The following is a 55,390-nucleotide window of genomic DNA, read 5'->3' as shown; positions in this document are numbered from 1 at the left end:
CGGACCGCGCAGAGGAAGCGCTTGTCCGCCTCGCTCAGCCCCTTGACCGTGCCGTCGCCAAATCCGGGACAGCCGAGTTCCCACTGCGCGTTCACCTTCCCGGGCGGGGCCGACGCCGCCGGGAGCAGGACGACCGCGGTCACCGCCAGGACGGCTGCCGTCGTACGGACGACCGGGCCCCGGCGCACGAACACGCGCCGGGGAGCGCGCACGGCGAGCAGGACGAGGACCGGCGGAAGGCAGTCGTAGAGCCCCCACCCGACCTGTGCGGAGAACAGCTCGGGCGGCCCCCACACGTCCAGGCAGGCGGGGCCGAGCGCCGCGTCGAGGGTGGGGAGCAGGAAGCCGGGGAGGTTGAGGACGAGCAGCACGGCGGCGACGCAACGGCCGATGATCCTGCCCAGTCGGGCTCGTCCGCTCCGGAGGCTCAGATACCAGCCCGCGCAACCCAGGACGATCAGCGGTGCTCCGCCGTACGAGAAGAGGGGAAAGTCGGTGATCAGGTATGTCCGGGGGGAGACCCGATCATAGATGTCCCAGCCGAGGCAGGAGCCCCAGTACGTCGATATGTAGCTCCGGCTGCCGTAGTCGCCGGCCAGGATCGACACGATCCAGAAGTAGAGGGTAGGAGCCACCGCGGTCAGCGCGGCCGCCGCCCAGAGCACCCGTGATCGTCTCGGCACGAGAGCGAAGACTATTCGGCACGTGCGACAAATCCAGCGACGTGCGAGAACGCAGGAAGCCCCGGCCCCCCGAGGACCGGGGCTTCCGCGCCCCCGTGTGCCGTCGCGTCAGCCGGCGAGGGCGTCCGCGTCGCGCGTACCCGTGACGAGGTACACGACGTCGCGGGCGACGCGTACGGCGTGGTCGCGTACCGCTCGTAGTAGCGGCCCGCCAGCGTGATGTCGATGGCGGCCTCGATGCCGTGCTCCCAGTCCTTCGAGAGCAGGACGCGGAACAGCCGGCGGTGACGACGGTCCATCGCGTCGTCGTCGTCCTCCAGCTCCTTCGCGAGATCGATGTCCCGGGAGGCGATGCAGCTGCCCGCCTTGGTGATCAGGTTCTCGGCGATGGCGCCCATCTCGACGAACGTGTCACGCAGCTCGGCCGGGATGGCGGACTCGGGATGGCGCATCCGGGCGAGCTTGGCGATGTGCTCGGCCAGATCGCCCATACGCTCCAGGTCGGCGGCCATCCGCAGGGCGGTGATGACGGTACGCAGGTCGACCGCCACCGGCTGCTGCGTGGCCATCAGCTCGAAGATCGAGGCCTCGAGCTCCTGGTGCAGCCGGTCGACCTCCGCGTCCTGGGAGATGACGCTCTCCGCCAGCTGCAGGTCGGCGTCGAGCAGGGCGGTCGTCCCCCTCGACATGGCCGACCGCACCAGGCGGGTCATCTCCACCAGGCGGTCGGTCAGGGCCGCAAGCTCTTCGTGATAGGCGTCGCGCATGGCCGCCACGCTACGCGCGGATCTATGAACGAATCCCGACCGCCGGATGAACTTTTCCGGAAACAGGGCCGTCGTGCCAGGTCGGACAGGTGGAAGAACCAGAAATGCCGCCTAGGCTGCTGAATGTGAACGAGTTGCTGGCGAGCCTGGCGGCGATGGGCGGATTCGTCCTCGGCTCCTTCGTCATGCTCGCGATCCGACGGCAGACGGACAAGCCCCGCGCCCCGGAACCGGTGGACGACGGCCTGCCTCCGGGGGTGGCGTCGGTGCTCGCCGTGCTGCCCTCCTCGGCGGTCGTACTCGACCGCGAGGACCGGGTGCTGCGCGCCAGTTCGGCCGCGCGCGCCTTCGGCCTCGTACGCGGGGAGTCCCTCATGGCGGCCGAACTGCTCGCGCTGGCCAGGAAGGTCCGCAGGGACGGCGAGATCCGCGAGAGCGAGATAGAGACCGCCGGGCGCAAGTTCGGACAGGAGTCCACGTCGTTCGCGGTGCGGGTGGCTCCGCTCGGCTCCCACGGACAGGTGCTCGTGCTCGCCGAGGACCAGACCGAGCGGCAGCGGGTCGAGGCGGTGCGCAGGGACTTCGTCGCGAACGTCAGCCACGAGCTCAAGACGCCGGTCGGCGCGCTGAGCCTGCTCGCCGAGACCGTCCAGGACGCGGCCGACGACCCCGAGGCAGTGAAGCGGTTCGCCGGCCGGATGCAGCACGAGGCCGCCCGCCTGACCTACCTGGTACAGGACCTGATCACGCTGTCGCGGATCCAGGGCGGCGAGCCCATCCCGGCGCCCGCGCAGGTGCCCGTGGACGAGACCGTCCACGAGGCCATCGACCGGTGCAACACGAAGGCCTCGGCGAAGGACATCACGCTCGTCGCGGGCGGCACCGAGGGTCTCAAGGTCTGGGGCGACGAGGAGCTTCTCGTCACCGCGTTGCGCAACCTCATCGACAACGCCGTCGCCTACAGCCCCGAGCACACCCGCGTCGTGATCAGCGCCAGGCCGGCCGGGAACGCCGTCGAGGTGAGCGTGAGCGACCAGGGCATCGGCATCCCGGAAAGCGCCCAGGAGCGCATCTTCGAGCGGTTCTTCCGGGTCGACGCCGCCAGGTCCCGGGCCACCGGCGGCACCGGGCTCGGTCTCGCGATAGTCAAACACGTGGCCGTCGCCCACGGCGGCGAGGTCGCGGTGTGGAGCAAAGAGGGCTCCGGTTCGACCTTCACTCTTCGCCTTCCCGCGTTCGGCGGTCAGGCGGTCCCCGTACCAAGCACGACCATCCCCCAGGAGGCCGCTAAGTGACTCGGGTACTCGTCGTCGAGGACGAGGAGTCGTTCTCGGACGCCTTGTCGTACATGCTCAGGAAAGAGGGGTACGAGGTCGCGGTGGCGGCCACCGGCCCCGAGGCACTGGACGCGTTCGACCGCAACGGCGCCGACCTCGTCCTGCTCGACCTGATGCTCCCGGGCCTGCCCGGAACCGAGGTGTGCCGCTCGCTCAGGCAGCGGTCCAAGGTGCCGGTGATCATGCTGACCGCCAAGGACAGCGAGATCGACAAGGTCGTCGGCCTCGAGCTGGGCGCCGACGACTATGTGACGAAGCCGTTCTCGTCCCGCGAGCTGGTGGCGCGCATCCGCGCGGTGCTGCGCAGGCAGGGCGACGTCGAGGAGGTGGAGTCGGCCGTCCTGACCGGGGGACCGGTCCGCATGGACGTCGACCGGCACATCGTGGCCGTGCGCGGCCAGCAGGTGCAGCTCCCGCTGAAGGAGTTCGAGCTGCTCGAGGTGCTGCTGCGCAACGCCGGGCGCGTGCTGACCCGCGGCCAGCTCATCGACCGGGTCTGGGGTGCCGACTACGTGGGCGACACCAAGACGCTCGACGTGCACGTGAAGCGGCTGCGGGCCAAGGTCGAGGCCGACCCGTCCAACCCCCGCTGCATCCTCACCGTGCGCGGCCTCGGTTACAAGTTCGACCCCGCCGACGACTGAGTCCGTACGGCCTTGTACGGCTCGCGCGGCCCGTACGCATGAAAGGAGCCCCTGTCCGGCCGGACAGGGCTCCTGCGCGTCTACGCGGCCCGCTACTGGGCGTTCGCGGCGGGAGACTCGGAGGCGGCGGCCCCGGTGGTCTCCGGGGTCGCGGTGTCAGACGGCGCCGGGCTCCCGGTGGCGAGCGGCGAGGCCGCGGGCGTGGCCGTCGGCGCGGGCGGCAGCGTCGCGAACTCGCGGCTGCGGGCGATGACCGGCACGGTGAGCGCGATGTCGCCGGCGTTCTTGAACTGGAGCGTGAGCTTGATGCTCTCCCCGCCGCGCAGCGCCGTCTTCAGGCCCTCGACCGTCACCCCCGTGGTCTTGGCGAGCGTGCCCGGCTGGAGGTCGATGGGGCTCTGCACCTTGACCTGGGTGGCCTTCTGCTCCTCGGGCACGGCGCCGGTGAGCTGGTCCGCAGTCCCCGTGCTGTTCAGGAGAGTCAGGTAGAGCGGCGCCGACCCGCCGACGGCGAGCTGCTGGCCCGAGTCCGGTCCGAGGATGAACGCCTGCGGGATCATGACGCCGTTCTTGCCGTAGGCCTTGCCGGGGCCGTCGCCGTCGTAGAGGACGCCCGCCTCGTTCGGGGCGTACGGCACATTGGTGTTGGCGTCGAAACCGGCGCCACACGCGGCCAGTGCAGGGATGGCGGCGGCGAGGAGCGCGGCAATGGCGATCGCCCTGCGACGGCTGCTGCTGGTCACGGTTCGAGGTCTCCTTGGTGCGCACGTGTATGGGCAGCAATCACCTTATCTGCGCCGGTCACCGGTCCGGCGTCGGCTCCCGGTCCATGTGCCGCAGCAGTGCAGGTCACCTGCTATGTCCCATATGCCGATTCACAGAGTGAGTGGCTTGTCAAGCCCCAAAACGAGGCTTTGACCTGCAGTTATGTTCCTTTCACTGTTCCGGGAGGCGGTAACCGCGTGGTACCCTGGAGTACAGCGGAAGGGGTACTCGTCACATGACTTTCCAGGTCGGCGACACTGTCGTCTACCCCCACCATGGGGCTGCTCGGATCGAGGCCATCACGACCCGAACCATCAAGGGTGAGGAAAAGACCTACCTGGTGCTGAAGGTCGACAAGGGCGACCTGACCGTACAGGTACCAGCGGAAAATGCCGAGCTCGTCGGTGTGCGCGACGTCGTCGGCCAAGAAGGACTCGAGCGGGTGTTCGACGTGCTGCGCATGCCGCACACGGAGGAGCCCACCAACTGGTCCCGCCGCTACAAGGCGAACCTTGAGAAGCTGGCGTCGGGGGACGTCAACAAGGTGGCCGAGGTGGTGCGCGACCTGTGGCGGCGCGACAAGGAGCGCGGCCTGTCCGCCGGTGAGAAGCGCATGCTCGCCAAGGCACGCCAGATCCTCGTCAGCGAACTCGCGCTGGCCGAGAAGACCAACGAGGACAAGGCGGAGGCCCTGCTCGACGAGGTGCTCAACTCCTGAACATCACATCGCCGAGGGTGGGCGTCGGAGTCGACGTCCACCCTTTCGCATCTGGCAGGGAGCTCCACCTCGCCGGACTGTTCTGGCCGGGGGAGACCGGGCTGGCCGGTCACTCCGACGGCGACGCGGCGGCGCACGCCTGCTGTGACGCGCTGCTGTCGGCGGCCGGGCTCGGAGACGTGGGCGCGCTCTTCGGCACCTCCGATCCCCGCTGGGCGGGCGCCGCGGGCGTGACCCTCCTGGAGGAGGCGGCCCGCCAGGTGCGGGCGGCCGGATTCGAGATCGGCAACCTGGCCGTACAGATCATCGGGAACCGGCCGAAGGTCGCGCCTCGCCGCGCGGAGGCGGAGAAGGCCCTCGGGGCCGCCGCCGGGGCGCCGGTGAGCGTCAGCGCGACCACGACCGACGGCCTCGGGCTCACCGGTCGCGGCGAGGGCGTCGCGGCCATCGCGACCGCCCTGATCCTCCCGGCGGCGTGAATGTTCCGTTCCAATCGGACATGCCAACCGGAATGAGACCCGGAGCGTCTCACTAACACGTGGGCGGCGGCTCGAACCAAGGCGCGGAATCGAGCCGCCGCCCTCTTTTTTCTTTCATGGGGCGCATATTTCTCTTCCGTGGGGTATCCGACAGTCCGAGGATGAAAGGGTCACCCTCATCGGGAGGTCGATATGACAATCGAGTCCATTCTCGGCGCCATCGTCATCGGTGCGGTCATCGGCGCTCTGGGCCGCCTGTTCCTGCCCGGCCGGCAGCCGATCGGCTGGCTGCTGACGATCGTCGTCGGCATCGTCGCGGCGCTCATCGGTACCGCGATCGCCCAGGTCATGGGTGTCGACACGACGCCGGGCATCGACTGGATCGAACTCGTCATGCAGGTTGTACTGGCCGTCGTGGGTGTCGGCATCGTCGCCGGCATCAAGCGAGGGTCGCGGGTGTAAGGCACTCGCTCGGTAGGGCGGCCCCCGCCCTCACCCCTTAGCGCGCAGGCCCGTCCGGCTCCCCAGCCGGGCGGGCCTGCGCGCTGTACGGCCCGGCGCATCGAGCGCGTCTCGGGAGGCCCGAACCGTGTTGGGGGACGGCCGTGGGGCGCGCGGACTGAGAGGTTGCGGGGAACGGCCATGGGGCGCGCGGGCCCCGGCGGCCCCGACGGGCGGTCGCGCGGGGTTGTCAGGCGGGCGGGCGGGGCGTGCTGCGCATCCGGCCGGACGGAGGCGCCATCGGCACCGTGCTCTCCTCGGCATTGCCGGCGCCCTCCTCGGCGTCGCCGGCTTCCGGCGTGTCCTGGTGGCCGCCTTCGGTGGCGTACGGCTCGTGCCTTCCGTCCTGCTCGGACGGGTCGGCGCAGTCCTGCGCGTGGGCGGGATCCGGCACGTCCCTGATCTGGCGGAGCGGCTGGGTGTCGACGCCCGCCTCGTCCTCGGGCCGCTCCGGCTCGGCGTCGGCGGGCTCCTCCGGTTTGGGGCGGGGGTGGACGAGGACGTCGCCGGTGTGCGGCCGTACGAGGTCGCCCCAGCGTACGGGCCGGTTCCGGCGGGGCTGCTGCGCCGGACGGTCACCCGTCTGGGCGGGAGAAGGCGCCTCTGGGGCTACGGCGGGCTGTGCGGGCGTCTCGTCGGCGACGTGTTCCGCGTCGCGGGCGTGCTCGCCCGCGACCGTCTCGACGGGCGACTCCGTGAGGGGTGGCTCCGTGACGGGCTCAGCGATGACGGGCGGGGTGCGGGGCGCCGCCGTCGGAGGCACGACCGGCAGGACCTCGGGCTCGGGTTCGGGCTCGGGCTCGTCCGGCTCCTGAGCCGGCGTCGTCTCCGACTCGGCCTCGGGGACGGTTTCGGGGATCGCCTCGGGCGGCAGCCGTACGCCGTCCTCGTCGGTGTCGGGCGTGCCGACGCGCGGTCCGGCTCGTCCTCGGCCTGCGGAGGGATGACGGGCAGCGGCGGGGCGAACTCGGGTGGCGCGACGGTCTCGGAGACCGGGCTGACCGGCAGCGGGGGGACGTAGCCGGGAGGCGCCACGGCCTCGGGAACCGGCTGCAGAGGCGGCGCGCCGTGCTCCTCGGTGACGGCGTGCACGGGCGCGGGGCGTTCCTGCACGGCCACCGGATAGGGGGCCGTGACGGCGGCCCGGGGTTCGCGCACGCCGTCGAAGGGCACCAGGTCGTCGTCGGAGTCGTCGTCGCCGTCCAGATCGGCCCGATTGGTGCGCACGTGCTTCAGCAGGAGCAGCAGCAGCCACAGCCCGATGGCGAGCATCACCCAGGGCAACAGCGCGACGACGAGAGCGGAGGCGTCGGGGTCGAAGGAGACGCCGACGGCGGTCGCGGCGTTCGCTGCGGCGGCCGCCGCCAGGAGCAGGAGCAGGACGAAGCCCGCCTGTAACCGGACCAGGAGTCGCGCGCCCCGCAGCAACGGCACGCTGACCAGGGCGACGACCAGCAGGACGTCGAACGCCGCGGGATACAGGTAGGCGAGCCGTGGCTCGGCACGCCCGGAGACGGCCAGAGCCCGCAGGTCGTCGAAGGACAGCGCGCAGGCGACCCCCGCGAGCACCGCGAGGGCGGCGCCCGCGAGGCCGATGGCCAGGCGGCGCAGCACCAGCGGGATTCCGGAGGGGGTGTTTCGGGACGGGCGGGAGGCCGTGCCTGCCGCGCCGGGGGGAGTCACGTCCATGGCGTTTCGAGCCTACAGAATCGGAGTGACGATCGATCGCAACCCCGTGATCACCCGTTTCGTGTCGGAACGGGGAACTCCGCCGGGAACCTCCGGCGCGGTCCCGGCCCGGCGACGCTGCGTGTCCGGCCCGGTCCAGCAGGAGTCTGGCGAAGGTCGCGCGGACCGCCGTACAGATCGTTACGCGTTTTGTTTAGGGTCATATCGGGACTTATGTGTCGGAAGTTTCCATGATCGACCACACCACGCCGTTCACGGGCGCCCAAGTAGCCCTGTGCTGCGCCGTCAGGCGTTAGCCTTGCCTTCGTGAGCCTGCACCTCTACGACACCAGCACGCGTACGGTCCGTGAATTCGTACCGGTCGAGCCCGGCCGGGTCTCGATATATCTGTGTGGTGCGACCGTTCAGGCTCCGCCGCACATCGGGCACATCAGGTCCGGCGTGAACTTCGACGTACTCCGCCGGTGGCTGATGCGGCAGGGCTACGACGTGACCTTCTGCCGCAACGTCACCGATCTCGACGACAAGATCATCAGGGTCGCCGCCCAGGAGGGCGTTCCCTGGTTCGTCGTGTCCGAGCGCAACCAGCGCGCCTTCACCTGGGCGTACGACCAGCTCGGCTGCCTGCCGCCGACCGTCGAGCCCCGCGCGATGGGCCACGTGCCGGAGATGATCGAGCTGATGCGGCGGCTGATCGACAAGGGGCACGCGTACGCGGCGGGCGGCGACGTCTACTTCGACGTGGTCTCCTACGCCGACCGGTACGGCTCGCTCTCCAACCAGAAGCTGGAGAACATGCGGGCGGCCGCGGACACCGACACCGACTCGCTCAAGCACGACCCGCGTGATTTCGCGCTGTGGAAGGGCGCCAAACCCGGTGAGCCCACCTGGCCGACGCCGTGGGGCCGGGGCCGTCCCGGCTGGCACCTGGAGTGCTCCGCCATGGCGACCAAGTATCTCGGCGGCACCTTCGACATCCACGGCGGCGGAGTCGACCTGATCTTCCCGCACCACGAGAACGAGATCGCCCAGTCGCAGGCGGCGGGCGACGGTTTCGCGCGCTACTGGCTGCACAACGGGCTGCTGACGCTGGGCGGCGAGAAGATGAGCAAGTCGCTCGGCAACTCGCTGCTGATCCCGGAGATGCTGCGCAAGGTGCGCGCGGTCGAGCTGCGCTACTACCTGGTCGCGGCGCACTACCGCTCGGCGATCGACTACTCCGACGAGGCGCTCCAGGAGGCGGCGGCCGGATACCGCCGGATCGAGGGGTTCGTCACGCGGGCGGCCGAGGTGATCCACGACGTGGACGCCGCCGCGCCGCTGCCCCAGGCGTTCGTGGACGCCATGGACGACGACCTGAACGTCTCGCAGGCGCTCGCCGTGATCCACGAGGTGGTCCGCGAGGGCAACGTCGCGCTGGCCCAGGGCAACAAGGAGCAGGTCGCCCGGCTGCTCGCCGAGACGCAGAACATGCTCGACGTGCTCGGCCTCGACCCCAGGTCGGAGCAGTGGCGTGCGACCGGCGACTCGGGGCTCCGCGAGGTCGTGGACGCGCTCGTGACCGTGGCGCTGGAGCAGCGGCAGGCCGCGCGTGCCCGCAAGGACTACGCGGCCGCCGACGCGATCCGCGACCAGCTCGCGGCGGCCGGGATCGTGGTGGAGGACACCCCGCAGGGCCCGCGATGGGAGCTGGCACAGTAGGCGTGGCCCTACGCTAGAGACCATGGCGGGAAGGGCTTCAGGGAAGCCGTCGAAGAAGCAGGGGCCGGCGAAGGGCTCGGGTGGCAAGGTCAGGCGCTCCCTGGAGGGCAAGGGAGCGACGCCGCCCGCGCACATGCGGCACTGGTACAAGGACAAGGCCCGAGCCGAGCGGATCGAGCGCGAGGCCCGGGGCGGCGGGGGTTCCTCCTCGCGTGCGCCGAGCCGTACGCGCCGGGAGGACGCCCCGGAGGTCATCGGCGGCCGGAACCCCGTTGTCGAGGCGCTGCGCGCGGGGGTCCCCGCGAACGCGTTGTACGTGGCGCAGCGGGTCGACAACGACGATCGCGTCCGCGAGGCCATCAAGATCGCGGCTGACCGCGGCATCGCCCTGCTGGAGGTCAGCCGGGACAAGCTCGACCGGCTGACCGAGAGCACGGTTCACCAGGGCCTCGGCCTGCAGGTCCCGCCGTACGACTACGCGCACCCCGAGCAGCTCGTGGAGCGGGCCAGGGACGCCGCCGAAGTACCGTTGATCGTCGCCTTGGACGGCGTGACCGACCCGCGCAACCTCGGCGCCATCGCGCGCTCGGCGACCGCCTTCGGCGCGCACGGGCTGCTCGTTCCGTCCCGCCGTTCGGCGGGCGTCACCGCCGGCGCCTGGAAGACCTCGGCCGGCACCCTCGCGACCCTCCCCGTCGCCCGCGCGTCGAACCTCACCCAGACCCTCCAGGCGTACCGGGAGGAGGGCCTGTTCGTGGTCGGCCTCGACGGCACCGCCACAGTGGACATCGCCGACGTCGAACTCGCGACAGAACCGCTCGTCGTGGTCGTCGGCTCGGAGGGCAAGGGCCTGTCCCGCCTGGTCAGGGAGGCGTGCGACCAGATCGCCCGCATCCCCATGAACGCCGCGGCCGAGTCGCTGAACGCCGGCGTGGCCGCCGGGATCGCCCTCTACGAGGTCGCCCGCCACCGTCGCCGGTGATTTCACCGTGACGGTACGGTCCTCGGCCCACTAAACTCGTCTGGGTAGCAGGCCGCCTTAGCTCAATCGGCAGAGCATCTGTCTTGTAAACAGAAGGTCTGGGGTTCGATTCCCCAAGGCGGCTCCAGCTCAGAGGCCCCTCCCCGCGATCGGGAAGGGGCCTCTTACGTCCGTACAGCAGCGAGATACAGCAACGCGCTCTGATCACCCGCTGTGCCTGGAGACGATGCTTTCGATGGTGCTCAGCCAGAGGGCTCGGTCTGTTGCCTGGAAGTGATGGCCGCAGCCGAGACATTGCCAGCCCTCTTCAATGGCGTCCTCCCACACGACACATCCGCCGAGGATCAGCTCGCCTGCTGCGGCTGCCTTATCGGCGGCGGGGGTAGGCAGGCCGAACAGGAACGGCACGGTTTTGCCGGAACAGTGGGGACAGGGTGGACTGGACATCCCTCACAGGATTGCAGAAAGCATGGGAATGACGACAGGCCCACTAGGACGCGGCTGTACCGCTGGTCCCCATGGTCGACTGCGGCGCGGGTGAACCGGCTCGCGACCATGCGATGCCTGTCGGCAAGCGATCGCTTGCCGACAGGCATCCCGCGCAAGCTCTCCCGATGGACCTCACCGCCCGCCACGCGTGCGCGGAACGCTGTCCACGGTGAAGTCCATGGCGCAGACCCTCGCGACACCGGCTCTCAGACGACCAGGACCCGGCGCCCGCGGGTGTGACCGGCATGGCTGTCGATGTGAGCCGCCGCGGCCTCGGCGAGCGTGTACGACTTCTCGACCGGGATGTGGAGCTTTCCCTGCGAGATGAGGCCGGCAGCCTCGGCGAGCGCTTCCGGCATGCTCCCGGCCACGCCGGAGAATCGGACACCGAGCTCCGGCGCACCGAGATCGGCGATGGAGATCACCTTCTGCGGATCCCCGGTCAGCTCGACGAGCTCGCGGATCACGCCCGAGCCGGCCAGATCGAGAGCTGCGTCGACGTGGCCGAGCTGCCGCACCCGCTCGACCCAGCCCTCGTCGTAGGTCGTGGCGAGGGCGCCCAGGCTACGCAGATAGTCCTGGTTCGCGGCCCCAGCCGTGCCGATCACCGTGATGCCGCGGTCGCGGGCGATCTGCAGCACGGCCGATCCGACTCCCCCGGACGCACCGCTGACCAGCAGCGTCTGCCCGGGCTGCACACCGACCTGGCGGGTGATGCGCAGCGCGGTCTCCACTACGGAGGGGTACCCGGCCGCCTCTTCGAACGTCAGGCCCTCGGGCATATGGGCCCACGCCGACAGCACGGCGAACTCGGCATAGGTGCTCGCGCCTTCGCCGAACACATGGTCGCCGACTTCGACCCCTTCGACGCCCTCGCCGACTTCGTCCACCACCCCGGAGGCGTCCTGCCCGACTCCTGCGGGCAGCTCGATGGGATGGACCTTCTGGAACTGGCCTTCACGGATCCTCCAGTCGACGGGGTTCACGCCCGCCGCCCGCACGGCGATGCGTACCTGACCGGGGCCCGCGTGGGGCTCCTCGGCGTCTACGAGTTGCAGAACGTCTGGACCGCCGAACTCGGCGAAGCTCACTCTCCTCATGCGGCCGACCGTAGCACTAACGGTTAGTGTTTAAAAACTGTTCCGCTTTTGTATCTGATAGTGTTAGAGCATGACCCTGCCGTCCGGACGTCGTGAGCGCAAGAAGGCCGCGACCCGTCAGAAGATCGCCGATGCCGCCCTGCGGCTCTTCCTGGAGCGCGGGTACGACGCGGTGGGCATCCGTGACGTGGCCGCCGAGGCCGACGTGGCCGTCACCACGCTCTTCTCCCATTTCGCCTCGAAAGAGGCCCTGGTGTTCGAGCAGGACGAAGACTTTGAGCAACGTCTCATGCAGGCGGTCACCGGCCGGGGGCCGCACGAGCCGCTCATCCCTGCGCTGCGCCGCGAGATCCAGGCCCTGGTGCGACATTGCACGGCGGACGGCGCCGCCCCGATCTGGCGCATGATCGACGAATCACCTGCTCTACGGGAGTACGAGAAGTCGATGAGGATGCGCCATGCGGAGTCGCTGGCAACGGCCATCGCCGCCGATCTCGACCTGCCGCAGGCCACAACGGCCTGCCGGTCGATCGCGAGGTTCGCGATCGACGCCTATTCGCTGGCCCGTGAGGCGGCCGATCCGGAGGCCGCGGTGGACGAGATCTTCCGGATGATCGAGGCGGCCTGGGAGGTCGGCTGCCCCTCCTTGTAAACAGAAGGTCTGGGGTTCGATTCCCCAAGGCGGCTCTCGTACGGAAGGCCCCTGATCAGCATCATTGCGGTCAGGGGCCTTGTGCTTGTCTGGGCAATCTTGGGATCTTGCTAACACCCCTGCTGACAGGAGACCAGATGACCTTGGAAGAGCACCCGGGCACGTGGACATACGATCCCGAAGCCGGAGCGGCCTACGTTTACCTGCACGGCCCGATTCCGCCCGGTGGTGTCGCTGAGGTGGTGACCGTAGACAGCCCGATGGTGAACCTGGACCTGGACGCGAACGGCAGGGTGATCGGTATCGAGATCCTCGCCACGTGGCCAGGCGAAAGGGGCGACAAAGAAGGCGCTCCCGAGTAGGGGAGCGCCTCTGACAGTGGTAGGGCTCAGGCGGAATTCCTGATCGAGCTGGCGAAGACCTCGGCCGCGCTCGCCATCTGCTCGCTGATCACGTGGGCGTACACGCGGAGCGTGATGGCCGGGTCGGAGTGGCCCTGTCGGGCCGCGACGACGTGAACCGGGACGCCTGCGAGCAGGAGCGTGGTCGCGTGCAGGTGCCGGAGGTCATGAAGCCGAGCCCATACCGGCGACTCGTGGACGCCGGATTCACCAGCAGGCTCATGCCCGTTTTGACATCACGCGGCGTTAGCTCCTCGACTGGAGCCGACCGTTGGCGTCCGCCGTGGTTACAAGTTGCCTTATGGGTTCGCGCCGCCGCCTGTGCCGGGCGGCGGTGGCGCGGCGCGTCCGGACGCGACCGGGGCGTGCGGCCTCTTCGGGCCGGTCCCGTCCGCGCCGACGCCAGCCGCGCCCGATCCCAGGCAGACGCATGACGCCCGCAGGAAGCGCGACCACTAAGACGAGCACGACGCCGACCGCCGCGGCCACGCGGACGCGCCGCAGATGGCTGAGGTCTTTCTTTGCCTCCGCGGTGGGTCGACGGCGTACGAGGTGATCAGGACCGGGGCAACTTGCGGCGCGCCGTTTGAGGCGGCGAGACATGTCTCGGACGTTGCTGCGCACAAGAAGCCTGACTCAGACCGTTGCCTGCCCGATGTGTGGATGGGCTGGCGCATGTTCACAATCCTCGGGCGCGCTTGAAATTCTCTCGATCTAGAAAGTACTCAGACATGTCACTCGTGGCCCTAACGACAACGGGGTCCTCAAGGGGGGGCGGGCCATATCTGAAGGTAGTGGTTATCGACGCCGTCATCCCTCGCGCCTTCCCAATCCATGGCCTTGACGTGATACCGAATGCGGTAGGTTCCAGGCCGGCCGGAAGAGGAGGAAGGGGATGCATCACAGCCTCGTCGAAGGTGAACCCGCTCATCTCCACTTCGTCTGACATGGACACGTAGCCAATTTCCACGATGTCCTCATAGGTAGCGAGATCTGCCCCGGGATCCCGGTCGGCGATCGTCACAGTGAAGTCGGCCGGCCCCCACTGATGGGTGATGTGAAGGGTGACCCAGCCCTTCTCGACCTCGATGAACCCAACGGACTGGGCCGGTGTATCGGCATCGCCCGGACCCCGTCGCCCGGCCAGGCCGGTCAGGAGTAAGCGGCGACCATGCCGATCACGATCAGTACCAGGGACAGGGCGGTGACCGCCGATCCCGCGATTACGGCGGTCTTGCGCCCCCGCCTGGCTCTGAAGACGTACAGCACGACGTAGGGCAGGAAGGCCAGCGCGCCGAGGCCGGTGGCAGGGAGCGTCATGGCCCGCAGGACGCCCTTCGTGCCGGAAGGTAGCGCCTGATCCCCCTCAGGGGTGAGCTGGGCCCGCGTCACGTCCCCCACTTCTGAGTCGGGCGATGCGGCCACCATGACCGCGTCTCCACCGCCGTCGGGGACGAACCTGCCCCTGCAGTCATACCGTCCCTGGCCGAGGGAGACGCAGGAGACGACGGTGAGGGTGCCAGAAGTGCCGATCTTCCCGGTCGCGAGCCGGAAATCCGGCACCGCGGTCACGAACGGCAGCACGCCGAGCGCGAGCCAGCAGATCAGGAGGATGCCCATACCGATCTTTCCCGGCATGCGGCGACCTGGGGTCACGGTCGTGGTGAGCGCCTCAACAGCGTCGGTCAGGTCCATTGGGCCAGCATGGTTTCGCGGACTTGGGGCTGACCTGTAACAGGCTTGCCAGGCCGAGACGACCTGACCGTCCGACCCGCCACACCTGTGCCTCGAGCGCCGGCAGCTCCTTGGCGGCAACGTCCACCAACAACCGTTGAGCAGCTCAACGTCCGCCTCTTGCAGTCTCGTCCGGTCTTGTTCAGCACCGGGTTAGGTTGGTCGCGTGGGGACCTATGAGGATCTACCGGCGGAGCTGCTGACCGAGCGGCTGCGGTTGCGACGGTGGGTGCCGTCGGATGCCGAGGAATACCGCGGGTTATGGCTTGAGCGGGATCCACGAGCGGTACGGCGGATCGACGCCGAGGGACGCCCGACGGTCGAGGACATGCGCGGCTGGCTCCTCAAGAATCCGCTGATGGCGGATCCGGGGCTGGGACTGCTGCCGATCGAGCTGCGAGACACCGGTGAGTTCATCGGGTACTGCGGATTGACTGTCGGCCAGGGGTCTTTCGACGAACCTGAGATCGCGTACGAGCTGGCACAACGAGCTCACGGCCATGGTTACGCGACAGAAGCCGCCCGTGCGGTCATCGAAGCCGCGACGCGAACAGGACGTCGACGACTCTGGGCGACCGTGCGGGAGTGGAACGCACCCTCGTTCCGCGTCCTCGAGAAGCTCGATTTCCACCGAAGCGACCGCATCACAGAGGACGCCGAACGCGGCAACACGATCTGGATGACGCGCGTACTCGATCCGAGGTAGAGGCGTGAGCACCGGCCGCGATCCACGGTGCCTTGATGGAGTACGAATTGCGCAGGATCGGCGTCTGCTCGGTTCGCTAGTGCTCGTGGGGCCAGCTCGTCGCGGTCTCCCGTCCGACATCGCCCTGACGATCGCCTGGTGTCGGCCTGTCTTCTTACGTATTGAGGCGATCTGAGTTAGCGTCGCTCGGGTGATCACGTATGACGACCTCGTAGATCGCGCGCTCCACGCGTCCATCGAGGGGTGGGATTTCAGTTGGTTACGCGGGCGGACAAGTGGTGGCGATCTGTCCTGGGACTACCCAGGGCGAGCCGCAGAGCTGTTTTCGACGGCCAAGAGGGTGCTGGACATCGACACCGGCGGCAGATCCCCGGCTTCGACCACAGGCGTTATGAACAGGCGCTACGGGATCTCCACCGACGAATCTCCGCCGACGGCGGCCTTCTCACCCACGATCATCGCTTCCTCGTCGAGGCTCAGGCGCCCGCGTAGGATCGCCGCAGATCACGGGAGGGAGCACGTTACGCCCTGTTGTTAGCCGTATTCGGGGCGGACCTGTGCGCAGCGATCAATCCAATGACCATGACCAGTCCGTACACGAGGAACGGCCAGCCGTACGGCCGACGGGGCGCCCACGCGTCAAAGGTGATCGCCACGCCCGTAAAGGTGACGGCCGCTGCCAGTGCCCAACCAAAAACCCGGCCTATCCAACGGGTGCGCCGCCGCCTCAGCAGGACCATCAGGACGATGGCCGTGACGATTCCCGGCCAGGCCATAAGGACGTAATCCCAGCCGTAGTCGTAGTTCCAGCCGTAGGTGGGGTCGTCGTGCTTCTGACCGATGATGGCGTCTTTCAGCGTCCCGTACAGAGAAGTCCCGACAAGGGAGAGCGGAAAGGCCATCAGGACCATGGTCAGCACTCCGTACATGGAATCGCCGAGATAACCGCTCTGGGTCAGCCATGTAAGTGTGAGTACGGCCGCCGCGTACGCGCATACGGTCAACGCCACCGGTAGGCCTGATACGGCTTTGGAATCGGTCACTTCGCCATTGTGGCCATGCGCCGCGGGAAACCGGGGCGAATATGCCAATCACGATCTTGGCGAATCGGGGCGACGCCGTCGTGCGGGAGTCCTGAAAGTCGCGGCGGCCGCGATCCCGCCTTGTCCGACTGGTTACGGGCCGGCGTCATGGTTGAGGCCGCAGCAGGGTGACCGTTCTGGTTCCGATCTTGAAAGTCGCGCACGTGCGCAGGCGGTCGGCGCGCGGTGCCTTGCGTCCGCGGACCGCCACCGCGATCAACGCGTTCTCGCCGAGCACCGTACCCAGGGTGTTGAGCATGCCTACGGCCCCGTCGGCGCCGTCGGGCCCGTGCCAGGACGTCTGCTCGCCATACGGCACGTCCGTGACCACCACGTCCGGCCGGCGTCCGCCGAGGACCTGGCGGAGCCGGTCGGCGTCGAACACGTCAGCCTGATGCACGGCGTGCGGCAGGTCACCGCCGTCGCTGCTCAGCCCGGTTGCGATCCGGTGTGCGGCCTCGGCCGCAGCCGTGTAGGACGCGCGGCCCCAGCGCTCGGCCTGCTCGGTGAGATGGGCGGCACGAGCCGCCAGCCCGGTTCGCGTCAGCAGGCCCAGATTCCGTTCCGCGATCCCGACGGCGGCCGGATCGATGTCCGAGGCCAGCACGGCCGAGATCCGGGTCCGATGCAGCAGCCCGATCACGGTCAGCAGGTAGCCGCTGCCGCAGCACGGATCCCACACCGTGGCGAGTCCACCGCCCCGTAGTTCCATCGCGCGCTGGAACATCTCGCTGGCCAGACGGACCGGGAAGGCGGGGAATCCCGGAGCCGAGTGCAGCACCGCGCCGCTAGCCAGATCGGCATAGTCGCCCCGGACGGTCGCGTGCCGGTAGGTCACGACGCGGGGCCGTTCTCGTGACGCCTCACAAGCCGGCCACCCACACCGCCGGCTGCGTCCACCCCGACGGATCGTCCGGCGACAACCCGGTTTCGCTGCCACGGCAGTTCCCTGGCGGCGTCGCCGGCCTCGCGCTGGACCGCCTCCGCCTGGGCGAACCCGGCTGCGACGAACTGGTCGACGTCGAGGATTGTCACGTTTTGGGACGATATCAGCGTCGTCCACCGGTTTTATGGAGCTTCTTGTGCGGCGTCCCCCGGGACAGCAGGGCTCAGCGGTCGCGGCGACGCCGGATTCTGCCGCTCACTCCGCCGAACAGCGCGAGGCCCTTGATCACGACCACCGGCGCCGACGGGTCGACGTCCGGGCTGTTGTGCACGTCGAAGCCGCCGAAGACGCCGACCCCCTGGCAACGCACCTCGACCCCCTCCGGCAGGATGATCTCGGCCCCGCCGAAGATCGCATTGACCGTGATCTCGACCTCTTTCGCCTCGAACTCGGCCTCGGTCAGGTCGAACCGCACGCCGCCGAAGACCGCCAGCGCCTTGGTCTGCCGCCGTACCCGCCAGCGGCCCTTGCGGTCGCTGCCGCTGAAGATGGCGATGATGTTGTCGGGCTCGGGGCTCGCGCTCGACGCGTAGGAGACCGGGCTCGCGTTCGGCGTGTAGGACGCCGCGCTCGCGGCCGGACGGTGCCGCTCGACCTGGAGGTCGTGGGTGAGGACCTCGAGCTCTCCCACGGTCTTGGCCTGGTAGAGGCTGTCCAGGCGCTCGGAGTACTCCTCGTGGCTCAGCTGACCCGTGCTCAGGGCTTCCCCGAGCATGGCGGCGACCTGGTCCCTGTTGCTGTCCGAGGCGCGCAGGTGAGACGTCGGAGAGTCCCGACGCTGCGGGGGATTTTCCATGCTGGTCACGATAGTTCTCATTCGACCCGGCAGGGAGTTCGCTCCGCTTCGAAATGTTCTTGTAGCCGGCCGTCGAGGAACCGGGTGATGCCGCGAACGCGGTCGCTGCTCAGCGCGAGCACGATGACCCGGGCGGGATGATGTACGACGCGGAGACGATCCCGGCGAAGAGCGCGCCCGCGGCCGAGTGCGTCACGGTCCGCGACGGGAAGATCGTCTACAACCGGTTCGTCTTCGACCGCACGCCGTTCGACGAGTTCCGCCGCCGGCAGGCGCAGACCGGCGCGCCCGGGGCCAGTAGGAACACAGGTGATTCCGCCGATTACCCGGCCGGGCGGAGCGGGTGACACTGTGCCTCCCCGACATTCGTCCCACGGAGGTAACCCGTGCGCGTACCCGTCCGGTCCCCCCGGCGGCGGATCACCGCCGTGGCGCTGGGGGCGGCGCTCGCCGCCGCCCTCCTCGGCGCCCCGCCGGCCGCCCAGGCCGCGGCAGCGAGCCCCACCGTCAGCGTCCCGCCCACCGGCGACCACGGCTTCCCGTTCCTCGCCGCTGCGGAGGACCTCGGCTCGTTCGGCTTCACGGAGAGCGAGTACTTCATCGAGGGCGCCGCCACCTCCTACGCCAAGTCCGGCATCTGGACCTCGGACGGCCGGTGGAACGTCCGGGCGTCCGGCCGCGCCGCGTACAAGACCCGGCTCCTGGTCCGCAGGCCCGCCGACCCGGCGAGGTTCAACGGCACGGTCGTGGTCGAGTGGCTCAACGTCAGCGGCCAGATCGATCTGTCCCCGGACTACTGGTTCGAACGCGACGAACTGCTGCGCAAGGGCTACGCGTGGGTCGGCGTCTCGGCGCAGGATGTGGGCGTCAACGGCGGCCTCGGTGAGATCCGCGGGCTCAAGGGCTGGGACCCGGCGCGGTACGGCAGCCTCGTCCACCCCGGCGACGCCTACGCGTACGACATCTTCTCCCAGGCAGGGCAGGCGCTGCGCACCCCGAACGGGCCGGACCCGCTCGGCGGCCTGCACGTCACGACGCTGCTCGCGGACGGCGAGTCGCAGTCGGCCGGCTTCATGACGACGTACGTCAACGCCGTCCAGCCCGTGTCGAAGGTGTACGACGGCTTCATGATCCACAGCAACGGCGCGGTCGGCTCACCGATCAGCGGCAACCTGCTCGACGTGTTGACGATGCCGAACCCGAGCAGGATCCGTACGGACCTGCCGGTGCCGACGTTCGTCGTGCTCACCGAGACCGACGTCCCGACGGCGTTCGTGGCCCGGCAGCCGGACACCGACCGGGTGGTGCACTGGGAGCTGGCCGGTACGGCGCACGGCGACCAGTGGGCGTACGACCTCGGTGACCCGACGGTGCAGAAGTCGGCGGGCTCCGCAGCGCCCCAGGCGGACTGCGCCGCCGGGTCGGCGCCGTTCAACGACGGGCCCGGTCACTACTCCATGAACGCCGCGCTGCGTCACCTGGCCGGCTGGGCGAGGGGCGGACCCCGGCCGCCGAGCGGGGCCGCGCTGCACCCCGAGTTGCGCGACCCGGGCACGGGCCTGGCCGTGGGCGGCATCCGGCTCCCCGACGTGGCGGTGCCGACCCGCACGCTCACGGGGGAGCGGGACACCAGTGGCAGCGGCATCTTCTGCGGCCTCTACGGCGCCCGGGACCCGTGGGACGGCGACGCCGACCCGTGGGACCGCCACAACGTGGGCGACCCGTCCGATCCGTCCCTGCCGCGTACGGCCGAGCCGGTGCTCAGCCGGCTCTACCTGACGCACGCCGACTACGTGAGCAAGGTGCGGGCGGCCGCGCAGGCGTCGGTGAACGCCGGATACCTCCTCCCGGAGGACGCGACCACGATCGTCACCGCCGCGGAGAACTCCGGCATCGGCGGCTGACGCGGCCACCGAGGCGAAGGCTGCCTCCCGCGACGACGAAGGCCCCTTCCCGTGCGCGGGAAGGGGCCTTTCGCCTGCCGGATGACCGCTTCCGCCGGGGCCCTTACGCGACGGCGGCGGGAGCCCAGAGGCCGTCGATCGCCTGCTCCGCCGCGGCGAGGCTCTTGTCGGCCAGCGGAATCAGCTCGGTCATCGAGGGTGTGACGTAGGCGAGGGTGAGCTCTGCCGTGATGAAGCGCGGCTGCAGGCCCGTCATGGACAGGCCGTGGGGAAGCCACGGCTCCGCGTGGTCCCATCCCTCGCGGGGCGTCCCCGTCCCGTACCCTCCGCCGCGACTCGCGAGGACCAGGAAGTCACGCCCGCCCAGTAGGCCCTCGCCGGTCGCCGGGTCGTACGACAGCCCTGGGGCGATGAGGTGGTCGACCCAGGACTTGACGGCGCTGGGCGCCCCGAAGTTGTAGAGCGGGAGCCCGAGCACGATCGTGTCGGCCTCCCTCACCTCACCGACCAGCTGTTCCGTCAACGCCCACGAGGCCGCCTGGGCCGGGGTGTGCTGCTCCGGCGGGACCATCCGGGCGAGGCCGTTCTCCTGGTCGAGATGCGGGAGCGGGGCGCTGCCCAGGTCGCGGTAGGCGACCGTGCCCCCGGGATGCGCGGCGCGCCAGGCGGCGACGGCCCGCGCGGTGAGCTTGCGGCTGACGGAACGCTCGCCCTGGATGCTCGCGTCGATGTGCAGCAGATGAGGCATCTCTTAACCCTCCACAGATGATTGGTGCTGCACAAATGATTAGTCCTCTGTCTGTCGCAGGTCAAGTCGGTTAGAGTTGGACCATGACGTCCCTGCCCGTCGTCAACCAGCCGGTGCACCGATGTGGCGCGCTGCTCGAACACCTCGCGCGCCGGCTGCGTCTTCGTTCCGAGTCGGTGCTCGCGCCGCTCGGCCTGCGCCCCCGTCACCTCGTCGCCCTCACGGTGCTGCGGGACCGCGGCGGCAGCACCCAGCAGGCGCTCGCGAGCACGCTGGAGATGGACGGGACGAATGTCGTCGGGCTGCTCAACGACCTGGAAGCCGAGAAGCTGATCGAGCGGCGGCGGTCGCCGGAGGATCGCCGCAGGCACGTCGTCGAGCTCACCGAGGCGGGCGCGAAGCGGCTCGCGAAGGCCGAGTTCGCGCTGGCGGCGGTCGAGGACGAGGTGCTCGGCGCGCTCGACCACGACCAGCGGGAGACCCTCTACAGCCTGCTCCAGCAGGTGGCCACCGGCGGCATGGAGGCCGCCTGTGTGGAGGCGGACGTCTGCGACGAAGCCCCACCCTGCTGAGGGCGGGCGCAGGGCTGCCGGCCTGGCTCCAATAAGAGATCGCAAAATCTGGAAGTACGTACTAATCTACGTTCTTACTATGAAGGACGTAGATACCTATGCGAGCGATCCTGACGGCTTCCTTTACGACCCGCGAGCCAGGGCGGCGATGGCGTGGATCGCCGGTGACGACGGCGACCTCCCCGCGTTCGAGGCGAGCGCGGCGGTCCGCACCGCGTCTCACGCGGTCGAGCGCCTCCGCTCCCACGGCTCCGAGGGCAGAGGAGTCAGCGCGGGCGCTCTCGATCTGCTGATCCGGCTCGCCGCGAGCGAGCAGGGGATCAGCATCGGCGAGCTCGCCCGGGCCGCCGGGGTCAGCTCCCGCAACGTCACCGGCCTGGTGGACACCCTCGGACGCGACGGGCTGGTCCGCCGGGTCCCCGACCCGAATGACCGGCGTTCGGTCCTCGCCGAGATCACCCCGGCAGGCAGGGCGTGGATCGAGGACTTCCGCAAGCCGTCGAGGCTCGCCATGAAGGCGCTGTTCCAGGGGTTCGCACCCGAAGAACTGGTCGTCCTGCGCGACCTGTGCCTGCGCCTGGCCGCCAACCAGCAGCGCCTCGCCGCCCACCTTCGTCAGAACGGATCGCAGCCGTGAACGCGACCACTCGGGAACAGACGCGCCGCGCCGTACGCGGGTATCACGAGGCCCGTTTCCGCGGGGACGCGACCGCCGCCGCGGCGCATCTTGGGGAGCCCTTCCGGTTCCAGAGCCCGTTCTTCAGCTCCGACGACCGGGCCGGGCATCTGGCGACGTTGCCGGGGTTCGTGTCGATCGTGACCGGGGTGGACCTCATCAGCGAGCTGTACGGCGAGGCCGAGGCGACGCTCGTGTACGACGTGCACACCGCGACGCCGGCCGGGACGCAGCGCACCGCCGAGCACTTCCGCCTGGACGGCGGAAAGATCGTCTCGATCATGCTGGTGTTCGACGCCTCGCCCTGGCAGCCGATGAGAGCCGAGATCGAGCCGTGACCACCAGATCGCCCGCCCGCGTGAACCCGCGGGGCCCCGGGCACGAAGGGCCCCGCGGGAGTACGGGGGTCAGCCGTTGACCTCCAGGGCCACGCGTACGGCCGACTCCAGCGCACCCTCGATCCAGGAGTGCTTGAGCGAGGTGTGCTCGCCGGCGAAGTGCAGCGGACCCTCGGCGGCGGCGATGGCCGGGTGGATCTCGGTCATCTGGCCGGGCGTGAACACCGCGGCCTCGCCGAAGGCGTAGCGGTTGCGCATCCAGCTCTGGGTCTGGCCGCGGCCCGTGTAGAACTCGGTGATGCGGTCTCCGTGCACCTCCTGGAGCCCGCGCAGCGCGTAGCCGTACCGTTCCCCGTCGTCCATCGAGTCCCAGCGGGTCGCGTCGTCGGCCCACGAGTAGCTGGCCAGCACGACGCCGCCGTCGCTGCCCGGCACCGGGTGCGAGGGGAAGTAGATGAACCGGTTGGCGTTGTCGCAGACCGACCCGCCGCCCGTCACGTGCGTCACCGGCCCGGGGCGGTAGCGGCCGCCGAGCTCGCGCTTCCAGTCCTCCTCGGTGAACTCCCACCAGCGCTTGCTGAACTCCAGCAGCACCTTGGTTGCGGAGTCGTAGTGCAGTTCCATGATCGAGCGGCGCTTGCGGTAGGACAGGGCCGGCGCGATCTCGACGTGGCGCAGCGCGGAGAACGGGACCGTGATGATCGCCACGTCGCCCTCGAACGTCTCCCGCGGCGTCTGCCGGGTGAACTCCGACTCCGTGCTGCCCGCCTCGCTGACCGTCGAGATGCGCACGCCCCGGCCGGTCGTCTCGATCCGTACGGCCCTGCGGTCCATGCGGATCTCGTCGCGCAGGCCCGGCTCCAGCGCGTACGGCAGTTCCCTGCTGCCGCCGGCCATCTCCCAGTAGGTCACGGCCGGGTTGACGAGGCTGCGGGTGAGGAACGTGTGCATGAACGACAGCGGCAGCCGGGAGGTGAGGTTCTCCAGCGTGCCGATGGCGTCGATCGCCTCGTCGCCGAGCTTCGCGTGCTCCTTGAGGTAGGCGTACATCGAGTAGCCGTCGAAGTCGTACAGCAGCCGGGCCCAGCCCTCGATCTGCTCGGGCAGCGGCTTGTCGACCCGCTTGTCGCCCCTGCGTACGGAGAAGTAGTCCCTCGCCGGGTCCAGGGCGGCGTCGAGGATCCCGGCCGCGGTCCGGTCGTCCCTGAGGCCGAACGACGCGTTGATCTTCCGGGGGTCCTTGGCGTACTCGTCGCGCCGTTGGGTGATGCCGTTGACGTGGATGAACGTGTGGTTCATGCGCGGGGGCGCAGTGAAGGCGCCCTTGGGCGGGCCGGAGCGCCACACCTGTCCCGAGTACGAGGTGTAGACGACCGGCGGCACCGGACCGCGGGGCACGGCGCCGGGCGGCACGTCGACGTTGTAGAAGGGCCGGCGCGTGATCCCCAGCTTGTCGATGAGCGCCAGCGTCAGCGGGTGGAAGTCCGGGATCCGCATGGCCCCCGCCTCGGCGTACTGCCGCCGGTCCCGGAAGCCCGTCCGGAAGGTCTTGATCCGGCCGCCGATCCGGTTGCCGTTGGCCTCGATGACGGTGACGTGGTGCCCGGCCCGCTTCAGCAGCGTCGCGGCCACCAGGCCGGAGATGCCGGCCCCGACGACCAGGACCTTCTTGGGCGTACGGGTCCTGGGCAGGCCGTCGTCGATGAGCACCCGCAGGTATCGGTGCTTGAGGTCGTTGCCGTTCCCGTCGACGAGCAGGTGGTCGCGCGCCACCCGAAGGCAGGTCTGCCAGCGCTCTCCCGCGTACGGCGCGCGCGCCGCCGAGGCGGGGGCCGTGCCCAGGGACGGACTCATGACCGATCCCACCGCGCCCAGCCCGGCCAGCTTGGCGAATCCCCGACGGTCGATTGAGACCACGAACTCCTCCTCCGTGAGTCGATTACGGAGAGTGAGTTTCGGGGTCATGGTCATACGGCGGCGCACGACGCGCCGGGGGCGTGCAACTGGTGTCCCAGGAAATGGTCAAGACGAGGGCGGCTCGTCCAGCGTCCGCTCCCAGAACACCTCGTCATGCCATGCGCCGTCGAGGAAGATGTGGGCGTGGGCGACCCCCCAGGGGCGGAAACCGTTGGCGCGCAGCACCCGCTGCGAGGCCAGGTTCTCCATCCGGGTGTGTGCCTCCGCGCGGTGCAGTCCGAGCTCCTCGGCCATCACGGTGAGTATCCGGCCCACCGCCCGGGTCGCGTGCCCCCGGCCGTTGCAGGCCGAGGCGACCCAGTAGCCGAGGAAGCCCTTGCGGAAGGGGCCGCGCAGGATCGTGCTCACGGTCACCTGGCCGACGACCTCGCCGTCCGCGAGGATGACCGCGGGCCAGCGCTCGCCTCGGCCGTGCTCGTCGAGCAGCGTCTCGATGCGCCGGCGCTGCCCGGCCGCCGTGTAGAACTCGTCCGGCTGGGCCGGTTCCCAGGCGGCGTACGCCCGCCTGTCGCGGGCGCGGTGCGCCGCGATCACCTCGGCGTCGTCCACCCTGATGAGCCGGATCGTGGTGTCCTGGTCCGCCATGCGCCCCTCTCCTTGGCATGTGTCCCGGCCGTCGCGGTCCGCGCCGCCGGGCGATCGTATCCCTGCCGGTGTCGTCTGGTTGGCCGGGGATGCAACGGCTGGACCGGTTCACGCCGTCTCCCTACCATTGGCCCGTGCGGCTGAACGTCCTCGGTCCCATGGAACTCGTCGTGGCGGGGCAGGCCGTGCCGGCCGGGCCGCCCAAGCAGCGAGCGCTCCTGGCCCTCCTCGTGATGAACGCCGATCGGGTGCTCCCGGCGGACGTGCTGGCCGACCGGCTCTGGGGCGGCAGCCCGCCCGCGAGCGCGCAGGGCAGCCTTCAGGTGTACGTCTCCAACCTGCGCCGCCGCCTGGAGCCCGGCCGGAAGGCCGGGGCTCCGGCCACGGTCCTGGTCAGCGCGGCCGACGGGTACGGCCTGATGACCGGCGGGATCAACCTCGACACGCGGGACTTCGACGTGCTCGTGTCCACGGGGTCGGGGCACCTGGGCGAGGGACGGCACGAGCGGGCGGCGGCCGTGCTCACCGAGGCGCTCGCCCTGTGGCGGGGCGACGCGTACGCCGACGTGCGGTCCGAGGAGTGGGCGCGGCCGGAGATCGCCCGTCTGGAGCAGCTCCGGCTCGACGCGGTCGAAGGACTGGCGGAGGCGCTGCTGGAGCTGGGCCGCCACACGGACGTGGTCGCGCGGCTCGAACCGTTCGTGCACGACCACCCGCTGCGGGAGCGGGCCTGGGAACTGCTCACGCTGGCTCACTATCGGTCGGGCCGTCAGGCGGCGGCGCTGGAGTGCCTGCGCAGGGTGCGCGAGGTGCTGGCGGGCGAGCTGGGCATCGATCCCGGCCTCCGGCTGCGCGAGCTGGAGACCGCCGTGCTGCGCCAGGACGCCGCGCTGACCGCGGCGGCGAGGCCCGCCGCGCCGCCCCCCAGACGATCCGACCCCGGACGACGAGACCCTGGGCGACGCGCGGACGACGGGCCGTTCGTGGGACGTGAGAGCGCGCTGGAGTTCCTGGCCGGCGCAGTGAAGGCGGCGTCCACGGCCCCGCAGGTCGTGCTCGTGGACGGGGAGCCGGGTGTCGGCAAGACGAGCCTGCTCAGGAGGTTCCGCGCGACGGCCGGCGTCCCGGTGGGGTGGGGGTCGAGCCCGGACCACGAGACGGCGCCCGCCCTGTGGCCGTGGGAGCAGGTGCTGCGCGACCTCGCGGACGCGGCGCCCGGCGCCGTCCTGCCCGAGGAGGTCCGCACGTTCCTGTCGGGCGGGGTGGAGGCGATCCCGGCGTACGACGCGCAGGGGGCGCGGCTGCGGTTCTTCGAGGCGGTCGGGACGTTCCTGGCCGATCTCGGTCCGGTGGCCGTCGTCCTGGAGGACGTCCACGCGGCCGACGACGCGACGCTGCGCCTGCTGGTCCACGTCGCGTCCACCGCGCGGCCGGGCCTGCTTGTCGTGGCCAGCTTCCGGCGGCACGAGGCGTCGTCGCTGACCGCCACCCTGTCGGCGCTGTCCCGGCTCGGCGCGCGCAGGCTGGGGCTCGACGGGCTCGCGACCGAGGAGGTGCGCGCGCTCGTGCGGGAGCTGTCCGGCCGCGACCCGGGCAGCCGGAAGGCCGGGGAACTGCGCGGCCGCACCGGGGGAAACCCGGTTCTTCCTCGCCGAGCTTGCCCGGGCGGGCGAGGAGCTGCCGCAGGGCGTGCTCGACGTCGTGCTGCACCGGGTGGCCGGGCTGGGGGAGGAGACGGCCGCCCTGCTGGAGCTGGCCGCGGTCGCGGGCGACGAGTTCGAGGCGCGGGTCATGGCCGAGGTCGCCGGGCGCGACCTGGGCGACCTGGTGCCGTCGCTGGACGCGGCGCTCGCGGCCGGTCTGATCCGCGAGTCGGGCGCCAGGCTGGGCGGATACGCGTTCGCGCACGCCCTGGTGACCGACGCGTTGCTGTCGCGCCGCTCCCGCCTCTGGCGGGCGGGCGCGCACGCGCGGCTGGCCGGCGTGCTCACCCGCGCGTACGGCGACCGGGACGACCAGGCGGCGACCATCGCGCGGCACTGGCTGGCGGCGGCCGAGCTGGGCCCGGAGCCTGCCCGCATGGCGATGGACTACGCCGCCCGTGCCGCGCGTGCGGCCATGCGCAGGCACGCGCTCGACGACGCGGCCACCTCGTGGCAGGAGGCGCTGGCGGCGGCCGAGCTCGCCGGGGCGGAGGCGGCCGAGCGGTTCGAGCTCGCGGTCGGGCTGGCCGAGAGCCGCTACGCCGCCGGGCGGTACGACGAGGGCTACGAGGCGGTCGAACAGGCGCTGGCCCTCGCCGGAGACGACCTGGAGCAGGCCGTCAGGGCCGCCGACATCGCGATGGGGCATGGTGTCTGGGTCCCCTTCCGGCACGGCCTGGACGTGCGTGTGCTGCAGGAGTCGATGGACCGCGCCGTGCGCGAGCTGCCGCGAAACATCCCCGCCTGGGCGTCCGCGCAGGCCGTGCGGGCCGTCGTGCTGGCCCAGACCGGCGGCGAGGACGAGGTCGACCGGGTCTCGTCGCAGGCGGTGGAGGCGGCCGAGCGACTGGGCGACCCCGCGCTGCTGCGGCGCGTGCTCCATCTGCGGTTGCTCGCCATGCAGGGGCAGGACTTCATCGACCAACTGGCCGAGACCTCGCGGCGCCTCCTGGCGGAGCCGGACCTGTCGTCCCAGCTCACAGTGATCGCACAGCTCCACCTCGTCGCTCATCTCGTCGAGTACGGCCGGGTGGCGGACGCTCGCGAGTTGCTGACGGAGACCGACGCGCTGCTGCGCGACCTGCACAACCCGACGCTGGCGCTGCAGGCGGCGATCGCGCACGTGGGGCTCGACCTGTTCCAGGGCGTGCCCGACCCGACCCGCCACTTCGAGCCCGTCAGGGCGACGTTGTCCTTCTCCGACCTCGCGTACTTCGAGGTGGGCATGCTCGCCATACGGGCCGAGACGCTCCTGCAGGAGGACCGCCTCGGCGCGGAGGTGGAGTGGATCGAGGAGATGCTCCGGCGTACGGGCCTGGCGGGGCTCGCCTACGTCCTGGCGTACGCGCTGGCGGACCTGGGCGAGCGTGAGCGTGCTCTGCGGCTGCTGCGTGAGACCCCTCTCCCGCCGCGCGACTACCACTGGGCGATGGCCACCATGTGCCGGTTGCACGCGGCGATCCGGCTCGGCGAGCTGGACGTCGTGCGGGAGGTCTACGACGCGTTCCGTCCCTTCGCCGGCCTGCTGCACGTGAACGGCACCTGTACCACCGTCGAAGGGGCGTACGACGGTCACTTGGGCGAGGCGCTGCTGGCGCTCGGGGACCGCGCGGGAGCGCGGGCCCATCTGCGGGAGGCCGTGCGCATCCTGGAGGAGGCGGGCGCGGGCTACTGGCTGTCAAGGGCTCGACAAGCCCTCGACAAGTGCTCATAAGGGCAGGAAACCCACGCTGTTCCCAACCGAAGTGAGGGAACAGATGATCACACAAGAGCACCTCGCCGGCTTCCTGCTGATGCACGCCGGGTTCCGGGCGGAGTTCGGCCGCCTCGCCGAGGCGTGCCGCGGCCCCCGGGACGGCGAGCACGAGGAACTGCTGGAGGAGCAGCTCGCGCTCCTGCTGGAGATGCTCCACGCCCACCACACCCACGAGGACACCACGCTGTGGCCCAAGCTCGTGAGTCACGCCCCCGAGGCGGCGGACGCGCTGGCCGAGCTGGAGTCCGAGCACGCCGTGCTCGACCCGCTCGTGGCGGCCGCCGCCGACCGCGCGACGCCCCTGCCGGAGCGCGCTCCCGCTCTGCGGCGGCTGCACGAGCTGCTCAACGAGCACCTCGACCACGAGGAGCGCACGGCCGTGCCGTTGATGCTCCGGCATCTCACACCCGACGACATCGAGGCGGACAAGCGCAAGGCGACGGCCGACTTCGGCCGCCGCAGGATCCCCGTCGTCTTCGGCTGGCTCGCCTCCAGCGCCGACCCCGCCCTGCTCGCGGCCTCCTTCGCGGACCTGCCGATCGTGGCCCGCCTGATGTTCCGCCTGTTCTGGTGGCCCGCCTACCAGCGGCGGTTCGCCCGGCTGTACGGCGCCTCCACCTCCCTGCCCGCACCTCTGGAGCCGTGATGACCACCCTGACCACCTGGCCGCGCGAGGCGGCCGAACTGTTCGACCGCGCCGTCGTCTGCGAGTACGCCTCGCTCACCCGCGACGGACGGCCCGTCACCTGGCCGGTCACGCCGTACGTCGGCGCGGGCGGCACGCTCGACGTGACCACCGGCCTCACCTATCCCGACAAGGCCGAGCGGGCCCGCCGCGACCCGCGCGTCGCGCTGCTGTACTCCTCCGCCGAGGGCAGCGGCCTCGACCGGCCGCCCGTCGTCCTCGTGCAGGGCCGTGCCGCCGTACGCGACGCCGATCTGCAGGCCAACACCGACAGGTACGTCCGGGACTCCCTGGCCAAGACGGGCTCCGGGTTCGCGGGGATGCCGTGGTTCCTGACGAAGCGGCTGGGGTGGTACTTCGCCCGCATCTATGTGGAGGTCACCCCGGAGAGAATCGTCTGGTGGCCCGAGGGCGACCTGTCCGGAACTCCGGAGGTGTGGACCCGGCCCGGTGAGGCGGCCGCGCCCGTCTCCGACCCCGCTCCGAACGGCCCCCGGCTGCCGAGCCGTCCGTCGCGCCGGCGGACTGGCGGCCCTTCGCCGGCCGCGCGGCCCGCCTGGGCGAGCCCGTCGTCACCATGGTCGACGCCGGCGGCATGCCGATGGCCGTGCGCACCCGCTCGGCCGTACGCACCGAGGCGGGCTTCGACCTGCTGCTGCCCGCGGGCGTCGAGGCCGTCGCCGGGCCGGTCTGCCTCACCTTCCACCGGCACGGCCCAGGGCTGGAGTGGCAGGAGAACGTGGTGCTCGTCGGGACCGCGACGGGGGAGGGCGACCGGCTGGCCGTACGGGTCGAGCGAGCCCTGAACGACTGGAGCCTTCCCGGGAACCGCCGCGAGCGGAACCGCTCGTTCCTCGGCCAGGGCAGGATGCTCAGGAAGCGCCTGAAGGCCGAGGCCGCCCGCCGCGGCCAGCCCGTCCCCGTCGTCCGCCGCCCCCGCGCCTGATCCGCGTACGGCAGCATGGTGCGGTGGCAGAAGGATCGCAACTGTGGCGTAACCGGGATTTCTCCGTGTTCTGGGCGTCCCAGACGCTGTCGGTCGCAGGGGACTCGTTCGCCCTCATCGCCGTGCCCCTGCTCGTGCTGCACGTGACCGGATCGGTTGCGCAGATGGGCCTGCTGACCGGCCTGGCGAGCGCCGCGTCGGTGGCGGCGGGGGTCTTCGCCGGGGTCCTCGTCGACCGGCTCGACCGCAGACGGCTGCTGATCTGGTGCGATGTGGCGAGGATGGTGTTGTACGGCATCGTCCCGGTCGCCTGGGCCTTCGGGCCGAAGGTCTGGCTGCTCTACGTGGTCCTGCCGGCCAGTGAGGCGATCGGCATGGTCTTCCAGGTCGCGTACGTGACGGCGGTGCGGGGCCTGGTCGACGCGGACCGGATCACCGAGGCCAACGGGCGGCTGGGCGCCACCGCCGCCGCGGCGGGGGTCGGCGGGCCGCTGCTGGCCGGGGTGGTGGCGGGCTGGTTCGGCCCCACGGCCGCGATCGCGATCAACGCGGCCAGCTTCGGGGTCTCGGCGCTGGGCATCCTGCTGATCCGGCTCAGGCGGCAGCCGGCGCCCTCATTAAAGGAAGCACGGGGGCCCTGGCACGAACTGCTGGCCGGGGCCCGCTTCCTGTGGCGGCAGCCGGTGCTGCGTGCCCTGACCGTCCTGCTGTCGTTCTTCATCTTCCTGACCCTCGGGCTGACCGACGTGCTGATCTACCACCTCAAGCACGACCTCGGCCAGTCCGACGGCGCCGTGGGGGTGGTGCTCGCGGTCGCCGCGCTGGGCACGGTCGCCGGCTCGCTCCTCGTCGGTCCCGTACGCCGCCGGCTGGGGTTCGGCGCGTCCTGGATAGGGGCGATCGCGGTCGCCGGGCTCGCCGTCATGGGGCTCGGCGTGTCCACCGGCGTCCCGGTGGCCGCGGCGACGGCCGCCGCCTATCTCGCCTGCGTCAGCGTGGCCGGGATCTGCTCGATGTCGCTGCGCCAGCAGGTCACGCCCGACCACCTGCTGGGCAGGGTCACCTCGGCCTTCTGGACGATCCACTTCTCGCTGGGCCCGGCGGGGGCGGCCGTGCTGACCTGGGGCGCGCAGCGCCACGGGGTCGCCGTGGTCTGCCTGCTGGCCGGCGCGGCCTGCCTGCTGATCTCGGTCGCCGCGTTCTTCACGCCCATCCGCCAGCAGAACCCGGAGCTGTCCGGCGCGACCGGCTGACGACGCCGCGGCTGGGGCGCCGTCGGGGCCGGCTCGCCCGCCTGAGCGAGCCCGGCCGGCCGGCGCCATCCTCGCCGGATGTGCGGCCGTGGAACTCAGATCTGGTTCAGGCCGCCGTCGACGTACAGGCTCGAACCGGTGATGAAGCTGCTCTGCTCGGAGGCGAGGAAGGCCACCGCGGCGGCGATCTCCTCCGGGCGCCCGAGCCGGCCCAGCGGCACCTGCGCGGCCAGTTGCCGCTTGAAGCCTTCGGCCTGCTCCGGGTCGGCGACGAGACCCGACAAACCAGGGGTGTCGGTCGGGCCCGGCGTGATGGTGTTGACCCGTATGCCGCGTCCCTTGAGTTCGTTGGCCCAGGTCCGCGCGAACGAACGGGTGGCGGCCTTGGTCGCCGCGTACACGCCGAACGCCTCCGCGCCGGCGTCCACGCTGGTGGAGCCGTTCAAAATCACCGAAGCGCCGTCGTTGAGCAGGGGCAGCGCCTTTTGGACGGTGAACAGCATGCCCCGGACGTTGATGCCGAAGAGGGTGTCGAAGTGCTCCTCGGAGACCTGCTCAAGCGTCCTGAACTCGGCGACGGAGGCATTCGCGAACAGCACGTCCAGGCCCCGCCCCCGGCTGCGGATCGTCTCGTAGATCCGGTCCAGGTCGGCCAGGTTCGAGATGTCGCCGATCACCGCGGTCGCCGCTGATCCGATCACTTCCACGGCCGCGTCGAGTTCGGTCTTGCGCCGGCCGTGATGAACACGTGCGCGCCCTCGGCCGCCAGCCGTACGGCACTGGCCAGGCCGATTCCGGTGCCGCCCCCGGTGACGAGAGCGGTCTTCCCCTCAAGCAGTCCCATGTGAACAACCTCTTTCGACTTCTGCAGCGATCGCTGCCGAAATCGAACGGTAGCACTTCTACAGCGATCGCTGCAGAAGGGGTAGGCTGCGGGCGTGAAGACCAAACAGAGCGGCCCCATCGGCCGGCCGCGAGGATTCGACGCCGACGACGCTCTCGAGCGCGCCATGCTGGTCTTCTGGGAGCACGGCTACGAGGGGGCCAGCCTGGCCAGGCTGACCGAAGCGATGGGCATCTCCGCCAAAAGCATGTACGCAGCCTTCGGCAACAAGGAAGAGCTGTTCCGCAAGGCCCTGGAGCGCTACACCGAAGGCCCGAGCTCATACTTGGCACGGGCCCTGGAGGAGCCGACCGCCCTCGGCGTCGCCACCGCGATCCTGGCCGGCGCCGTCCGAACCACGACCCGCCCGGCCCAACCCCACGGGTGTCTGGGCGTCCAGGGCGCCCTGGCCGCCAGCGACTCCGGACGTGGAGTCCGTGACCTTCTCGCAGCCTGGCGCAACAACGGCTGCTCCCGGCTCCGAGAGCGATTCCAGCGAGCCGTCGACGACGGCGACCTGCCTCCGGATATCAATCCGGGGCTACTGGCGCGCTACATCACCACCCTGGCGTTCGGCATCGCTGTGCAAGCCGCGAGCGGTGTCGGCCGGGATGAACTCCAGGAGATGGCCGACGCCGCCCTGCGCACCTGGCCGCTCCTCTGAGAATCGCCCAGGGTTCGTCTTCGCGAGCGATCGTTCGCCGTGAGGCCCGTTGACGCCCGGGGCCATGACGGACCCTCACGACCCCGCGCCGACCGACGCGGACGGGCTCACGTCCTGTGGCGCGGCCCGGGCGGCTCCCAGTCGACCAGGCGGCGAACCAGGTCCACCGCGCCCGCCAGCGTCTCCCGCTCGGCGGGGGACAGCGTGTCCTCGATCGCGTCGGCGAGCCAGTCGGCGCGCCGGGCGCGCACCTGTTCCAGGGCGTCGAGCCCGGCGGCGGTCAGCGAGACGGGGGCCTTGCGGCCGTCGACGGGGTGTGTGCCGCGTTCGGCGAGCCCCTGGTCGATCAGCTGGCCGACGGTGCGGGCCATCGACTGCGGGCGCACCCGCCGGGCGGCGGCCAGTTCGCTGGTGGTCATCGGGCCCTGCCGGCCGAGCAGGCCGATCACCGCGATCACCCCCGGAGGCATCGGGTCGTCCTCGCGTACCCGCCTGACCAGTTGCCCGACCACGAGCCGCAGCTCGGCGGCGACCTCGGACGCGTCCCTCATGAGCTCAGCGTAACCGAGATAGACAGCCTTGCTGGCAATCTATTCAGCATGGCTGTACAGTTCGGCTGTCTATTTCTGAGGAGCGCACATGCCTGTGTCACTGCTCGACGACCGCACGGCCGTCGTCCTGATCGACCTGCAGAAGGGGATCACCGCCCTGCCCACCGCCCATCCGGCCGCCGAGGTCGTCGCCAACGCCGCCCGGCTGGCGGGGGCCGCCCGCGAGCGGGGCCTTCCGGCCGTACGCGTGCGGGTGGCGTTCTCCCCGGACGGCGGCGACGTGCTGCGGGCCCGGACGGACGCGCCCGGGCCCGCGATCGCACCCGCGCCGGACTTCGCCGAGTACGACGAGCGGGTGCCGGACGGGCCGACCGACATCCGGATCACCAAGCGGGGCTGGGACGCCTTCCACGGCACCGAACTCGACCTGCAACTGCGTCGCAGGAAGATCACGGGGATCGTGCTGGCGGGGATCTCCACCAGCATCGGCGTGGAGTCCACCGCGCGCGGCGCCCGCGAGCGGGGCTACGAGATCGCGGTGGCCTCCGACGCGGTCACCGACCTGGTCGCCTCGGCCCACGAGAACTCTCTCGGGGTGATCCTGCCGCGGATCGCGCAGGTCGACACGACCGAGGCGGTGCTGGCCGCCTTCGCCTGACCTCTCAGCGGGCGACGCCGAAGGCCGAGGCCAGGGCCGTACGGAGAGCGTCGCGCTCCTTCACGTCCGGGCTGGGGGAGTTCGACGCCCAGGCCACATAGCAGTCGGGGCGCAGCAGCAGCGCGGTCGGGAGGCCGTCCCGGCTCGTCTTCGCGGTGACGAGGTCCACGCGGTCGCGCCGGCCGTCGAGGGCCCCGGCCAGCGCCTTGTCCGGCGTCAGGTCGAGGAGCAGCGGCCGGGCGGTCCTGGTCAGCTCGGCCAGCCGTACGGAGCCGGTCTCCGTCTCCAGGACGAGGTCGGGGGCCGGCCGCCCGGTGAGGGGATGAGTTCCTTCGAGGTCATACCTGATGTCCGCGCCGGACATCATGTCCGCGATGTGCTTGGTGGTCCGCTCGTCGCGCAGCAACTCGGTGAACAGCGCGCGTAGCGCGGTCACCGCCGGCCCGGGGGCGATCAGCGCCGACTGCGCCTGCGTGTGCATGACGACGCGTTCCGCGGCCGGGCGCCGCTCGGACTCGTACGTGTCGAGCAGGCCGGGCGGGGCCCAGCCGTGGATCTCGGCGGCCAGCTTCCAGCCGAGGTTGACCGCGTCCTGCAGGCCCAGGTTGAGGCCGGGGCCGCCGATCGCGCTGTGCACGTGCGCGGCGTCGCCCAGCAGCAGCACCCGGCCGTCCCGGAACCGCTCGGCCAGGCGGGTGTTGCCGCCGGTCAGGCGGCGCAACTGATGCGGGCCCGGGCCCTCGGGCGGGCCGAACGGCAGGTCGACGCCGAGCACGCGGCGCACGCTCTCCCTCAGCTCGTCGAGGCTCATCGGCTGGTCGCCGCCGTCCTGGTGCCACTCGGTGGTGTTGACGAGCGTCCCGGTGGGGAACGGCCCGTACACGAACAGGCCGTGGTCGGTGCGGTGGTGCATGAACGGGGGGATCGGCCCGTAGCCGGGCACGTTCAGCCCGCCGGTGACCGGGTCGATCAGCTCGGCGGGCATGCTGACGTGCGCGCCCCGGGAGACCGAGTCGTCCCTGGTCACCCCGGGAAAGCCGATGCCGCACAGCTTGCGGGTGACGCTGTGCCCGCCGTCCGCGCCGACAAGGTAGCGGGTTCGGAGCCGGTAGGGCCCCTCGGGTCCGGCGATCTCCACGGTGACGCCGTCCTCGTCCTGGGAGAGCCCGGTCAGCTCGTGTCCCCTGCGGATCTCCACGCCGAGTTCGAGCGCGCGCTCCTCCAGCACCTGCTCGATGCGGCGCTGCGGCACCGGCAGGCCGTACATCGGATTGTCGTCGAGCCTGCCCAGGTCGAGCGGCATCGCGCCGAACACGAAGACAGGGCTCGGCCGGGGCGGCTCGGGGCTGCCGCTCAGTCGTTCGTACAGGCCGCGCCGGTCGAGGGCGCGTACGACCTGGCCGACCAGTCCGTTGGCCCGGTTCTCCTCCGTACGCCCGGGCAGGCGTTCCAGCACGATCGGCCGCACTCCGGCCAGGCTCAGCTCGCAGGCGAGCATGAGCCCGTTCGGTCCGGCTCCGGCGATCACGACGTCGGCGGTCATGGCGGTCCTCCTTGGGGATTCGGCGGGCATGGCGAATTCGCGGCATGGCGAATGGAAGGCAGGGTGAATGGAAGGAACGGCGCCGGGTGCTTACGGCGCCCGCGTCAGGGCGTGGAAGGCCGAGCGGCGTGCCGGCGCGGCACGTCACATCGCGAGTTCGGGAACGCCCCAGCGGGAGCTGGGGCGTCTTTCTGTCAGGGCTCGGGCAGTCCGGCGGCGAGCCGGTCGAGCGCGTCCTCGATGAGCGGTCTGACGGGCACCGGCGGGTCGGCCCGCAACCACTGGTCCATCGCCACCCTGATCGCCGCCCCCGCTGCGCCCGCCACCAGGCGCGGGTAGAGGTCGCGGGCGACGTCGGTGCCGGTCCGCTCGGCGATGGCCGCGGCCAGCTCGTCCTCGGCGATGGCGTTGGCCTTGAGCATCTCGCCCTGCAGCGAGGGCTCGCTGATCATGAGCCGGACGCCCGTCTGCCACTGCTGGTCCGGCTGCCCGGCGTCGTATTCCTCACCCATAGCGAGCTGGGTGACCACGGCGATCTTGATGGCCTCCCACAGGGGTTCCGACGCCGGGCGGCGGCGCAGCTCCTGTGCCATCAGGCGGGCACGGTCGAGGTGCCTGGCGGCGATCGCCTCGCCCTTGCTGGAGAAGTAGTTGTTGAAGGTCCGCGGAGCCACGCGCGCCTCCGCGGCGATGTCCTCCACACGTACGTTCTCCAGCCCGCGCTCCACGGCGAGCCGGATCGCCGCCCAGCTCAGCGCGATGCGCGTCTCCTGCTTCTTGCGCTCGCGCAGCCCCGGGCGCTCGCCTTCCCTGCTCACAAGGATCACCATACAACTACTTGCGTGTGACGCAAAGATGCGCGAGACGTAAATTTGCGTGTGGCGCAGTTTTTTGCGGGTCTCGTGCGGCGCTTCAGTCGCGCGCGCCGGTCAGGCGGATGAACTCCTCCAGGGAGAACCGGCCGTCGGCGTCCACGTCGGCGTCCCGGTCGAGCGCGCCGATCGCCTCCGGCGGCAGGTCGGGAAAGTGTGACCGCAGCTCCGCCTCGGTGATGAAGCCGTCGCCGTCGCCGTCGATCGTCTCGAATTCGCGCTTGAGGGTCTCGAACCGCTCGTGGCTGAGTTCGTGAGTCACAGAAACCTGCCTTCGCACCGGGGGACGACACCAGACAACCTATGCCGTACGGCGCGAAAGATCGATGGCAGGCCGTTACTCGGGCCAGGCGGAGCCCTGGATCACCTCGACGAAGTCGATGCGCCGGAACCCGGGCACGAAGTGCTCCAGCACGTCGGCGTTGACGGTGCCGAACGTGGTGTCGGGACGATCCTTGAACCCCTCGGTGAACGCCGCCAGGATCTGCCGCTTGAAGTCGGGACGCGGATGGGCGGCGACGACCGCGGCGACGTCCTCGGGGGCCAGATCGGCGTACCCGATGCCGAGCACGTCGGTCTCCACCCCCGCGGTCACCAGGGCCACCTCGGGCTCCAGCCGGTAGGGGATCTCCGGTGTGGTGTGCAGGGCGATGCCCTCCCACACCTTGCGCACGTCGTCCTCGGGCACCCCGTGGGAGGCGAGGAACCGGCGGGCCTCGTCGGCGCCGTCGATCTCGAACCGCTGGTCCGTACGCCGATATCGCTCGGTGAGCCCGAGGTCGTGGAACATCGCCCCGACGTAGAGCAGTTCGGGATCGGCCCGCAGCCCGAGCCGCCGGCCCCGCAACGACCCGAACAGGAACACCCGGCGCGAGTGGTGGTAGAGGAGCGGGGGCGCCGCCTCCCGCACCAGCTCGGTCGCCTCGGTGGCGAGCGTCGAGTCGGGAACGGCGACTCCGGCGATGGTCTCGCTCATCACAGCCCCTCCTCCTGCGCTACTCGGTCACCCCCGGAGCGTTCCCTTGACTGGTCCAAGTGAGCTCTCAGGCGGCTCCAAGTGATCGCTCCGAGACTGTGCGCCCTGGACGCGGCTCGACGTGCTGGTCAACAACGCCGCCGGTGGCCGGGCGGATGGCGACCCTTCCGCCCGGCGGCCCGACCGGCACGTTCAGCTCGGAGGAGGGCCCGATCCCTGGTAGAGGGTCACGTGGTGGCGCGGACCACCAGGCGCGTGGGGAGGACGACGGGGCTGGTGTGGCGGCCGTCGAGGCGGGACAGGAGCAGGCGCGCCAGGGCCAGGGCCTGGTCCGCGACGGGCACTCGGACGGTCGTGAGCGCCGGGGTCGTGCAGGAGGCGGCGTGGATGTCGCCGAAGCCGACGATCGCCAGGTCCTCCGGCACCCGCAGTCCCTCCTCACGCGCCGCCTCCATGGCCCCGATCGCCAGCTCGTCCGAGGTGGCGAACACGGCGTCCAGGTCCTGGTCGCCGGACAGGAGCTCGCGGGCCGCGGCGGCGCCCGACCCGCTGTCCAGACCGGCGAGCGCGATCACCGGCCGCAACCCGTCCTCGTGGAGCGTGGCCAGGTGCCCGGCGAGGCGGTCCTGTACGGCGACGAGATCCATGGGGCCGCAGATCACCCCGATGCGGCGGCGGCCCCGGTCGAGCAGGTGCCTGGTGGCCGCCCTCGCGCCGCCCGCGTTGTCCACGTCCACGTGCGGCACGAGGGAGGCGATCGCGGGCTTGCCGAGCAGCACGACCGGCACTCCGGTGCGGGCGAGCCGCTCGGTGAGCGTGTCCGGGCCGTCCGGAGGGACCAGCACGACCCCGTCCACCTGCCGCGCCTCCACATGCCGGATGATGCGCCGATGGCTCTCGACCGTGTCGGCGAGCATGAGCGTGATCTGCTTGCCCGCTCCTTCCAGGACGCTGGTGACGTACTGGACGACGGCGGAGGTCAGCGCCTCGCCGCCGTGCCGGGGGACCGACAGGACGAGCGCGACCGAGTCGGTCCGCCGGGTGACCAGGCTCCTGGCGGCGGCGTTGGGCACATATCCCAGCTCCTGGACGGCGCGCAGCACGGCGGCGCGCACGTCGGGGCTGACCGACGTCTCCCCGTTCACGACCCGCGAGACCGTGGCCCGGGAGACGCCCGCGCGGGCGGCGACGGTCTCGAGAGTGGGCCGCTTCGGCCGCTCCGCGCCGAGCCCGTTGCGCTTGATGACGTCGCGATACCACAGCGCGCTGTCCTTGAGCAGCCGCCGCTGGGTGGTGAAGTCGACGTGGACGATGCCGAACTTGCGCCGGTAGCCGTCCGCCCATTCGACGCAGTCGAGCAGCGACCACAGCAGGTAGCCGCGGACCCGGGCGCCCTGGTCGATCGAGTCCCGCAGGGCCCGCAGGTGCTCCTCCACGAAGCTGATCCGGTCGACGTCGTGGATGCCGTCGCCGGTCACGACGTCCTCGAAGTCGGCGCCGTTCTCGGTGATCATCAGGTCGGTCTCGGGATACTCCTCGGACAGGCGTCGCAGGAGCAGGGACAGGCCGCTCGGCATGATGGGCCAGCCCATGGCGGTGACGGCCGTGGGCACGCTGCAGAACAGGACGCCCTCGCTGCCCGGGAAGGCCGGGTCGGCCGCGGCGCTGGGCTGGGCCTGCACCGCGATGGGCGTGTAGTAGTTGATCCCCAGCAGGTCGATGGGCCGCCCGATGAGATCGAGGTCCCCGTCGTGGACGTGGTCGAGCCCGGCGGTCTTCTCGATCAGGGGCAGCAGGTCGGCGGGGTAGCGGCCGCGCAGCACCGGCTCCAGGAACTGCCGGTTGTGCAGGGCGTCGATCCTCGCCACCGCCTCGGCGTCCTCTTCGGGGATGTCGACGGACATGTCCCCGAGCTGCGCGGGGGTGAGGACGGGGGAGAGGTTCAGCACGACGCCGGCCCTGGCGGCGCCCTGCGCGCGCAGCGCCTCCAGGCCCAGCCCGTGCGCGAGCAGCATGTGGTGGGCGCTGACGAAGGCGTCGGCCGCCGACCGCACGCCCGGGGCGTGCGCTCCCGAGGCGTGGCCGAGGAAGGCGGCGACCCACGGCTCGTTGAACGTGAACCAGGTGTCCACGCGGTCGCCGATCCTGTCGTACACCACGCGGGCGTAGTCGGCGAAGTGGCGGGGCACCTCGCGTGAGGTCCACCCCCCGCGGTCCTGCAGCGCCTGCGGCAGGTCCCAGTGGTACAGCGTCGCGTACGGCGCGATGCCCGCCTCCAGCAGCTCGTCCACGAGCCTGTCGTAGAAGTCGAGCCCCGGGCCGTTGACGCGGCCGTGCCCCTCAGGCAGCACGCGTGGCCAGCTGACCGAGAACCGGTAGGCGGCGATGCCCAGGTCCTGCATCAGCCGGACGTCCTCGCGGTGGCGCGCGTAGTGGTCGCAGGCCGGGTCGCCATAGGCCCCGCCCGCGAAGGCGTCCCATATGGAGGGGCCCCGGCCGTCGCGGTCGGTGGCGCCCTCGATCTGGAACGCGGACGTGGACACTCCCCAGACGAAACCCTCTGGGAACAACGCGGTGCGCATCTACGCGAAACCCCCGGTGACTCGATGAGCGCTCAGTCTGCCGCGTCGCGCGCCGCACCCGCCACTCGGACGGCCCGCCGCCGGTCCCGGCCGCGACGGTGAGACGAGCCCGGCGCGGCGAAGGCGGGGTTGGGACGGGTGGTCGGCACATAATGAAGGACGATGGATACGGGGAGTGACCAGCGCGCCGATCGGGGGATCGACGTCAGCGTCGTCGTCCCGGCGTACAACCGCCGGGCGTCACTCGACCGTTGCCTCACTTCGCTGCTCGTGCAGCGGGTCGCCAAGGAGATCATCGTGGTCGACGGCGGCTCGCGGGACGGAACCCGGGCGCTGCTCGGCCTCTATGCCGCGCACCACCCCCGGCTGATCACCGTGATCCAGGACGCCCAGCCCGGCACGCCCGGCGGCGCCCGCAACCGCGGACTGGAGCGGGCGGCCGGCAGATACGTCTTCTTCTGCGACGCGGGGGACCACCTCGCCCCCGACGCGCTGGCGCGCCTGGTCGCCGCGGCCGACCGGAACGGCGCCGACGTCGTCGTGGGGAAGGTCGCCGGTGTGCGCCAGGGGGTGCGGGAGAGCGCCGACAGGGCCGCCTTAACCGCCGTCTACGACGATCTGTCCTGCTTCAAGCTCTTCCGCCGGGACTTCCTGGAACGGCACGCCATCCGCTTCGACGAGACGCAGCGGCGCGGCGAGGACATGACCTTCACCGTCCACGCGTACTGCCACGCGCGGGTGATCTCCGTGGTCGCGGACGGTGACTGCTACCACGCCGAGGGCGGGGGTGAGGCGTCCGCGCGGGATCCGCTCGGCTGGCTGCGCGTGGTCCGCACGCCCATCGAGGTCATGGCGCGGCACGTGCCGCCCGGCGCGCTGCGCGACCGTCTGCTCCTGCGGCATCTGCGCCGCGACGTGCTGGCCCAGCCTCGGGGTGCCGGTTCCTGGCCGCCTGCGAGGCCGAGCGCGAGAAGATCGCCGTCGAGGTGGCCGACATATGCGGCCAGTGGCTGACGCCGGGTGTGCGCGCCGGTCTCGACGGCGTGGACGCCGCCCGCGTCGCCGCGCTCGACGACCCCGACCGGCTCGTACGGCTCGCGCGCGTCGAGGCCGCGCCGCTGCGGCACCGGCTGACCGGGGTCGAGTGGCGGGGCGACCGCCTGGAGATCGAAGGGTGGGCCGCCCTCGCCGGAGTGGACGGTGCTGCGCTGGACAGCACCGTGGGCCTGGTGCTGCGCGAGCGCCTGTCGCGTGAGGAGCGCGTGCCCTCCCTGACCCGCGGCGGGACCGGTGCCGGATCCTTCACCGCCGTGCTCGACGTGGCCGCGCTGCCGGCCGGAGTGTGGGACGTCCACGTGGCCGTCGAGTGCGAGGGCGCGCGCAGGCTCGCACGACTTGGCTCCCGCCGCGAACCCGGGGCCGGCGTTCCGCCCGTCCGCCTGGTGGGCGGGGTCGTCGCGGTGCCCTTCCTCACCCGGTCCCACGGCCACCTCGGCCTCGACGTCGGAGGGCACGTCGTCCGGATCCCCGCCGCCGTACGGCTGACGCGGGCGTGGTGGCGGGGCAGGCGGCTGCGGGTCGAGGGCCAGGCGCTGGTGGGCGAGGAGGCCGCCGCCACGGCCGTACGGCACCTGATCTGGCGCGAGCGGGCGTCGGGGCGGGAACACCGCGAGCGGGCCCTGGCGGTCGGGCCACGGGAGTTCGCGGCCGAGACGACCGGCCTGCGGCCCGGCACCTGGGACGCCTATCTCGAACTCGGCCTCGGCGGCCCGCCGGTGCGCTTCCCGGTCAAGGTCGCCGACGCGGACGCGCTGGGCCGGCCCCTGCGGTGGTGGCGCGGGACGCTGCGATGGGGAGTGGTGCAGTGGACCGTCCGGCCGTACGCCACGGCGGTCAACCGGCGGCTCAGCGTGTCGGTGCGGGTGGCGACCCCGTTGACCGTGGCCAGGCGGATGGTCCGGATCCTGCGCCGACGCAATTGCGAATCATTTGCAACAACAACTCGGTGCTCTAAAGTGGGAGGGGATTCGCCCGTTTCGAAGGGGTTATAGCCGTGCACGTGCCCGATGGGTTCTTCAACGTCCCCGTGTCCGTCGGCGCCGGGGTCTTCGCGGCCGCCGGGGTGGCCGTGTGCCTGCGGGGCGCCAAGCGGGAGCTCGACGACCGGACCGCCCCCATGGCGGGCCTGGTGGCCGCGTTCATCTTCGCGGCGCAGATGCTCAACTTCCCCGTGGCGGCCGGCACCAGCGGTCACCTGCTCGGCGGGGCCCTGGCGGCGATACTCGTCGGGCCGTACACCGCCGTGTTGTGCGTGGCGGTCGTGCTGCTCGTCCAGGGGTTCTTCTTCGCCGACGGCGGGCTGACCGCGCTGGGCGTCAACATCACGCTGATGGCGATCGTGACCGCGGTCGTCGGCTGGGCGGTGTTCCGGCTGATCACCCGGGGCAGGCCACGCGGGCGGGCGACGTTGGTGGCCGCGTCGTTCGTGGCGGCGCTGGTCTCCGTCCCGTCGGCGGCACTCGTGTTCACGGGCCTGTTCTGGCTCGGCGGCACCGCGCCGATCGAGCCGGGCTCGGTGGCCGCCGCCATGGTCGGGGTGCACCTGCTCATCGGGCTCGGCGAGGGCTTCATCACCGCGCTCACCGTGAGCAGCGTGCTGGCCGTGCGTCCCGATCTCGTGTACGGCGCGCGCGGGATGACCAGGGCGCTGACGCTGCGCACCGCCGACGGGGACGTGCAGGTGGGTCAGCAGGGTGGACCGGCGGCTCCGGAGGCGCCCTCGGCCGGGATCGGCCTGCGCCCGGTCCTGGTGGGCGGCGCTCTCGTGGCCGTGCTGCTGGCCGGCGTCGTCTCGTTCTACGCCTCCAGCGCTCCCGACGGGCTGGAGAAGGTGGCGGCGGACAAGGGCCTGAGCGCGCAGGAGAAGCCGCACGCGGTGGAGGACGGCCCGCTGGCCGGATACAGCGTCAAGGGCGTGGAGAACCAGCGGCTGTCCGGCGGCCTGGCCGGGGTGGCGGGTGTCGCGCTGACGGTCGTGGCCGGAGGCGGCGTGTTCTACGTCATCCGCCGGCGCCGGCGCGGGACCGACGGAATGACGACCGCCAGCGCCCAATGAGCCCGATGAGTCCGGCGAGCACGGCGCCGACGAGACCGTGAGCGCCCTGCCCGCATCCGGGCGGGGCGGGTCCGCGATGATGACATGGTGAGTGCGAAGTGAGCGCCGGGCACCATCACCCGATCTACCGGCCCGCCGACACGCCCGTCCACCGGCTGCCACCCCAGTGCAAGCTCGCGGCGGTCGTCGCGTTCGCGGTGTTCGTGGTCGCCACGCCGCGCGAGCGCGTCTGGGCGTTCGCCCTCGACGCGCTGCTGCTGGCCGCCGTCGCGGTCGCCGCCCGGGTGCCGGCGGGCGCGATCGTACGGCGCATGGTGATCGAGGTGCCTTTCGTGCTGTTCGCGGTGGCGATCCCGCTGATCGGCACCGGCGAGCGGATCCAGGTGCTCGGTCTGTCGTTGAGCGCGCCCGGCCTGTGGGCGGCCTGGAACATCCTGGCCAAGGCCACGCTGGGCGTGGTCGCCTCGATCCTGCTGGCGGCCACGACAGAGCCCCGGATGATGCTGCTCGGCGCCGAGCGGCTGCGGCTGCCCCGGCTGCTCGTGCAGATCGCGACGTTCATGCTGCGCTACCTGGACGTGATCCTCGACCAGATGCGGCGCATGCGGATCGCCAGGGAGTCGCGGGGATTCGTCGCCAGGGACCTGCGGCAGGCCCCCGTGCTGGCGAAGTCGGCGGGAGCCCTGTTCATCCGCTCGTACGAGCGGGGGGAGCGGGTCCACCTCGCGATGCTGAGCCGCGGCTACGCGGGCGAGATGCCGACGATTAGGGATATATCAGCGACTGGGCGAGACTGGGCGGTGGCGGGCATGCTGCCTTGCCTCGCCGCGGTGACGGCCCTACTGGCGCGGAGCACGACATGACCTCCGGCAGCCCCTCGCTCACGGTGAGCAGGCTCGCGTACGCCTATCCCGACGGGACGCAGGCGTTGTACGGCGTGGACCTGACGATCGAGCGGGGGGAGCGGGTCGCCCTGCTCGGCCCGAACGGCGCGGGCAAGACCACGCTCGTCATGCACCTCAACGGCATCCTCACGGCCGGGCACGGGACGGTGGAGGTGGCCGGGCTCGCGGTGCGCGCGGACACCCTGCGGGAGATCCGCCGCCGGGTCGGGCTGGTGTTCCAGGATCCGGACGACCAGCTCTTCATGCCGACCGTGCGGGAGGACGTCGCGTTCGGCCCGGCCAACCTCGGGCTGCGCGGCGCGGAGCTCGACCGCCGCGTGCACGACGCGCTGGAGCGGGTCGGCATGCTGGACGCGATCGACCGGCCGCCGCACCACCTGTCCTTCGGCCAGCGCCGCAGGGTGGCGGTGGCCACGGTGCTGGCGATGGAGCCGGAGATCCTCGTCCTCGACGAGCCGTCGTCCAACCTCGACCCGGCGTCCCGCCGCGAGCTGGCCGAGATCCTCAAGAGCCTGGACGTGACCGTGCTGATGGTCACCCACGACCTTCCGTACGCGCTGGAGCTGTGCGAGCGTTCGCTCATCATGTCCGAGGGGGTGATCGCCGCTGATGGGCCGACGCACGCGCTGCTCGCCGACGAGCGGTTGCTCGCCGCGCACCGGCTCGAACTTCCCTATGGCTTCGCCGTCCCTGCTCAGCCGGGGTGATGAATAAGTAAAGTGGGCCGGAGCTGAGGAGGTCCCGACGATGAAGCTGCGGCTCGCGCGCCAATCGCTCTCCAATGCCGTCGTGGTGGCCGTGGAGGGGGAGCTCGACCTGTTCACAGCTCCGTTCCTGCGTGACGAGATCCGGGACGCCATACGCCACGACGGCCCGACGCTCGTGCTGGACCTCGGCGAGCTGTCGTTCATGGACTCCAGCGGGCTCAGCGTGCTCATCGAGGCGTGGCGGCTGGCCACGAGCGAGGGCGGCGGCGTGTGCCTCGCCTCACCGCAGCCTCCGGTGGCCCGCATCCTGCGTACGACCGGCCTGGACCGGCGGATCAAGGTTTACCCCGACGTCGATACCGCGATTTTGCGGCACCCCGAGTAGAACTTCATTCGGTTCGCGCGTTAAGGTCCGGCTATGGATCTGAACGGAGCAGCAGCAATCATCTCGGGCGGTGCCAGCGGCCTCGGCGAGGCGACGGCCCGCGAGCTGGCCCGCGTCGGTGCGACCGTGGTCGTGGCCGACCTCAACGCGGAGCGCGGCAAGGCGCTGGCCGACGAGATCGGCGGCGTGTTCGCCCACACCGACGTGTCCGACGAGGCGTCGGTGCAGGCCGCGGTGGATGCGGCGGTCGCCACCGGCAAGCCGTTGCGCGCCGTGATCAGCAGCGCCGGCATCGGCTGGGCCCAGCGCACCGTCGGACGGGACGGCTCGCCGCACGACCTGGCGTCCTACCGCAAGGTGATCGACGTCAACCTGATCGGCACCTTCAACCTCATGCGCATCGGCGCGGCGGCCATGGCCAAGACCGAGCCGGTGGACGAGGACGGCGCCCGCGGCGTCGTCATCAACACCGCGTCGGTCGCCGGCATCGAGGGCCAGACGGGCCAGGTGGCGTACTCCGCGTCCAAGGGCGGCATCATCGGCATGACCCTGCCCGCGGCCCGCGACCTCGCGGCCATCGGCGTCCGCGTGCTCACCATCGCGCCGGGCATCATCGACACCCCGATCTACGGGAAGATCGGCGACAAGAACGCCGAGGAGTTCAAGGCCAAGCTCATCGGGCCGGTGGCGTTCCCGAAGCGGCTCGGCAAGGCCTCGGAGTTCGGTCACCTGGTGCGCACGCTGATCGAGAACGACTACATGAACGGCGAGGTCATCCGTTTCGACGGCGGCATCCGCTTCCAGCCCAAGTAAGCCGAGTGAGGTCAGGTGTCCGAGGTGAACTCCGGGCCGGCCGCTGAGCCGGACGAGGTACTCGTAGAGATCGTCGACGGCGGCGTGGCCGTCGTCACCATCAACCGGCCCAAGGCCAGGAACGCCGTGAACGGCGCGGTGGCGCGCGGGATCGCGGCCGCCCTGGACGAGCTGGACGAAAGCCCCGAGGTGTCCGCGATCGTCCTCACCGGGGCCGGCGGCACGTTCTCGGCGGGCATGGACCTGAAGGGCTTCCTCACCGGCGACATGCCGGTGGTCGAGGGCCGGGGCTTCGGCGGCATCACCGAGGCGCCGCCGAAGAAGCCCATCATCGCCGCGGTCGAGGGGTACGCGCTGGCCGGCGGGTTCGAGCTGGCCTTGTCCTGCGATCTCGTCGTCGCGTCCGAGGAGGCGAAGTTCGGCCTGCCGGAGCCCAAGCGCGGCCTGGTCGCCGGCGCGGGCGGCATCATGCGGCTGCCGCGCCGGATCCCCTACCACGTCGCCATGGAGATCGCGCTGACCGGCGACCACTACCCGGCTGTCCGGCTGTACGAGCTGGGGCTGGTCAACCGGATCACGTACCCGGGCGAGGCGCTCAACGGCGCGCTCGAACTGGCCCGTACGATCGCGGCGAACGCGCCGCTGGCGCTCGCCGCGACCAAGCGGATCATCGTCGAGTCGGCCGACTGGTCGCTCGACGAGATGTTCCGCAAGCAGGGCGAGATCATGGCGCCCGTCTTCGGCTCCAAGGACGCCATGGAAGGCGCGGCGGCCTTCGCCGAGAAGCGCGCCCCCGTCTGGAAGGGCGAGTAACCCGCACACCTCGTAAGACCGCTCGGGGCGCTCCACACAGGGGCGCCCCGGGCTAGGCGAACTAACGGTCCGGGCTACGCCGCACGGGTGATGACTCGTCCGCCGTCGTGATGACGCGCTTTCCCGGCCCGCTCACCACACTTCCTCATATCGATCAAGATGAGAACGAGGAAGGGTGATCGGACGTGCGAGCTGGACGAGGCGCCTGGCTGGCGGCCGGGGCGGTGGCAGGGCTGCTCGTGGGCGGCGGGGGAATCGCCGTGGCCACGACCGCGACCACGACCACGCCGATCGTGGCCTGCGTGGGCCCCGACGGCGTCATGCGGATGCCCCAGGCGCTGGAGGAGTCGGTCCAGGGCCGTACCGAGGGCGCGCAGGTCACCGCGCCGGTCCCCGGCGGCACGTGTCCCGTCGAGTACCGGACCGTGTCCTGGAACGCTGCCGGACCACAGGGCCCAATCGGACCGACCGGACCGACCGGACCGGCCGGAGCTCAGGGCCTCACCGGGCCGACCGGACCTCAGGGGCCCAAGGGAGAGACCGGTCCGCAAGGGCCCCAGGGCCCGGCCGGACCCCAGGGCCCGCAGGGCGAGAAGGGCGAGCCGGGCGCCACGTACGGGCGGACCTACATCGCCCAGAAGAGCCCCACCTACGAGAGGGGACGGGTCGAGGTGGCGCGGATCACCCAGGTGCCCGCAGGAGACTACGTCATCCAGACCAGCGTCAACACCAGGATCATTGCACCGTCTCCCGGGAGCCAGACCGTCACCTGCGAGGTCAGCACGCCCACGGGCGTCACCTCCACCGTGCCGCGGCAGTCCGGCTACAGCAAGTCGGACGGCGGCATCCTGCTGTCCTTCTTCGTCACAGCCAAGCTGGACACGCCCGGCCCGGTGGTTCTCACATGCGAGCTCTCTTCGGAGAACTACGTAAGGGTTACCTCCGAGAGCAGGCTGATGGCGACCAGCGTGCCCGAGGTCGTCACGACCGGGCCGACAGCCGGGCCGACCCCCACGCCGTCCGCCCCTTCGACCGCCATGCCGACCGTCACGCCGTCGCGCTGACGACGCCGTCGAAGGCAGGTCAGAGCGGGTCGCCGAGGGGGCCGTACTCTTCCTCCAGGGCGTCGGCCCAGTGGGCGGCCCAGTCCGGCTGGGTGCCGTCCGCGTCGGTGAAGCCGTACTCCTTGTACAGGTCCCAGGTGGCCAGGGCCCGCCCGGTCTTGCTCATGACGCCGGGGTCGGCGGCCAGGGCGGCCACCGCCCGGCCCAGGTAGGCGGGCGTCTCCGAGTGGGCGAAGTTCGGATCCTTCGCCACCCCGTCCCGCCAGTTGCCCTCGGTCACGCCGAAGTGATCCAGCACGGCCTCCGAGCGCAGGAAGCCCGGGGTGACGGCCACGGCCGCGACGCCGTACGGCTTGAGCTCCGCCGCCTGGGCCACGGCGAGGCGGATCACGGTGGACTTGGCGATGTCGTAGAAGAACGAGCCGCGATAGCGGGCGGTGTTGCCGTCGGTGACCTCCACGACCAGTCCGCTCCGGCGGGCGACCATCAGGGGCAGCGCGAACCGGCTCGTGACGATGTGGGTCTCCACCGCCCGGCGCAGCAGCCGCAGGCCGGTGTCGAGGTCCTGCTCCCACAGGGGATGCTCCCAGTCGGTCAGCGCGTCGCCGCCCCACACGGAGTTGACCAGGACGTCGAGCCGCCCGTCCTGCTCGACGGCGATCCGGTCGACCAGGGCGCGCACCTCCTCGGGGTCGCTGTGGTCGGTGCGCACGGCGATGCCGGTGCCGCCGGCCGCGGTGACCGCGCGGCGGTCTCCTCGATGGTCTCGGGGCGGTCCAGATCGGAGCGGCCGGCCGTGCTGCTGCGGCCGGTGACGTAGACCGTGGCGCCCGCGGCCCCGAGTTCGACGGCGATGCCGCGTCCGCCGCCCCGCGTGCCTCCCGCCACCAGGGCGACCTTCCCGGCGAGCGGCTGACTGTCGTTCATCGTTTCTCCTCGCAGCGGGTGTGGGGGGCCAGAAGGCCGGTGATCGCCCGCCGGAGCCGCTCCGGCAGCGTGCCCTGCCGGTCGAGGGCCCACGTCAGGCCGGTGCCGGCGATCAGCGCCTGGACGGACTCGGCCAGCGCGGCGGTGTCGGTGCCGGTCCGCAGCTCACCCTCGGCCACCGCCTCGTCCAGCAGGGCCAGGATCGCCCCTCGCTGCGCCTCGTGGATGACCAGGGCGTACTCGTGCAGTTGGGGATCGGTGAGGTCCATGCACAGGAACGCCAGGTGATTGGCGAAACGCTCCGGGGTGTCCATGAGGGCCATCGACTCCTCGGCCAGCGCCAGGAGCGCCTCCAGCGGGGAAGGACGCCCCTGCCGCAGCCGCTCGTGGTGTGCCCCCGCCTCGTGCGCGGACTGTTTCGCCAGCGCCACCAGCAGGCCGCGCTTGGACCCGAAGCGCTGCACGAGGGTGCCCGGCACGAGCCCCACCTCGTCGGCGACCGCGGCGAGGGTCAGCCCGGCCGGACCCACCCGGCCGATCACCTCGGCCGCCGCACGCAGGATCACCGAATCGTCCACCCCGCGAGGACGTCCCGCCACCGGGCCCTCCTTTTCATAAATGACTGTTCATTTATTAATACAGTCGTCCGGCCTCTCCTGCAAACCCGACGGCATGATCCCGGCGGATCCGGGCAGTCCGCTCGTTCGTGAGCGGGACTGCGTACGGTGAAACCATGAATGATTCCGCGCCCGGGCTGCCCCGGCCGGGCCGGTCGATGCGGGAGCGGACGTCCGCGCTGCTCACCGGCGCCCTCGGCAGCGCGATCCTGATGATCGTGCTCGTCGCGGTGATGTGGGCGATCGAGATCGTCGACTATGTGGAGAACGGGCGGCTCGACAGGTACGGCATCGTCGCCCACGAGCCGGACGGCCTGCCCGGGATCCTGTTCGCGCCGTTCCTGCACGCGGGGTTCGGCCATCTGATGGCGAACTCGCTGCCGCTGCTGATCCTCGGGTTCGTGGCCGCCATCCGGGGGATCGGCAGGTTCCTCGGGGCGAGCCTGGTCATCATCCTGGTCAGCGGGCTGGGCGTGTGGTTCACCAGCCCGCCGGACACACTGACGATCGGCGCGAGCGGCCTCGTCTTCGGATATTTCGGTTATGTCGTGGCCCGGGGGTTGTTCGACCGCCGGACCCTCGACATCGTCCTCGGCGTCGTGGTCGCCGTTCTGTACTACTCGATCCTGTGGGGAGCCCTGCCCACCCAGCCGGGCGTCTCCTGGCAGGGCCACCTGTTCGGCCTCATCGGCGGCGTGATCGCCGCCTGGCTGCTGCGCCGCCGCAGGACCTGACCGGCGTCCGGCTCAGGAGCCGGGAGGCGGGGTGGCGGTCCCGATGTCGAACGCTGAGGGGTCATCGATGACCCGGCAGGGCTTGACCGGACCGTCCGTCAGCCGTCCGGAGAACCGGAAGGCCACCCCGGGGTGCTCCGTGGTCGGCTTCCGCGCGTTCTCCACGACCTCGATCATGACGATCTGCCCGGGCCTGATGAACTTGGGGCGGATCGTGATGCCGTTCTTCGGCTGGATCGCCTTGCTCGACGCCAGGTTCTCCGTCACCCGCCGCACGCGCGCCTGTACCGCCGGGTCCTGGCTCTCCAGTTCCTCCTTCGTGAAGGAGGTGCGGTCGCCCGCCACGAAGGGGGCGCGTCCGTCGGCGCACCTCTTCCCCAGCGGCAGATAGCTGATGTCGGCCTGCACGCCCAGCCTCGCCAGGTCCCTCTCGACCTGGTCCGGGTCCCTGAACTCGTTGATCTGCAGGCTGATCGAACCGTCCGCGTGCTGGGTCAGCGCGTACGCCGGGGCCTGCCCGCCGATCACCAGCGGGAGGGCGACGGCAGCGGCCGCGGCGGCTGCGACGACTCCGGTGCCGGTCAGCATACGGGTCCGGAGGCTTCGGCGCCCCGACGCGTGCGGCCGGGCTTCCCGCGCGGCCATCTCCGCCTTGAGTTCCGCGAGCAGTCTGTCCTCGAAGGTGTCGTTCACTTCGTTCCTCCGATCATTTCCACGACTCCGGGAAAGCGCTGGATCTGCCGCCGGGCGCGGTGCAGCCTGACCCGGGCGGTGCCCTGCCTGATGCCGAGCGCGGCGGCGGCCTCGGCGGGGCTGAGCCCGTCCACGGCCACGAGTTCCAGCAGCGCACGGTCGCCCTCCGGCAGATCGGCCATCGCCTCCAGCGCCAGGCGGGCCGGCGACTCGGCGTCGACGCGTTCCTCCAGGCGGGCGATGTCGTCGGCGTCGAGCAGGCGGCGGCCGGCGATCCTGCTGGTGGCGCGTAACTCCCTCGCCGTACGGCGGCGCTGTGCCAGCACCGTGTTGCGCGCCACGCCGTAGAGCCAGGCGATCTCGCTGCCTCTGTCCGGGCGGTAGGTGTGCGCGGAATCCAGCACGGCGAGGAACACCTCGGCCGTGAGGTCGGCGACGGTGTGCGGATCGTCCACCCGCCTGGCCAGGAACCGCGTCACGGCGTCGACATGCCGCCGGTAGAAGGCTTCGAATTCATCGGGATCACGGGCGAAGCCCGCCGGACCCGTCTGCTCACGGCTCACCGGCGCTCCCCTCGGTCGTGTGACAGAACACATCCCTGCTTGGACGAAGCGCCGCACACCGTTACAGGACCGGAAAAACGAAAAGCCGACGGCCCGGAGACCGTCGGCGAGATCGGCGGCCGCCGGAGGGGCGCGCCGGGAGAACCACTAGAGACGCTCGACCACGTAGTCGACGCAGGAGGTCAGCGCCTCGACGTCGGCGGGGTCGATCGCCGGGAACATCGCGATCCGCAGCTGGTTGCGGCCGAGCTTGCGGTAGGGCTCGGTGTCCACGATGCCGTTGGCCCGCAGCACCTTCGCGACCGCCGCGGCGTCCACGGCGTCGTCGAAGTCGATGGTCCCGACGACGTTGGAGCGCTGCGCCGGGTCGGCCACGAACGGCGTGGTGTACGACGTCTTCTCGGCCCAGGTGTACAGCCGCGAGGCGGAGTCGGCCGACCGGGCGGTGGTCCACGCGAGGCCGCCCTGGGCGTTCATCCACTCGATCTGGTCGGCCAGCAGGAACAGCGTGGCGACCGCCGGGGTGTTGTACGTCTGGTCCTTGACCGAGTTGTCGATCGCGGTCGGCAGGCTGAAGAACTCGGGGACGAACCGGCCGCTCTCGGCGATCTCCGTCACCCGGGCCAGCGCCTTCGGCGAGAACAGCGCGATCCACAGGCCGCCGTCGGAGGCGAAGCTCTTCTGCGGGGCGAAGTAGTAGACGTCGAACTCCTCGGCGGAGACCGGCAGGCCGCCGGCGCCGCTGGTGGCGTCCACGAGGACGAGCGACTCGTCGTCCACGACGCGCTTGATGGGCATGGCGACGCCCGTCGAGGTCTCGTTGTGGGTGAGCGCGTAGACGTCCACGCCCTCCTCGGCGACCGGCAGCGGGTGGCTGCCCGGCTCGGACTTGATCACCGAGGGGTCGGCGAGCCAGGGGGCCTTCTTCGCGACCGTCGCGAACTTCGAGGAGAACTCCCCGAAGTGCAGGTGCTGCGACTTCTCCCGGATCAGCCCGAAGGACGCGATGTCCCAGAACGCCGTGGTGCCGCCGTTGCCCAGCACGACCTCGTACCCCTCCGGGAGGGAGAACAGGTCGGTGAGCCCGGCACGGACGCGGGCGACGAGGTTCTTCACCGGCTTCTGCCGGTGGGAGGTGCCCATCACCTTCGCCCCGGCGTCGGCGAGAGCGGCGAGCTGCTCGGGGCGTACCTTCGAGGGCCCGCAGCCGAATCGGCCGTCGGCGGGCTTGATGTCAGCGGGAATCACGATGTCAGCCACGGTTCAAGCGTAGTGAGACCTGCGGATGCTCTAGACCATGGTCCGGATCGTGAGACATCATGGTCCCGTTTTAAGATCACGCACCACCTCAAGAATGGACTCCACCCCCGGGAGACATCCGCGTGGCCGACCCGCACGCCGTCATCGAGGCACTGGTTCGCAGGCCGCTCTTCTGGCGCTCCGACCGCCCCCTGCCCCTCGTCCTCGTCGTCGGCCGCGACGGCGCCGCCTTCGACGCGGCCCGGCGGCTCGCCGCGCCCTTCGAGGACTCCCTTCCGCAGGCCACGGTCAGGGCGGGGGAGTATGACACGCTGCGTGAGCTGGTCGCGGCGCTGGCGGGGGAGCGCGGCCAGCTCGGCATGCCGGTCGGCGGCTCGTTCCTGCCCCCGCCGCGGTTCCCGCTCGTGCAGTTCGTGCTGTGGGCGCGGCGGCAGCGCGAGGAGCCGCCTCCCGGGGAGCCGGTCGACGTGCCCGGCCGGACCTGGCCGCCCGACCCCCAGTCGCGTACGGGCCAGGAGGAGTTCAAGGAGCGCCTCAAGGACTGGCGCAGGGGCAGGTACGGCGGGGACAGGGGGCGCAGGACCGCGGCGGACTTCCTCGGCCGCGCGGCCACCACCTGGGTGCCGGTCGGCACGCTCGCCGCCTGGGGGCTCGGCGGCGCCTCCGACCTGGTCGGCCTGATCCCGTGGGCGCTCGGCGTGCTCGTCGCCGTCGTCGGCACGTTGATCCAGGCGATGCTCTCGATCAGGGGATCCCTCTTCAACGGCTGGTTCAGGAAGCAGCCCTATCTGACCAGGAAGCCCTTCGAGCGCCTCGCGAAGTACGCGCTGCGCATCGCCAACGCGAGCGAGGCGGAGGTCGAGCGGCTGCTCGTCCACGCGCTGTGCCGGGACCTGCGCCAGGCGTACCAGAAGTGGCTGATCCCGTGGCCGAGCTGGGGGCGCGGCCTCTACGCGATGCTGGTCCTCGACGCGCGGTGGCCCGGCGACGTCAACGAGCGTCTCCTGCGCACGCTGGAGGAGACGGTCGAGGAGACCGGGCTGCTGCCGCCGCTCCTGGTGCTGGCCGCCGTGCCCGAGTCGTTCGCGCCGGGCAGCCGTCCGGTCACCGCGGGCCGGATGTCGGACCTGTCCGCGCTGGTGACGTCGTGGCGGACGGCGGCGCGGCGGCGGGTGCCGCCGCTGCGGCTGATGGTCAGCGCGCCGGGGATCCCGCTGGACGACGACTACCGGCCGCGTCTGCTGGGCAGCCGGATGCGGGCGATCGGCTACTGGTGCGTGATGGCGCTGCTGCTCATCGGGCCCGTCGTCCTGCTCGGGCGCATCCAGCAGGACCGCAACGCGCACTGCGGCGGCCTGTCCTGGGTCGAGCGCGACGGCAAGGAGTGCGTCGGCGTCGTGAACGCCGACGGGACCACCCCGGAAGGGCTCTTCCCGTCGGGCGAGATAACGCGGCTCGTCGCCCGGATCGACCGCAACAACGCCCTGGCCAGGGAGGCCGGGACGTACGTGAGCGTGGTGCTGTTCGGCGAGTACTCCGTCGCGCAGGACCAGAACGACAGCGCGTTCGTCGGGGCACGGGCGGAGCTGACGGCGGTGGAGGAGTACCAGCGCGGCGTCTCCGGCGCGCCCCGCCTCCAGGTCCTGGTGGCGAACGCCGGCACGAACTTCCGCCAGGGGCGGCGTACGGCGGAGCTGGTCAGCGAGATGGCGGCCGAGGACCCCCGCGTGCTCGGGGTGATCGGCTTCCAGCGCAGCGTCCGCGGCGTCGAGGAGGCCATCCAGACGCTGCACACGGCGAAGATCCCGATGCTGGTGACCACCGCGACCGCCGACCGGCTCGGGTACCTGCCGGACGATCCCGCCCGGTCCGGGTCCGGCTACCCCTCCCCGTACGTGTTCCGCCTCGGGCCGTCGAACCAGCGGCAGGCGCGGCTGGCCGTCAGGTTCGCCCGCAAGCGGCTCCTCGGCGGTGTGCACAAGCCGTCCGCGGTGGTCGTCCAGGACCAGACGGACGACGACAACTACACGAACAACCTCGCCGACGACTACGCGGACGAGGCGGGCGCGGTGGGGATCGCGGTCAGCGACCGCGTCGCGTACAAGGACCGGGGAACGGGCATGGACCTGGCGGTGAGCCGGGCCTGCGGGCACGGGCCCGACCTGCTCCTCTACGCGGGCCGCGCGGCCGACTTCCTCGACTTCCTGCGCTACGTCGAGGGCAAGGACTGCGGCAAGGAGCCGATCAAGGTCCTCGCGGGCGACGACGTCATCAAGGCGGTGGCCAACAGCGGCGCCGTGATCGGCGACTATCGCCGCGTCCAGGTCTACTACGCGGCGCTGGCGAGCCGCGAGCTGTGGCGCGGCAGCGCCGCGGCGCCGACGCGCTTCGTGCAGAGCCTGCTGAGCGGCCGGCACCCGAAGGAGTCCGACGACAACCTCATCCTCAGCTACGACGCCGCCAAGCTCTTCTACGAGCGCGTCAACGCGGCCTATCGGGGCGGGCTGCCCAGCAGGGGAGACCTGCTCTACCAGATCTCCCTCGTCTCCCCCCGCGACAGGTGGAACGGGTCGAGCGGGGTGATCTCCTTCGGCGCCGCCGCCCACGAGCCCGAGGACAAGGCCATCGCGATCCTGAAGGTGAACGACTCCGGCAGGTCCGAGGTCGCGGAGCGCTGCGGGCGCCTGGCGACCCACCGAGCTCGAGGACACCAAGGAGACTCTGGCCGGGACCGTCGACTCGGGGACGGG

At 71.1% G+C, this 55,390-nt stretch carries 57 protein-coding genes, 1 tRNA gene and 5 pseudogenes (1 of these 63 cut by a window edge); 35 read left to right on the top strand and 28 right to left on the bottom strand.

All coding sequences use genetic code 11. From position 1 onward, the window contains the following. Positions 1-683, bottom strand: partial view of a hypothetical protein gene (locus tag B1L11_RS21760; protein ID WP_143737441.1) — the 5' portion only. 535 nt of this gene lie to the left of the window's left edge; 683 of the gene's 1,218 nt are visible here — the first part of the coding sequence; it begins with the start codon at positions 681-683; its stop codon lies beyond the left edge, outside the window. 108 nt (positions 684-791) lie between these two features. Continuing rightward, positions 792-1,450 (bottom strand): annotated as a pseudogene (gene phoU / locus B1L11_RS21755) (phosphate signaling complex protein PhoU). A gap of 104 nt (positions 1,451-1,554) precedes the next feature. Here phoU and B1L11_RS21750 point away from each other — a divergent pair. Both B1L11_RS21750 and B1L11_RS21745 read left to right on the top strand, forming a co-directional pair. Beyond that, a complete protein-coding gene (locus tag B1L11_RS21750) occupies positions 1,555-2,745 on the top strand; it encodes a cell wall metabolism sensor histidine kinase WalK (protein WP_079316183.1) in 1,191 nt (396 codons plus the stop codon). Beyond that, a complete protein-coding gene (locus B1L11_RS21745) occupies positions 2,742-3,431 on the top strand; it encodes a response regulator transcription factor (protein ID WP_079316182.1) in 690 nt (229 codons plus the stop codon). The genes B1L11_RS21750 and B1L11_RS21745 overlap by 4 nt, the downstream gene beginning before the upstream one ends. Before the next feature lie 92 nt (positions 3,432-3,523). On the opposite strand, the gene B1L11_RS21740 is transcribed toward B1L11_RS21745, so the two are convergent. Then, a complete protein-coding gene (locus tag B1L11_RS21740) occupies positions 3,524-4,174 on the bottom strand; it encodes a hypothetical protein (protein ID WP_079316181.1) in 651 nt (216 codons plus the stop codon). 257 nt (positions 4,175-4,431) lie between these two features. Between B1L11_RS21740 and B1L11_RS21735 the strand changes: the two genes are divergently transcribed. From B1L11_RS21735 to B1L11_RS21725, 3 genes are all read left to right on the top strand, one after another. After that, a complete protein-coding gene (locus B1L11_RS21735) occupies positions 4,432-4,914 on the top strand; it encodes a CarD family transcriptional regulator (RefSeq protein ID WP_030510364.1) in 483 nt (160 codons plus the stop codon). A 17-nt stretch (positions 4,915-4,931) separates the two neighbouring features. After that, entirely contained in the window at positions 4,932-5,393 is a 462-nt protein-coding gene (ispF, locus tag B1L11_RS21730) for a 2-C-methyl-D-erythritol 2,4-cyclodiphosphate synthase (protein WP_079316180.1), read from the top strand. A 192-nt stretch (positions 5,394-5,585) separates the two neighbouring features. Beyond that, positions 5,586-5,855, top strand: a complete 270-nt coding sequence (locus tag B1L11_RS21725) for a GlsB/YeaQ/YmgE family stress response membrane protein (RefSeq protein ID WP_079316179.1) — start codon at positions 5,586-5,588, stop codon at positions 5,853-5,855. A gap of 229 nt (positions 5,856-6,084) precedes the next feature. On the opposite strand, the gene B1L11_RS45465 is transcribed toward B1L11_RS21725, so the two are convergent. Then, on the bottom strand, positions 6,085-6,288 hold the full coding sequence (locus tag B1L11_RS45465; protein WP_143737440.1) for a hypothetical protein: 204 nt from the start codon (positions 6,286-6,288) through the stop codon (positions 6,085-6,087). Positions 6,289-6,503: 215 nt separating this feature from the next. Continuing rightward, a complete protein-coding gene (locus B1L11_RS21720; RefSeq protein ID WP_079316178.1) occupies positions 6,504-7,583 on the bottom strand; it encodes a DUF2637 domain-containing protein in 1,080 nt (359 codons plus the stop codon). Positions 7,584-7,889: 306 nt separating this feature from the next. Between B1L11_RS21720 and cysS the strand changes: the two genes are divergently transcribed. The 3 genes from cysS (at position 7,890) to B1L11_RS21705 (ending at position 10,393) form a co-directional block, all read left to right on the top strand. Beyond that, positions 7,890-9,284 carry a cysteine--tRNA ligase gene (gene cysS, locus B1L11_RS21715; RefSeq protein ID WP_079316177.1) on the top strand — a complete coding sequence of 465 codons (1,395 nt, stop codon included), beginning with the start codon at positions 7,890-7,892 and terminating at the stop codon, positions 9,282-9,284. A gap of 22 nt (positions 9,285-9,306) precedes the next feature. Next, positions 9,307-10,266 carry a 23S rRNA (guanosine(2251)-2'-O)-methyltransferase RlmB gene (gene rlmB / locus B1L11_RS21710; protein WP_079316176.1) on the top strand — a complete coding sequence of 320 codons (960 nt, stop codon included), beginning with the start codon at positions 9,307-9,309 and terminating at the stop codon, positions 10,264-10,266. Between the two features lie 51 nt (positions 10,267-10,317). After that, positions 10,318-10,393, top strand: a tRNA-Thr gene (locus B1L11_RS21705). Between the two features lie 77 nt (positions 10,394-10,470). On the opposite strand, the gene B1L11_RS21700 is transcribed toward B1L11_RS21705, so the two are convergent. Beyond that, the gene (locus B1L11_RS21700; RefSeq protein WP_179155265.1) at positions 10,471-10,674 is read right to left on the bottom strand and encodes a hypothetical protein; all 204 of its coding nucleotides are present in this window, start codon (positions 10,672-10,674) and stop codon (positions 10,471-10,473) included. Between the two features lie 287 nt (positions 10,675-10,961). After that, positions 10,962-11,855, bottom strand: a complete 894-nt coding sequence (locus B1L11_RS21695; RefSeq protein ID WP_079316174.1) for an NADP-dependent oxidoreductase — start codon at positions 11,853-11,855, stop codon at positions 10,962-10,964. A gap of 70 nt (positions 11,856-11,925) precedes the next feature. On the opposite strand from B1L11_RS21695, the gene B1L11_RS21690 reads away from it, so the two are divergent. Continuing rightward, positions 11,926-12,507 (top strand): TetR/AcrR family transcriptional regulator, encoded by a 582-nt coding sequence (locus B1L11_RS21690; RefSeq protein ID WP_079316173.1) that lies wholly within the window; start codon positions 11,926-11,928, stop codon positions 12,505-12,507. Positions 12,508-12,644: 137 nt separating this feature from the next. Next, positions 12,645-12,869, top strand: a complete 225-nt coding sequence (locus B1L11_RS21685) for a DUF2283 domain-containing protein (protein ID WP_079316172.1) — start codon at positions 12,645-12,647, stop codon at positions 12,867-12,869. A 26-nt stretch (positions 12,870-12,895) separates the two neighbouring features. On the opposite strand, the pseudogene B1L11_RS21680 reads toward B1L11_RS21685, so the two are convergent. Together B1L11_RS21680 and B1L11_RS21675 are read right to left on the bottom strand one after the other, a co-directional pair. After that, positions 12,896-13,072: pseudogene (locus B1L11_RS21680) on the bottom strand (tyrosine-type recombinase/integrase); the annotation flags it as partial. A 988-nt stretch (positions 13,073-14,060) separates the two neighbouring features. Then, positions 14,061-14,603 (bottom strand): hypothetical protein, encoded by a 543-nt coding sequence (locus B1L11_RS21675; protein WP_079316171.1) that lies wholly within the window; start codon positions 14,601-14,603, stop codon positions 14,061-14,063. A gap of 205 nt (positions 14,604-14,808) precedes the next feature. Here B1L11_RS21675 and B1L11_RS21670 point away from each other — a divergent pair, with 205 nt between their 5' ends. Next, positions 14,809-15,348 (top strand): GNAT family N-acetyltransferase, encoded by a 540-nt coding sequence (locus B1L11_RS21670; protein WP_079316170.1) that lies wholly within the window; start codon positions 14,809-14,811, stop codon positions 15,346-15,348. Positions 15,349-15,869: 521 nt separating this feature from the next. Here the strand turns inward: B1L11_RS21670 and B1L11_RS21665 are convergent. The 4 genes from B1L11_RS21665 to B1L11_RS21650 form a co-directional block, all read right to left on the bottom strand. Next, entirely contained in the window at positions 15,870-16,391 is a 522-nt protein-coding gene (locus tag B1L11_RS21665; RefSeq protein ID WP_143737439.1) for a hypothetical protein, read from the bottom strand. Between the two features lie 145 nt (positions 16,392-16,536). Beyond that, entirely contained in the window at positions 16,537-17,268 is a 732-nt protein-coding gene (locus tag B1L11_RS21660; RefSeq protein WP_079316168.1) for an rRNA methyltransferase, read from the bottom strand. After that, positions 17,265-17,465 carry a hypothetical protein gene (locus B1L11_RS21655; RefSeq protein ID WP_079316167.1) on the bottom strand — a complete coding sequence of 67 codons (201 nt, stop codon included), beginning with the start codon at positions 17,463-17,465 and terminating at the stop codon, positions 17,265-17,267. Before B1L11_RS21655 ends, B1L11_RS21660 begins: the two co-directional genes overlap by 4 nt. Positions 17,466-17,539: 74 nt before the next feature. Beyond that, positions 17,540-18,172 (bottom strand): DUF1707 domain-containing protein, encoded by a 633-nt coding sequence (locus B1L11_RS21650; protein ID WP_079316201.1) that lies wholly within the window; start codon positions 18,170-18,172, stop codon positions 17,540-17,542. Between the two features lie 137 nt (positions 18,173-18,309). Between B1L11_RS21650 and B1L11_RS21645 the strand changes: the two genes are divergently transcribed. Next, positions 18,310-18,519, top strand: a complete 210-nt coding sequence (locus B1L11_RS21645; RefSeq protein WP_079316166.1) for a hypothetical protein — start codon at positions 18,310-18,312, stop codon at positions 18,517-18,519. A gap of 39 nt (positions 18,520-18,558) precedes the next feature. Beyond that, complete coding sequence (locus tag B1L11_RS21640; RefSeq protein ID WP_079316165.1) at positions 18,559-20,076, top strand: alpha/beta hydrolase domain-containing protein; 1,518 nt, start codon at positions 18,559-18,561, stop codon at positions 20,074-20,076. 103 nt (positions 20,077-20,179) lie between these two features. Here B1L11_RS21640 and B1L11_RS21635 read toward each other — a convergent pair whose 3' ends face one another. Then, entirely contained in the window at positions 20,180-20,824 is a 645-nt protein-coding gene (locus B1L11_RS21635; RefSeq protein WP_079316164.1) for an FMN-dependent NADH-azoreductase, read from the bottom strand. Between the two features lie 83 nt (positions 20,825-20,907). Between B1L11_RS21635 and B1L11_RS21630 the strand changes: the two genes are divergently transcribed. From B1L11_RS21630 to B1L11_RS21620, 3 genes are all read left to right on the top strand, one after another. After that, the gene (locus tag B1L11_RS21630; RefSeq protein ID WP_079316163.1) at positions 20,908-21,396 is read left to right on the top strand and encodes a MarR family winged helix-turn-helix transcriptional regulator; all 489 of its coding nucleotides are present in this window, start codon (positions 20,908-20,910) and stop codon (positions 21,394-21,396) included. Positions 21,397-21,475: 79 nt separating this feature from the next. Next, positions 21,476-22,033, top strand: a complete 558-nt coding sequence (locus B1L11_RS21625) for a MarR family winged helix-turn-helix transcriptional regulator (protein WP_079316162.1) — start codon at positions 21,476-21,478, stop codon at positions 22,031-22,033. Further along, positions 22,030-22,410 carry a hypothetical protein gene (locus B1L11_RS21620; RefSeq protein WP_079316161.1) on the top strand — a complete coding sequence of 127 codons (381 nt, stop codon included), beginning with the start codon at positions 22,030-22,032 and terminating at the stop codon, positions 22,408-22,410. Before B1L11_RS21625 ends, B1L11_RS21620 begins: the two co-directional genes overlap by 4 nt. Positions 22,411-22,479: 69 nt before the next feature. Here the strand turns inward: B1L11_RS21620 and B1L11_RS21615 are convergent, their stop codons facing one another. Then, positions 22,480-24,327 carry an FAD-dependent oxidoreductase gene (locus B1L11_RS21615; RefSeq protein WP_306291688.1) on the bottom strand — a complete coding sequence of 616 codons (1,848 nt, stop codon included), beginning with the start codon at positions 24,325-24,327 and terminating at the stop codon, positions 22,480-22,482. A gap of 105 nt (positions 24,328-24,432) precedes the next feature. Next, positions 24,433-24,972: a GNAT family N-acetyltransferase gene (locus B1L11_RS21610; RefSeq protein ID WP_079316160.1), complete on the bottom strand. Its 540-nt coding sequence runs from the start codon at positions 24,970-24,972 to the stop codon at positions 24,433-24,435. A gap of 17 nt (positions 24,973-24,989) precedes the next feature. On the opposite strand from B1L11_RS21610, the pseudogene B1L11_RS55035 reads away from it, so the two are divergent. From B1L11_RS55035 to B1L11_RS21590, 6 genes and pseudogenes are all read left to right on the top strand, one after another. After that, a pseudogene (locus B1L11_RS55035) lies at positions 24,990-26,357 on the top strand (BTAD domain-containing putative transcriptional regulator); the annotation flags it as partial. Between the two features lie 304 nt (positions 26,358-26,661). Continuing rightward, positions 26,662-28,389, top strand: a complete 1,728-nt coding sequence (locus B1L11_RS48490; RefSeq protein WP_218671243.1) for a hypothetical protein — start codon at positions 26,662-26,664, stop codon at positions 28,387-28,389. A gap of 43 nt (positions 28,390-28,432) precedes the next feature. Further along, on the top strand, positions 28,433-29,077 hold the full coding sequence (locus tag B1L11_RS21600) for a hemerythrin domain-containing protein (RefSeq protein WP_079316159.1): 645 nt from the start codon (positions 28,433-28,435) through the stop codon (positions 29,075-29,077). Beyond that, the gene (locus B1L11_RS21595) at positions 29,077-29,922 is read left to right on the top strand and encodes a pyridoxamine 5'-phosphate oxidase family protein (protein WP_218671242.1); all 846 of its coding nucleotides are present in this window, start codon (positions 29,077-29,079) and stop codon (positions 29,920-29,922) included. Before B1L11_RS21600 ends, B1L11_RS21595 begins: the two co-directional genes overlap by 1 nt. Further along, positions 29,859-30,062: a hypothetical protein gene (locus B1L11_RS48485; protein ID WP_218671241.1), complete on the top strand. Its 204-nt coding sequence runs from the start codon at positions 29,859-29,861 to the stop codon at positions 30,060-30,062. The genes B1L11_RS21595 and B1L11_RS48485 overlap by 64 nt, the downstream gene beginning before the upstream one ends. Before the next feature lie 23 nt (positions 30,063-30,085). Beyond that, complete coding sequence (locus tag B1L11_RS21590) at positions 30,086-31,315, top strand: MFS transporter (protein WP_218671240.1); 1,230 nt, start codon at positions 30,086-30,088, stop codon at positions 31,313-31,315. A gap of 95 nt (positions 31,316-31,410) precedes the next feature. On the opposite strand, the pseudogene B1L11_RS21585 reads toward B1L11_RS21590, so the two are convergent. After that, positions 31,411-32,159, bottom strand: a pseudogene (locus tag B1L11_RS21585) (SDR family oxidoreductase). Between the two features lie 94 nt (positions 32,160-32,253). Between B1L11_RS21585 and B1L11_RS21580 the strand changes: the two are divergent. After that, positions 32,254-32,862: a TetR/AcrR family transcriptional regulator gene (locus B1L11_RS21580; RefSeq protein ID WP_079316158.1), complete on the top strand. Its 609-nt coding sequence runs from the start codon at positions 32,254-32,256 to the stop codon at positions 32,860-32,862. A gap of 107 nt (positions 32,863-32,969) precedes the next feature. On the opposite strand, the gene B1L11_RS21575 is transcribed toward B1L11_RS21580, so the two are convergent. Continuing rightward, positions 32,970-33,413 carry a MarR family winged helix-turn-helix transcriptional regulator gene (locus tag B1L11_RS21575; protein WP_079316157.1) on the bottom strand — a complete coding sequence of 148 codons (444 nt, stop codon included), beginning with the start codon at positions 33,411-33,413 and terminating at the stop codon, positions 32,970-32,972. Positions 33,414-33,501: 88 nt separating this feature from the next. On the opposite strand from B1L11_RS21575, the gene B1L11_RS21570 reads away from it, so the two are divergent. Beyond that, positions 33,502-34,071 (top strand): isochorismatase family protein, encoded by a 570-nt coding sequence (locus B1L11_RS21570; RefSeq protein WP_079316156.1) that lies wholly within the window; start codon positions 33,502-33,504, stop codon positions 34,069-34,071. A 4-nt stretch (positions 34,072-34,075) separates the two neighbouring features. Here the strand turns inward: B1L11_RS21570 and B1L11_RS21565 are convergent, their stop codons facing one another. From B1L11_RS21565 to B1L11_RS54105, 5 genes are all read right to left on the bottom strand, one after another. After that, entirely contained in the window at positions 34,076-35,614 is a 1,539-nt protein-coding gene (locus B1L11_RS21565; protein WP_079316155.1) for an FAD-dependent monooxygenase, read from the bottom strand. Positions 35,615-35,808: 194 nt separating this feature from the next. Then, positions 35,809-36,432 carry a TetR family transcriptional regulator gene (locus B1L11_RS21560; protein WP_256862770.1) on the bottom strand — a complete coding sequence of 208 codons (624 nt, stop codon included), beginning with the start codon at positions 36,430-36,432 and terminating at the stop codon, positions 35,809-35,811. A gap of 94 nt (positions 36,433-36,526) precedes the next feature. Then, positions 36,527-36,748: an EF-hand domain-containing protein gene (locus tag B1L11_RS21555; RefSeq protein WP_079316153.1), complete on the bottom strand. Its 222-nt coding sequence runs from the start codon at positions 36,746-36,748 to the stop codon at positions 36,527-36,529. Positions 36,749-36,823: 75 nt separating this feature from the next. Continuing rightward, complete coding sequence (locus tag B1L11_RS21550; protein ID WP_079316152.1) at positions 36,824-37,462, bottom strand: HD domain-containing protein; 639 nt, start codon at positions 37,460-37,462, stop codon at positions 36,824-36,826. 227 nt (positions 37,463-37,689) lie between these two features. After that, on the bottom strand, positions 37,690-40,044 hold the full coding sequence (locus tag B1L11_RS54105) for a GH1 family beta-glucosidase (RefSeq protein ID WP_079316151.1): 2,355 nt from the start codon (positions 40,042-40,044) through the stop codon (positions 37,690-37,692). A 162-nt stretch (positions 40,045-40,206) separates the two neighbouring features. On the opposite strand from B1L11_RS54105, the gene B1L11_RS21540 reads away from it, so the two are divergent. The 9 genes from B1L11_RS21540 to B1L11_RS54100 all read left to right on the top strand — a co-directional run bounded on the left by B1L11_RS21540 (position 40,207) and on the right by B1L11_RS54100 (position 47,846). Then, entirely contained in the window at positions 40,207-41,058 is an 852-nt protein-coding gene (locus B1L11_RS21540; RefSeq protein ID WP_079316150.1) for a glycosyltransferase family 2 protein, read from the top strand. Beyond that, a complete protein-coding gene (locus B1L11_RS21535) occupies positions 41,031-42,095 on the top strand; it encodes a hypothetical protein (RefSeq protein ID WP_179155264.1) in 1,065 nt (354 codons plus the stop codon). The genes B1L11_RS21540 and B1L11_RS21535 overlap by 28 nt, the downstream gene beginning before the upstream one ends. 2 nt (positions 42,096-42,097) lie before the next feature. After that, on the top strand, positions 42,098-43,159 hold the full coding sequence (locus B1L11_RS21530) for an energy-coupling factor ABC transporter permease (protein WP_079316148.1): 1,062 nt from the start codon (positions 42,098-42,100) through the stop codon (positions 43,157-43,159). Between the two features lie 98 nt (positions 43,160-43,257). Continuing rightward, positions 43,258-44,022: a cobalt ECF transporter T component CbiQ gene (gene cbiQ, locus B1L11_RS21525; RefSeq protein ID WP_079316147.1), complete on the top strand. Its 765-nt coding sequence runs from the start codon at positions 43,258-43,260 to the stop codon at positions 44,020-44,022. Further along, positions 44,019-44,771, top strand: a complete 753-nt coding sequence (locus B1L11_RS21520) for an energy-coupling factor ABC transporter ATP-binding protein (RefSeq protein ID WP_079316146.1) — start codon at positions 44,019-44,021, stop codon at positions 44,769-44,771. Before cbiQ ends, B1L11_RS21520 begins: the two co-directional genes overlap by 4 nt. A 40-nt stretch (positions 44,772-44,811) precedes the next feature. Next, complete coding sequence (locus B1L11_RS21515) at positions 44,812-45,156, top strand: STAS domain-containing protein (protein WP_079316145.1); 345 nt, start codon at positions 44,812-44,814, stop codon at positions 45,154-45,156. 33 nt (positions 45,157-45,189) lie between these two features. Continuing rightward, positions 45,190-45,969 carry an SDR family NAD(P)-dependent oxidoreductase gene (locus B1L11_RS21510; protein WP_079316144.1) on the top strand — a complete coding sequence of 260 codons (780 nt, stop codon included), beginning with the start codon at positions 45,190-45,192 and terminating at the stop codon, positions 45,967-45,969. 15 nt (positions 45,970-45,984) lie between these two features. Beyond that, the gene (locus tag B1L11_RS21505) at positions 45,985-46,782 is read left to right on the top strand and encodes a crotonase/enoyl-CoA hydratase family protein (RefSeq protein WP_239108988.1); all 798 of its coding nucleotides are present in this window, start codon (positions 45,985-45,987) and stop codon (positions 46,780-46,782) included. A 185-nt stretch (positions 46,783-46,967) separates the two neighbouring features. Further along, positions 46,968-47,846, top strand: a complete 879-nt coding sequence (locus B1L11_RS54100) for a hypothetical protein (protein WP_218671239.1) — start codon at positions 46,968-46,970, stop codon at positions 47,844-47,846. Between the two features lie 19 nt (positions 47,847-47,865). Here B1L11_RS54100 and B1L11_RS21495 read toward each other — a convergent pair. After that, positions 47,866-48,773, bottom strand: a pseudogene (locus B1L11_RS21495) (SDR family oxidoreductase). Next, a complete protein-coding gene (locus tag B1L11_RS21490) occupies positions 48,770-49,372 on the bottom strand; it encodes a TetR/AcrR family transcriptional regulator (RefSeq protein ID WP_079316143.1) in 603 nt (200 codons plus the stop codon). The pseudogene B1L11_RS21495 and the gene B1L11_RS21490 overlap by 4 nt, the downstream one beginning before the upstream one ends. A 134-nt stretch (positions 49,373-49,506) precedes the next feature. Between B1L11_RS21490 and B1L11_RS21485 the strand changes: the two genes are divergently transcribed. Then, positions 49,507-50,124, top strand: a complete 618-nt coding sequence (locus B1L11_RS21485) for a rhomboid family intramembrane serine protease (protein WP_079316142.1) — start codon at positions 49,507-49,509, stop codon at positions 50,122-50,124. A 12-nt stretch (positions 50,125-50,136) separates the two neighbouring features. On the opposite strand, the gene B1L11_RS21480 is transcribed toward B1L11_RS21485, so the two are convergent. The 3 genes from B1L11_RS21480 to serC all read right to left on the bottom strand — a co-directional run bounded on the left by B1L11_RS21480 (position 50,137) and on the right by serC (position 52,640). Then, entirely contained in the window at positions 50,137-50,817 is a 681-nt protein-coding gene (locus B1L11_RS21480) for a hypothetical protein (protein WP_079316141.1), read from the bottom strand. Next, the gene (locus B1L11_RS21475) at positions 50,814-51,380 is read right to left on the bottom strand and encodes an RNA polymerase sigma factor (protein ID WP_256862769.1); all 567 of its coding nucleotides are present in this window, start codon (positions 51,378-51,380) and stop codon (positions 50,814-50,816) included. Before B1L11_RS21475 ends, B1L11_RS21480 begins: the two co-directional genes overlap by 4 nt. 147 nt (positions 51,381-51,527) lie before the next feature. Further along, a complete protein-coding gene (serC, locus tag B1L11_RS21470; protein ID WP_079316139.1) occupies positions 51,528-52,640 on the bottom strand; it encodes a phosphoserine transaminase in 1,113 nt (370 codons plus the stop codon). A 122-nt stretch (positions 52,641-52,762) separates the two neighbouring features. Here serC and B1L11_RS21465 point away from each other — a divergent pair. Further along, positions 52,763-55,390, top strand: a 2,628-nt coding sequence (locus B1L11_RS21465; protein WP_079316138.1) for an ABC transporter substrate-binding protein, incomplete at its 3' end; no start/stop codon positions are given.

Source organism: Microbispora sp. GKU 823 (assembly GCF_002027145.1).
GTDB classification, from domain to species: domain Bacteria; phylum Actinomycetota; class Actinomycetes; order Streptosporangiales; family Streptosporangiaceae; genus Microbispora; species Microbispora siamensis.
This window is presented reverse-complemented; position numbering and strand designations above follow the sequence as displayed.

Bases quoted from the DNA above. Each gene is read 5' to 3' on its own strand.
- B1L11_RS21645 (WP_079316166.1), top strand. From the start codon at position 18,310: ATGATGTACGACGCGGAGACGATCCCGGCGAAGAGCGCGCCCGCGGCC.
- B1L11_RS21720 (WP_079316178.1), bottom strand. From the start codon at position 7,583: ATGGACGTGACTCCCCCCGGCGCGGCAGGCACGGCCTCCCGCCCGTCC.
- B1L11_RS21625 (WP_079316162.1), top strand. From the start codon at position 21,476: ATGAAGGACGTAGATACCTATGCGAGCGATCCTGACGGCTTCCTTTAC.
- B1L11_RS21630 (WP_079316163.1), top strand. From the start codon at position 20,908: ATGACGTCCCTGCCCGTCGTCAACCAGCCGGTGCACCGATGTGGCGCG.
- B1L11_RS21735 (WP_030510364.1), top strand. From the start codon at position 4,432: ATGACTTTCCAGGTCGGCGACACTGTCGTCTACCCCCACCATGGGGCT.
- B1L11_RS21575 (WP_079316157.1), bottom strand. From the start codon at position 33,413: ATGAGGGACGCGTCCGAGGTCGCCGCCGAGCTGCGGCTCGTGGTCGGG.
- B1L11_RS21515 (WP_079316145.1), top strand. From the start codon at position 44,812: ATGAAGCTGCGGCTCGCGCGCCAATCGCTCTCCAATGCCGTCGTGGTG.
- B1L11_RS21485 (WP_079316142.1), top strand. From the start codon at position 49,507: ATGAATGATTCCGCGCCCGGGCTGCCCCGGCCGGGCCGGTCGATGCGG.
- B1L11_RS21520 (WP_079316146.1), top strand. From the start codon at position 44,019: ATGACCTCCGGCAGCCCCTCGCTCACGGTGAGCAGGCTCGCGTACGCC.
- B1L11_RS21675 (WP_079316171.1), bottom strand. From the start codon at position 14,603: ATGGACCTGACCGACGCTGTTGAGGCGCTCACCACGACCGTGACCCCA.
- B1L11_RS21690 (WP_079316173.1), top strand. From the start codon at position 11,926: ATGACCCTGCCGTCCGGACGTCGTGAGCGCAAGAAGGCCGCGACCCGT.
- B1L11_RS21550 (WP_079316152.1), bottom strand. From the start codon at position 37,462: ATGAGCGAGACCATCGCCGGAGTCGCCGTTCCCGACTCGACGCTCGCC.
- B1L11_RS21635 (WP_079316164.1), bottom strand. From the start codon at position 20,824: ATGCCTCATCTGCTGCACATCGACGCGAGCATCCAGGGCGAGCGTTCC.
- B1L11_RS21595 (WP_218671242.1), top strand. From the start codon at position 29,077: ATGACCACCCTGACCACCTGGCCGCGCGAGGCGGCCGAACTGTTCGAC.
- B1L11_RS21540 (WP_079316150.1), top strand. From the start codon at position 40,207: ATGGATACGGGGAGTGACCAGCGCGCCGATCGGGGGATCGACGTCAGC.
- B1L11_RS21725 (WP_079316179.1), top strand. From the start codon at position 5,586: ATGACAATCGAGTCCATTCTCGGCGCCATCGTCATCGGTGCGGTCATC.
- B1L11_RS54105 (WP_079316151.1), bottom strand. From the start codon at position 40,044: ATGCGCACCGCGTTGTTCCCAGAGGGTTTCGTCTGGGGAGTGTCCACG.
- B1L11_RS21750 (WP_079316183.1), top strand. From the start codon at position 1,555: ATGCCGCCTAGGCTGCTGAATGTGAACGAGTTGCTGGCGAGCCTGGCG.
- rlmB (WP_079316176.1), top strand. From the start codon at position 9,307: ATGGCGGGAAGGGCTTCAGGGAAGCCGTCGAAGAAGCAGGGGCCGGCG.
- B1L11_RS21695 (WP_079316174.1), bottom strand. From the start codon at position 11,855: ATGAGGAGAGTGAGCTTCGCCGAGTTCGGCGGTCCAGACGTTCTGCAA.
- B1L11_RS21610 (WP_079316160.1), bottom strand. From the start codon at position 24,972: ATGGCGGACCAGGACACCACGATCCGGCTCATCAGGGTGGACGACGCC.
- B1L11_RS21565 (WP_079316155.1), bottom strand. From the start codon at position 35,614: ATGACCGCCGACGTCGTGATCGCCGGAGCCGGACCGAACGGGCTCATG.
- B1L11_RS21600 (WP_079316159.1), top strand. From the start codon at position 28,433: ATGATCACACAAGAGCACCTCGCCGGCTTCCTGCTGATGCACGCCGGG.
- B1L11_RS21650 (WP_079316201.1), bottom strand. From the start codon at position 18,172: ATGGAAAATCCCCCGCAGCGTCGGGACTCTCCGACGTCTCACCTGCGC.
- B1L11_RS21570 (WP_079316156.1), top strand. From the start codon at position 33,502: ATGCCTGTGTCACTGCTCGACGACCGCACGGCCGTCGTCCTGATCGAC.
- B1L11_RS21510 (WP_079316144.1), top strand. From the start codon at position 45,190: ATGGATCTGAACGGAGCAGCAGCAATCATCTCGGGCGGTGCCAGCGGC.
- B1L11_RS21685 (WP_079316172.1), top strand. From the start codon at position 12,645: ATGACCTTGGAAGAGCACCCGGGCACGTGGACATACGATCCCGAAGCC.